The sequence below is a fragment of the Pseudoclavibacter caeni genome (assembly GCF_008831125.1).
Classification (GTDB): domain Bacteria; phylum Actinomycetota; class Actinomycetes; order Actinomycetales; family Microbacteriaceae; genus Pseudoclavibacter_A; species Pseudoclavibacter_A caeni.
Genome location: NZ_WBKA01000005.1, coordinates 1 through 54,805, shown reverse-complemented (window position 1 = coordinate 54,805; position 54,805 = coordinate 1). Strand labels below are relative to the sequence as shown.

Here is a 54,805-nt window from a genome sequence, read left to right as displayed (position 1 = left end):
GGGGTTGCTCCGCGTCCCGGCCGTGGCGGTCTTTTTCGGGGGGGCCGCCGGCGCCCGGCCCCCCCCGCGACGCTGTGACGATGACGACGGAGCGGGAGGCAATGATGCCAGGCGGGATGCTGATCACCGGGATGGGGGAGACCTCCGGGAAGTCCCTGGTCACGATCGGGCTGCTGCGCGACGCGGCCGAGCGTTGCGCGCACATCGGGCTGCTGCGGCCGATCACCTCCGCCAGCACGTCCGGCGAGTCGCGCATCGTCACCCTGGCCGAGCGGCTGCTGCCCGAGGGCGCGCTGAGTACGGCGGCTGTCCTGACCGCCGCCGAGGCTGAGGATCTCATCGCCGCCGGCCGCGCCGAGGAGGTCATCGACCGCGTCCTGGCTGCCTGGGGTCGTCTCGCCGACGAGTGCGACCTCGTCATCGTCGAGGGCACCGGAGCCATCCGCGGGGCCGTGCCCGGCGAGCCGGACGTCAACATCGCCCTCGCCCGTCATCTGGACGTGCCCGTCGTCGCCGTCGTCGACGGCCACGGCCGCACGCCCGAGCGCATCGCCACCCGGGTCCGCATGGTCCGCCGCACCGTCGCCGAGGCGCACGCGACCCTCCTCGCCGTCGTGGTCAATCGCGTCGCCGAGGCCGGGGTCGAGCGCACCCGCGCCCTCATCCCGACCGGCACGCTCGGCCGGCCCGTCCCCGTCCTCCCGTACGCCGCGCCGCTGACCTGGCCGAGCGTCGCCGAGATCGCCGACGCGATCGGCGCCACACGCGTCGGCGGTGGGGGAGACGTCGACCACCTCGTGCGCCGGATCACCGTCGCCGCGATGGAGGTCGATCACGCCCTGTCCGTGATCGGCGCCGGCTCGCTCGTGGTCGTCCCCGCCGATCGCGGCGAGGTCATCCGCGGCATCCTCGCCGCCCCCCTCGCCCCAGAGGGCGTCATCATCAGCGGTGACCTGCACGTCGACGAGGCGACCGCCCGGGCGATCGCCGCCGGGCGCGTGCCCGTCTACCGGCTCGCCCAGGACACCTTCACCGTCGCCCAGGCGGCCGGGGCCGTCCGCGCCGAGATCGGCAGCGGCAACCCGCTGCGCACTCGGCAGGCGCTGCGGCTGTGGGACGAGCACGCTGACGGCGCGGAGATCCTCTCCCGCCTCGAGCTCGCGCTGCCCGACCAACTCACGCCCGAGCGTTTCGCGTTCCAGCTGGCCGCCCGCGCACGACGTGCCCACGCGCGCATCGTGCTGCCCGAGGGCGAGGACGACCGCATCCTCACCGCCGCCGCGCACCTGGCCGGCCGCGGCCTCGTCCACCCGATCGTGCTGGGCGAGCGGGACGCCGTCGCCGGGCGGCTCGCCGCGCTCGGTCTCCCCGCCGACGGGCTGGAGATCGTCGACCCGGCCACGAGCCCGCTGCACGAAGAGCTGGCCGCCGCTCTGCACCGCGCCCGCGCACACAAGGGCATGACCGAGGCGCAGGCTGCAGAGCTCGTCCGCGACCCGACCTGGTTCGGGGTGCTGCTCGTGCACACCGGGCACGCCGACGGCATGGTCTCCGGCGCCGCGCACACCACGGCAGACACGATCCGGCCGGCGCTGCAGGTGATCGGCACCCGTGACGGCGTGCGCACGGTCTCGTCGGCCTTCCTCATGTGCCTGCCCGACCGGGTGCTCGTGTACGGCGACTGCGCGGTCATCCCGCAGCCCACCCCGGCGCAGCTGGCCGAGATCGCCGCCGGCTCCGCCGCCACCGCCCGCGCCTTCGGGCTCGACCCGCGCGTCGCGATGCTCTCGTACTCGACCGGCGCCTCGGGCTCCGGGCAGGCCGTCGAGCAGGTGCGCGAGGCCACCGGCCTCGCCCGCGCGCTCGCCCCCGACGTGCCAATCGAGGGCCCCATCCAGTACGACGCGGCCAGCAACGTGCGCATCGGCTCCGGCAAGCTGCCGGGCTCACCGGTCGCCGGACACGCCACTGTGTACGTCTTCCCCGATCTGAACACGGGCAACACGACCTACAAGGCCGTGCAGCAGTCCAGTGGCGCGGTGGCCATCGGCCCCGTGCTCCAGGGGCTGCGCCGGCCGGTCAACGACCTCTCGCGCGGGTGCACCGTCGACGACGTCGTCAACACGATCCTCGCCACCGCCGTGCAGGCGGGGGAGGGGAAGGATGCGCCCACGGGCGTGTCCGCACCAGCGAAGGGAGACGTCAGCGCATGAGCATGCTGCTGGTCAATGCGGGATCATCTAGTCTGAAGATCAGCATCGCCGTCGATGGCGAGGTGATCTACGGGCGGTCACTGGCCACCTCGGTGTCGGCGATGACCGACGCCGAGTGGGAGCCGCTGCTGGCCGAGTTCACCGCGGTGGCCGACGACATCGACGTCGTCGTGCACCGCGTCGCCCACGGCGGGCGGCTCTTCGGCGAGGCGGCCATCGTCGACGACCGGGTCATGGCGGGCATCGAGGAGCTCACCGATCTCGCGCCGCTGCACCAGCCGCCCTCGGTGGCGACCCTGGAGCGGCTGCGTCGGATGCTGCCCGAGGCGACGCAGATCGCCTGCTTTGACACCGCGTTCCACGCGCGCATGCCCGCCGAGGCGTACACGTACGCGATCCCGGAGGAGTGGCGCAACGTCTACGGGGTGCGCCGGTACGGCTTCCACGGTCTCGCCCACGAGTACAACGTGCGCGAGGCGGCAACCATCCTCGACCGCGACCTGCTCGAGCTCCGCGTGGTCAGTGCTCATCTGGGCTCCGGGGCGTCGCTCGCCGCCGTCCGCGACGGGCACAGCGTCGACACGACCATGGGTTTCACCCCGTTGGAGGGCCTGGTCATGTCGACCCGCTCGGGGACGATCGACCCGGCCGTGTCCGCCTGGCTCGTCGCCAACACCGATCTGAGCGTCCGCGAGGTCATCACCAAGCTCGAGCGGGAGTCCGGCCTGCTCGGCCTCGCCGGAGACACCCGGATGGAGAACATCGTCGAGCGGGCCGCCTCCGCGGAGCCCGAGGCCCAGCTTGCCCTCGGCGTGTGGTCGCATCGCGCCGCCGGGATGATCGGGCAGATGGTCATCTCGGCTGGCGGTCTCGACGCACTCGTGTTCTCCGGCGGCATCGGCGAGCACTCGCCGGTGGCCCGAGCCATGATCCTCGAGCGGCTGCGTCCGCTGGGGCTGCGCTTCGATGAGCGGCTGAACCAGCGCAACGAGATGGACCGGGAGATCCAGACCGAAGACTCCTCCGCGGCGATCATCGTCGTGGCCACCCGTGAGGACATCACGATGGTCCGACAGGCCGAGGCGCTGCTGTGGCTGCGCGAGCAGCACGAGGCCGAGGCCGAGGGGCAGCAGCCGCCGCTGGCGCCGGGCGAGGGGCAGCCGGCGGCACCGTAACGGGGTGGCGAGCAGCCGCCCCCGGGAGCAGACCGAAGGCCCGACGCGCCCGCACCGGGCCTTCGGCCTGCTCAGGCGGAGGCGTCCGGCGCGTCCGCCGCATCCTCGCGCCGCTGCTGGAGCGTCTGCCGGGCATAGCGCAGGAAGGCCTCGGTGTTGCGCAGCCGGTGCGCGCGGGTGAACGTCTCGATCTCGTCGGCGGGCGCGTGCCGCTCGAACAGCTGCAGCAGCCGCTCGTGCTCCTCTACCAGGCCGTCCACCCGCCCTGGCAGCAGGCCGAACACAGCCCCCTTCACCGCGGCGGCCTTCGCCCATCCCTCGTTGAGCGTGCGCAGCAGGTACTCGTTCGGGCAGTCGCGGTAGATGACCCGGTGGAAGAGCGTGCTGAGCCGGTTGGCCTCGGCGAAGCGGCCGGCGCGCAGGGCGTCCACGAGATGCCGGTTGTAGAACCGGGCCTCGTCGACGGTGCGCTGCTGGACGTGCGGCGCGGCCTGACCGACCGCCGCCCCCTCGAGCACAGCCAGGGTGAACATCATGTGCCGGTACTCCGCGGGCCGGAAGTCGGTCACCTGCGCGCCCACGTTGTGCGAGAACGTGACCAGGCCCTCGGACTCGAGCAGGCGGATCGCCTCGCGCACGGGCACCGGTGACATCCGCAGCTCCCGGGCGAGCTGCGAGATGACCAGTCGCTGTCCGGCGTGCAGCCGCCCCGAGGCGATCGACCGCTTGATCGCGTTCCGCGCCTGCATCGCCTTGCTGCTCGACTCGTGCTCCGCCATGTTCACGCTCCCATCGCGAGGTCCCGCCGCGTCGCCGCGGCCCGACGCCTCATCCTACCGGCGTGCCCCGCCCGTCCGCCGGGCGCATGGGGCACGGGTCTGCCGGGCTGGCCTCCACCGACCTGACGGGAGTCGCGCGCCCGCCCCGACGCCCGGAGTAGAATGGCCGGCCGTGCATCCCCCCATCGAGTTCGGCAACGCGTCCGCACGCGACCTGCCCCCGGCGTACCCGCGTCGGGCCGCGCGCGGCACCGCGGGGAGACTGCGCGCCTGGCAGCGCGAGGCGCTTGAGCTGTACCTCGAGCGCCAGCCCCGCGACTTCCTCGCGGCGGCGACCCCCGGCGCCGGAAAGACGACCTTCGCCCTGCAGCTCGCCGCGATCCTCCTCGACCGCGGCATCGTCGAGCGCGTCCTCGTCGTCGCCCCGACCGAACACCTCAAGCACCAGTGGGCTGAGGCCGCCGCACGCGCCCACATCCCCCTCGACCCGGCCTTCCGCAACGCCGACCACGTGTTCGGCGCGCAGTGGACGGGCATCACCGCGACCTACGCGCAGGTGGCGGCCAACGTGGCCGTGCACAAGGCGCTCGCCGAGGCCCGGCGCACGCTCGTCATCCTCGACGAGGTGCACCACGGCGGCGACGCGCTTAGCTGGGGCGATGCGATCCGCGAGGCCTATGGCAACGCGACCCGCCGCGTGTGCCTGACCGGCACCCCGTTCCGCTCGGACGACGCGATGATCCCCTTCGTCACCTATGAGCCCCAGCCCGACGGCACGAAGATCTCCCGCGCCGACTACTCGTACGGTTACGCCCGGGCCCTCGCGGATGGCGTGGTGCGGCCCGTGATCTTCCTCACCTACGCGGGCAACATGCGCTGGCGCTCGCGCAGCGGCGACGAGATGAGCGCCGACCTCGCCGCCCCGGCGACGAAGGACATCATCGCCCAGGCCTGGCGGACGGCCCTCGACCCGCGTGGCGACTGGATCGCCTCGGTGCTGCGCGCGGCGAACGCCCGGCTCACCCAGGTGCGCCGGGGCGTGCCCGACGCGGGCGGGCTCGTCATCGCCACCGACCAGACCCAGGCCCGCGCCTACGCCGGCATCCTCCGCGAGATCACCGGGGAGTCGGCGACCATCGTGCTGAGCGATGAGGACGGCGCCAGTGAGCGGATCGAGCGCTTCGCGGCCGGCACCCAGCGGTGGATGGTCGCGGTGCGCATGGTCTCCGAGGGTGTCGACGTGCCCCGGCTGTCGGTCGGCGTGTACGCGACGAGCGCGAGCACCCCGTTGTTCTTCGCGCAGGTGATCGGCCGGTTCGTCCGGGCGCGCCGTCGGGGCGAGACGGCCACGATCTTCCTGCCCAGCGTGCCGACGCTCGTCCATCTGGCCCACGAGCTCGAGGTCGAGCGAGACCACGTGCTCGGCGCCCCGCGGCACGCCGATGACGACGGACTCGACGACGAGCTCGTCGAGCGGGCCAACGAGCGGGAGCGCGCCAGCGACGCCCTGCTCGACGGCGCCGACTTCGAGCCGCTGGAGGCGCAGGCCGCCTTCGACCGCGTGCTCTTCGAGGGCGACGAGTTCGGCTCCGGCCCCGAGGCCGACAGTCTCGAGGAGCAGGACTTCCTCGGCTTCCCAGGCCTGCTCGAGCCGGACCAGGTGCGCCAGCTGCTGCGCTCGCACCAGGACGAGATCTCCCGGCGCCGGCAGCGCAGCGCCGGGCAGGCGGAGTCCTCCGCCGCGGCGTCGGACGGGGAGGGGGAGGCCATGTTCCGCCGCGTGAAGCGCGTGCGCGGCGAGCTCAACCGCGCCGTCTCGGTGTGGGCGCAGATGAGCGGGGAGTCCCATGCCTCGGTCCACTCCCGGCTGCGCCGGGTGAGCGGCGGCCCTGCCGTCGCCCAGGCCGATCTGCACCAGCTCGAGCAACGGCTGAAGACGGTGCGTGGCTGGATGCGGCGCGGCCGACGCTGACTCCGCAGTCGTCTCGGTGCGGGTCCGCCCCGCGCCCGACCCGTCGGCGACCGGCCGTACCAGGAGCCAGCCGATCCCGCATCCGGTGACAGCGAGCCCGTGGCACCCGCCGTGACCGTCCGGACAGGTCCGCCGGGACAGGGCAGCCTCACCTGTTTTGCGTCGTCTCGAGACCCCTACTAGTGTCGATCTGAGAATCTCCAACATGTGTTGGAGAGGTGTTCGCACACTGGAAGAGGATCGCACATGACCGAGTCACTGGCTGTGCTGCAGGCTGATCCGACCGCGCTGGCGCTCGCGCGCTGGCAGTTCGGTCTCACCACCCTGTACCACTACCTGTTCGTCCCGTTGACGATCGGGCTGATGCTCATCGTCGCCATCATCCAGACGGCCTGGGTGAGGACCGGCAAGGTGAAGTACCTGCAGCTGACGAAGCTGTTTGGCAAGATCTTCATGATCAACTTCGCCATGGGTGTCGTCACCGGCATCGTCCAGGAGTTCCAGTTCGGTCTGAACTGGTCGGAGTACTCCCGGTTCGTCGGCGACATCTTCGGCGCCCCGCTCGCCATGGAGGGCCTGTTCGCCTTCTTCCTCGAGGCCACGTTCATCGGCGTGTGGATCTTCGGGTGGAACCGGGTCTCGAAGGGGGTGCACCTCGCGGCGGCCTGGCTGACGTCGATCGCCACGATCGCCTCCGCCTACTTCATCATCGCGGCCAACTCGTTCATGCAGAACCCGGTCGGCTACGAGGTGAGCGCTGAACGCGGTCGCGCGGAGCTGACGGACATCGGCGCGGTGCTGTCGAACCCGGTGGCCTTGTCCGCGTTCCCGCACGCGATCACCGGCGCCGTCGTGTTCGCCGGCGCCGTCATCCTCGCCGTGAGCGCCTACCACCTGCGCCGCAACCAGCACGTCGAGTCGATGACCACCGGGCTCAAGATCGGCGCGTGGTCGATCATCGCCGGCTTCGCGGCGGTGTTCCTCACCGGTGACCAGCTGGGCCTCGCCATGGTGCGCACCCAGCCGATGAAGATGGCCGCCGCCGAGGCGATGTACAACACGAACTCCGGCGCCAACGCCTCGTTCTCGATCTTCACCCTCGGCACGCCCGACGGGCACACCGAGCTGTTCAGCGTGCGCATCCCGTATCTGCTGTCGCTGCTGTCGACCCACACGTTCAACGGCACCGTCGAGGGGCTCAACGACCTGCAGGCCGACTACACGGCCCGCTTCTGCACGGATGCGACCAATGCCACGCTGACCTGCCCCGAGTCCGCAAGCTTCATGCCGACCCTGTGGATCACCTACTGGAGCTTCCGGTGGATGATCGGCCTCGGCGCGCTGTCCACGCTCATCGCGATCGTGGCCCTGTGGCTCACCCGCCGGAACAGCAAGACGACCGTGGCCGACTGGTTCTGGCGCGTGATGATCTGGACCGCCCCCGTCCCGCTGCTGGCGAACCTCGTCGGCTGGGTCTTCACCGAGATGGGCCGCCAGCCTTGGATCGTGTTCGGCCTGATGACCACCGAGAGCGCGGTCTCGCCGAACGTGCCCGCCTGGTCCGTGGCCCTGTCGCTGCTGCTGTTTACCGTCGTGTACGGCGCCCTCGCGGTCGTCGAGTTCAAGCTCATCAAGAAGGCCGCCCAGGCCGGCCCGCCCGAGTTCGGCGAGGGCTCCGGCGACGAGAAGGCCGACATCGATCCCAGCAAACTGGCGATCACTTACTAGGAACGAGGATTCGGAACAATGACACTCGAGATTCTCTGGTTCTTCATCGTCGGGGTGCTCTTCGTCGGGTACTTCGTGCTCGACGGGTTCGACTTCGGCGTGGGCATGTCGCTCCCGTTCGTCGCCAAGAACGACGTCGAGCGCCGCCAGGTCATCAACACCATCGGCCCCGTGTGGGACATGAACGAGACCTGGGTCATCGTCGCCGGCGCGAGCCTGTTCGCGGCCTTCCCGGAGTGGTACTCGACGCTCTTCTCAGGCGCGTACCTCGCCCTGGTGCTCATCCTGCTGGCCTTGATCCTGCGCGGCGTCTCCTTCGAGTACCGCCACCAGAACAAGAGCTCCCGCTGGAAGGCCTGGTTTGACACGTTCATCGTGGTCGGCTCGGCGCTGCCGGCCCTGCTGTGGGGCGTGGCGGTCGCCAACATCGTCAACGGCCTGCCCATCCGGGCGGAGCAGGGAGTGATCGGCAGCGCGTTCGTCTTCGAGGGCTCGCTGCTGACCCTGCTGAACCCGTACGCGCTGCTCGGGGGCCTGACCACCCTGCTGCTGTTCTTCACCCACGGCGTCCAGTTCGTGGCCATGAAGACCGACGGCCCGGTGCGCGATCGCGCTCACCTGCTCGGCCGCCGGCTCGGCCTGATCACGATCGTCGTGGCCGCGTCGTTCCTGCTGTGGACGATCATTGCCCACTTCTCGGTCACGGTGGTGGTGCTCTCGCTGCTCGCCGCGGTGATGCTCATCGCCGGGGTCGCGGCCAACTGGGTCCAGCGTGACGGCCTCGCCTTCACGTTCACGGCGCTGACCGTCGTCTTCGCGGTGCTCACCCTGTGGATGGTGCTGTTCACCAGCTACCCGACGCACATGGTGCTGCCGAGCACGTACGGCGTCGCCGACAGCCTGACGCTCACCAACGCGTCGAGCTCCGCGAACACCCTGTCGTTCATGACCTGGGTCGGGGCGATCGCTCTGCCGATCGTGCTGCTCTACCAGGGCTGGACGTTCTGGGTGTTCCGCAAGCGGGTGCGCCGCAGCGACATCGAGCAGGTGACCGTCGCGGCCTGACCGCCGGCGTCGACGCCGCATCCCGAGGAGCCGCTTCCCGCGTCCGGTCGCATTACACTGAGGTGACCGGACGCAGGGGAGCGGCTCCTCGCGTCCACCCGGGCGCATGCCCGGTCACGTCTCGACCACGAGGTGCACGATCAAGCCCATCGACCCCCGCCTGCTTCGTCAGGCGCGCTCCGCCCGCGCGTTCCTCGCGCTCAGCGTGCTCATCGGCGTGCTGCAGGTCGGCTGCGTGCTCGTCTTCTCCTGGGCCGTCGCACAGGCGGTCGCGGGGATGCTCATGGCCCACGCGACCTGGTCGGAGAGCCTGGGCCTCGTGACCCTCGCCGCCGCGGCACAGGGGCTGCGCGCGCTGCTCGCCCACGGCTGGAACACCAGCTCCGCCGTCGCCGCCGCACGGGTGAAGCGCGAGCTGCGCGAGCGGCTGGCCCGGCATCTGCGCCGACTCGGCCCGGGCTGGCTCGCCGGCCGCTCGAGCGCCCAGCTCGCGACCGTGTATGGGCGGGGTCTCGACGCCCTGGACGGCTACTTCTCCCGGTTCCTGCCGCAGCTCGTGCTCACCGCGATCGCCGTGCCCGTGTACCTCGTCGTGCTGTGGTGCGAGGACCGCGCCTCCGGCATCATCGTCGCGGTCACCCTCCCGCTCATCCCCGTCTTCATGATCCTCATCGGCTGGTACACGCAGCGCGTTCAGCAGGCGGAGTGGGACGTCTCCCGCGCGCTGGCCGGTCACTTCGTGGACGTCGTGCGCGGCCTCGGCACGCTCAAGGTCTTCGGCCGGCAGTGGCATCAGCGCGACGTCATCACCGGGGTCACCGACGCGTACCGGGTGCGCACGATGCGCGTGCTCGCCGTGTCGTTCATGTCCGGGTTCGTGCTCGAGCTCGCCGCGACCCTCGCGGTCGCCCTGGTCGCCGTGTCGATCGGCACCCGGCTGATCTCCGGGCAGACCGACCTGTACACCGGCCTGTTCGTGCTGCTCATCGCGCCGGAGGCCTTCGCGCCGCTGCGGCTCGTCGGCGCCCACTACCATGCGGCCACCGAGGGGATCGCCGCGGCCGCCGACGCCCTCGCCGTGCTCGACGAGCCCCTGCCGCGCGGCGAGGCCGAGCGAGCAGCGACGGCCGGGCGGGACGTCCCGGCCGAGCCGCGCTCGGGAGCCGACCGCGCCGCCATGACGTCGACCGGGCCCGCCACGGCTGCCCTCGCCCCGGCCGTCGCGGTCACGGCCTCGGCGCGCGAGGCAGATGACCTGCTCGCGCTCGAGGAGGTCGCCGTCCGCCGCGGCGACCGCTGGCTGCCCCCGGTGTCGTTCTCCGCGGCCGCCGGCGCAATCACCGTGCTGCGCGGGCCCTCCGGTGCCGGCAAGAGCAGCCTCGTGGCCGCTCTGCTGGGCTTCGCCGAGGCCCGTGGACACGCGCGCTGGTCGGGGGAGCGGGTCGACCTCGCCCGCGGCGACCTGCGCGACCGGATCGCCTGGTCGGGGCAGCGCGCCGCGCTGTTCCCCGGCACCGTCGCCGACAACGTCGCCCTCGGCTGCCCTGACGCCCTGCGCGACCCCGCCCTCGTCGCCCGGGCCCTCGCCACGGCGGGCGCGGGCGACCTCGACCCCGGTCTGGTCGTCGACCGCTCCGGCGGCGGGCTCTCCGGCGGGCAGGCCCAGCGCGTGGGTGTGGCCCGGGCCGTCCACCGCGCGCTCGCCCAGGACCGCCCGATCGTCCTGCTCGACGAGCCCACGAGCGCCGTCGACGAGCAGACCGAGCAGGCGATGCTCGTCGGCCTGCGCGAGCTGGCCAGCACCGGCCGAGCCGTGCTCGTCGTGAGCCACCGGCCCGCCCTCTTCGCCGCCGCCGACCACGTCGTCACCCTCGAGCCCGCGGAGGTGCCCGCATGAGTCTCGATCCCCGCCGCACCGCCCCGGGCGTCGATCCCCGGCTGGCCCGACTCGCCACCCCGGACGCGCCCCGTTTCTGGGCCGGCGTGCTCTTCGGCGTGGCTAGCGCGGCCTGCGCGATCGGCCTGACCTGGGCGAGCGGCTATCTCATCTCGGCCTCGGCGCTGCGCCCGCCGATCCTCACTCTCATGGCGGTCATCGTCACGGTGCGCGCCTTCGCCCTCGGGCGAGCCGCGCTGCGCTACGGCGAGCGGATGGTCAGCCACGACGCGGCGTTCCGGATGCTCGCGCGACTGCGCGTCGGCGTGTTCGAGCGCCTCATCCCGGGCGCCCCGGCGAGCCTCTCGCGGGTCGGGCGCGGCGATCTGATGAGCCGGTTCGTCTCCGATGTCGACGATCTGCAGGATCTGCCGCTGCGCGTGTGGCAGCCGCTGCTGACCTCGCTGGTCACCGCGGCCGGGACCACCGTGCTGCTCGCCTGCATCTCACCGCGCTCGGCGCTCGCGCTCGCGCTCGCGCTGCTCGGCGCCGGGGTGCTCGGCGGGCTCGTCCCCGAGCGCGCGCACCGGGAGGCCACGGAGCGGATCGCCCCCGCCCGTGCCGAGCAGAGCGAGCAGCTGCTCGGCATGCTCGACCACATGGACGTCCTCGTCGCCTACGACGCCGCCGAGGACGCCGAGGCGGAGGCCGGGCGCCTGGCCGCCCGGCAGTCGCGGCTCGACCGCAGCAGCGCGACCGTCCAGGGGCTCACCGACCTGGCCCTCACCGCGTTCGCCGGCGTCGCCGTGATCGGCGCGATCTGGGCGGGTGGCACGGACCTGCAGGCCGGGGCGTTCCCCGGCGCCTGGCTGGCCGTGCTCGTCCTCGTGCCGCTGAGCGTCTTCGACGTCTTCGAGCAGGTGCCCACCGCCGTGGTGGCCATCGACCGGGTGCGCTCCGCTGCGAGCCGCATCGCCGAGGTGATCGACGCGCACGGCGCGGCGGACGACCCGGCCGCCGCCACGGGGGAGCATCCGGACATCCCCGATCACCCCGGCTTCCACGCCCTCGAGCTGCGTGACGTGACGATCGGCTGGCCGGACGGACCCGCCGTCGCCAGCCGCATCGACCTCGATCTGCATCCCGGGGAGACGATCCTCGTCACCGGTGAGAGCGGCGCCGGCAAGAGCACGCTCGCCGCGACCCTCGTGCGCTTCCTCGATCACCGCGCGGGTGACATCCAGCTCGACGGGCGCGACGTGCGCGCGCTGGGCGGCGACCGCGTCCGCCGCACCATCGGCCTGTGCGAGCAGCGGCCGCACCTGTTCGCGTCGACCGTGCGCGCGAACCTGCTGCTCGCCCGGCCCGCGACCGAGGACGCCGACCTCGAGCGGATGCTGCGCCGGGTCGGCCTTGACGAGCTCGTCGACACCCGCGACGGCCTCGACACCGAGGTGGGGGAGCAGGGGGAGCTGCTCAGCGGCGGCCAGGTGCAGCGGCTCGCGCTCGCCCGTGCGCTGCTCGCCGGGTTCCCCGCGATCGTGTTCGACGAGCCGACCGCGAACGTCGACCCGGAGCTCGCCGACGCCCTGCTCGTCGATCTGCTCTCCACCGCCCGGCAGCCCGACGCCTCCGGACGCGCGCCGGCCGTCATCCTGATGAGTCACGACCGGGTGCCGGCCCGCCTCGTCGACCGGCACCTGCACCTGGCCGGTGGCGCGCTGCACGAGGTCGCCGGCGCCGCGCCCGCCATCGACTAGGCTTGGGGTGGCATGCCCATCGGCGGCCGATCAGTCAGGAGAGCACGGGACGTCCCCGCGCGGACGAGACAGGTGAAGACGAGTTGAGCGACGAGACGGAGCAGCATTCCGAGTACGACTTCCGCGCGCTGCAGGAGAAGTGGCGACCGATCTGGGCCGAGCAGCGGCTGTTCGACGTCGACCGGGCGGTGGCCGAGCATCCCGAGCGGCCGCGTAAGTACATCCTCGACATGTTCCCCTACCCATCCGGCGACCTGCACATGGGGCACGCGGAGGCGTTCTGCTACGGCGACATCGTCGCCCGCTACTGGCGTCACCGCGGGTGCACCGTGCTGCACCCGATCGGCTGGGACGCCTTCGGTCTGCCCGCCGAGGACGCGGCGATCAAGCGCGGCATCGACCCGCGCACGTGGACGTACGACAACATCGCCCAGCAGAAGCGCAGCTTCGAGATCTACGCGCCGAGCTTCGACTGGTCGCGTGAGCTGCACACCTCCGACCCCGAGTACTACCGCTGGAACCAGTGGCTGTTCCTGCAGATGTACGAGAAGGGGCTGGCGTACCGCAAGGACTCCTGGGTCAACTGGGACCCGGTCGACCAGACCGTGCTCGCCAACGAGCAGGTCCTCTCCGACGGCACCTCCGAGCGCACCGGCGCCGTCGTCGAGAAGAAGAAGCTCACCCAGTGGTATCTGAAGATCACCGACTACGCCGACCGGCTGCTCGACGACCTCGACCGGCTCGAGGGGCACTGGCCGAGCAAGGTGCTGCAGATGCAGCGCAACTGGATCGGCCGCTCGTACGGTGCCGACATCGACTTCCGGGTCGAGGGCCGCGACGAGCCGATCACCGTGTTCAGCACCCGTCCCGACACGCTGTACGGCGCGACGTTCATGGTCGTCGCCCCCGAGAGCGACCTGGCCGCCGAGCTCGTCTCCGAGGCGAGCCCCGAGGCCCGGATGCGGTTCCAGGACTACCTCGAGCGCACCCAGCACGCCACCGAGATCGAGCGTCAGGCGGCCGACCGGCCGAAGACCGGCGTGTTCCTCGAGCGGTACGCGATCAACCCCGTCAACGGCGACCGCCTGCCGATCTGGGCCGCCGACTACGTGCTGGCCGACTATGGCCACGGTGCGGTGATGGCCGTGCCCGCCCATGACCAGCGCGACCTCGACTTCGCCCTGGGACACGACCTGCCCGTGCGCGTCGTGGTCTCCTCCGACGAGGAGGACCCGGCGACGAGCGGCGTCGCCGTCACCGGGGACGGCGTGCTCGTCGACTCCGGGCCGCTCACCGGGCTGCACAAGGACGAGGCGATCCAGGCCGTCATCCGCAAGCTCGAGGCCGACGGCACCGGGCACGGCACCAAGACCTACCGCCTGCGCGACTGGCTCATCTCGCGCCAGCGGTACTGGGGCACCCCGATCCCGATCCTCCACGCGGAGGACGGCTCGCTCGTGCCCGTGCCGGAGGACCAGCTGCCCGTCGAGCTGCCCCCGACCGAGGGGCTCGACCTGAAGCCGCGCGGCACCTCGCCGCTCGGTGCCGCGGAGGACTGGGTGCACACCACCATCCCCGGCACCGGCGAGCCCGCGCTGCGCGACCCGGACACGATGGACACGTTCGTCGACAGCTCCTGGTACTACCTGCGCTACCTGGACCCGCATGACGACCGCATGCCCTTCGACCCGGCGCGGGCCCGCGAGTGGGCCCCGATCGACGTGTACGTCGGCGGCGTGGAGCATGCGATCCTGCACCTGCTGTACTCGCGGTTCATCACGAAGGTGCTCCACGACCTCGGGTGGGTCGACTTCGACGAGCCGTTCACCGACCTGATCAACCAGGGCATGGTGCTCCTGGACGGCTCGAAGATGTCGAAGTCGAAGGGCAACCTGGTCGAGTTCGCCGCGGAGCTGCGCGATCACGGCGCCGACGCGCTGCGCGTCACGCTCGCGTTCGCCGGGCCCGTCGAGGACGACATCGACTGGGCCGACGTGTCCGTGCAGGGGTCGGCGAAGTTCCTCGCCCGCGCCTGGCGCATCGCCGGGGAGGTGCGTGACGCCGGCACCGCGGGTTCCCTCGCCGAGAGCGACCAGGCGCTGCGCCACGAGACCCACCACCTGCTCGCCGACGCCCCGGGGCTCGTCGAGGCGACGAAGTTCAACGTGCTCGTGGCCCGGCTCATGCAGCTGGTCAACCTCACCCGCAAGACGATCGACCGCCCCGGCGGCCGCGGGGCGCAGGATCCGGCCGTGCGCGAGGCGGCCGAGACGCTCGCGATGATGCTCGACCTGGTGGCGCCGTACACCGCCGCCGAGATGTGGGAGATGCTCGGGCACGACGACCCGATCGCCCTGACCGTCTGGCCCGCGGCCGACCCGGCGCTGCTCGTGGAGGAGTCAGTCACCGCCGTCGTGCAGGTCAACGGGAAGGTGCGCGCCCGCCTGCAGGTCTCCCCGGACATCTCCGCCGAGGCGCTGCGCGAGACCGCGCTGGCCGAGCCGCATGTGCGCGCCCGCATCGGTGACGCCGAGATCCGTCGCGTGATCGTGCGCGAGCCCCGGCTCGTGAACGTGGTCATCGGCTGAGTCCGCGCCGACGGCGGCGCTCCACACCCACACGGGCGGAGTGCCGCCGTCCCCAGCGCCTGCCGCGGCCGGGCGGACTCATCGTCGCTTCCCGCACGCTGGGGGCATGACCACTCCGCAGAACCCCATCGGACGTGCCCACTGGGCACTGCTCCTGCTGCTCGCGGGCGTGCTGCTCGTGCTCACGGCACCGCTCGCCGCCGGCTGCACGGCCGCCGGCGTCACGGCCGAGCCCCACGCCGAGATCGTCGTCTCCGAGAGTGCGGGCGGCACCGTGCACGTCCATGTCGCCGGGGCGGTCCAGGCCCCGGGGCTCGCCGAGCTGCCCGCGGGCTCCCGCGTCGCGGACGCGATCGAGCAGGCGGGCGGCACGGCACCGGACGCCGCGGTCGAGGGCGTGAACCTCGCCCGGGTGCTCGTCGACGGCGAGCAGATCCTCGTGCCCCGGCAGGGGGAGCAGGCGGGCGCCGCACAGGCCGGGTCAGCCGGGGCCGACCCCGACCAGTCGGGCATGGCACGCGTCAATCTCAACACCGCGACGCTCGAGCAGCTCGACGCCCTGCCCGGCGTCGGCCCCGCCATCGCCCAGCGCATCATCGACTCCCGTCAGGCGGAGGGTCCGTTCCGGCAGGTCGACGACCTCACCCGGGTCGACGGCATCGGCGCCAAGACCCTGGAACGCCTGCGCGACCAGGTGACCGTGTGAGTCGCGGGCACGTGCTGCTGGCGACCCCGGAGTCGATCGAGGCGCAGGCGCTCGGCGCGCCGGAGGCCGCCGGCACCCGCCCCCGCGACCTGTTGCTCCTGCTGCCGGTGCTGGCCGCCTGGGGCGTCGCCGTCGCCCTCACCACCCCGGACGAGTCGGTCGTGCGCCCTGATCCGGCCTGGGCGCACGGGCTCCGCGAGGCCCTGCGCGAGCTCCTCGACGAGACCGCCGGCTCCCGCCGCTTCGCCACCGGGCTCGTCGGCGGCATCGCCGTCGGGGTGACCGAGACCCTCGCCGACGAGGACGTGGCCCGGATGCGGGTCGCCGGTCTCGCCCACGTGACCGCCGTGTCCGGCGGCAACGTCGCGGTGGTGCTCGCGATGGTCCGCGGCCTGCTCGGCGCCGGCGGCGTCGACTGGCGGCTGCGTCCGCCCGTGGAGCTCGCGGCGGTGTGGGGGTTCACGCTGCTCGTCGGCGGCGAGGTGACCGTGATCCGCGCGGCGCTCATGCTCACCCTCGTCATCCTGCTGCGACCCCGGGGCGGGGGCGGAGGGCTGCCAGGTCTGCTCGCCGCCGTGCTGCTCGCGCTCGCCTGGCAGCCCGCGCTGGCCCGCGACGCGGGCTTCGCAATGTCCGTGGCCGCCACGGCCGGGCTCGTCGTGTTCACCGCACCGCTGCGCGGCGGGCTGGGCCGGGTGCTCCCGGGCCCGGTCACCGACGTCCTCGCCCCGACGCTGGCGGCGACCGCCAGCGTGCAGCCGCTGCTGATCCTCATGGACGCGGACGGCGCCGGCCTCCATCAGGTGCTCGCCAACCTCCTCGCCCTGCCCGCGGTGCCGGCCATCACCGCGGCCGGGGTGCTCGCGACGCTGCTGGCCGGCTGGGCGCCGCCGGTCGCCGCGCTCGTCATCTGGCTGGCCGCCTGGCCCGCGGGGTGGGTCGCCGTCGTGGCGCAGACCGCCGCGGCCCGGCCGCTGGGGCGGCTGCCGTGGCCGGAGGGACCGGTCGGGGCGGGGGCCTGGACGGTCGCCGTGGTGCTGCTCGCCCTCGCCACGGTGCGGGGCGGCCGGCACCTCCCCGGTCGCTGGACGCGTCGGCCGCGGCTGCTGCTCGGGCTCGCCGTGGGCATCACCGCCGGGGTCGCCCTGGTCACGGCGACCGGTGACGTGCTGCGCGCGGCACGACTGCCCGCGGACGCGGCGATCGTGCAGTGCGACGTCGGGCAGGGCGACGCGCTGCTGCTGCGCGGGTCACGCGGCACCATGCTCATCGACACGGGGGAGGACGACGCAGCGATCCGACGCTGCCTCGTCGACGCGGGGGTCGATCGGCTGGACGCGGTGGTACTCACCCACTCGGACCGTGACCACGTGGGCTCGGCGCACGCGGTCGCACAGGCGGCCGAGGTCGGCGCGGTGCTCGTGCCCGCCGTCGACGATCCGGCACTCGACCGGGCTGCCGACGCGCTGTCGGCGGATCGGGTGCTCCGACTCGGCCGGGATCAGCGCGGGGCCGTCGGGGACATCATCTGGCGGGTGCTGCATCCCGAGGCGACCGCAGCCCGGTCCGCCCCGGCACCGGGCCGGTCCGGGTCCGACGAATCCGCCGCGGATGCCGACCGCAACGCGGCCAGCCTCGTCCTGCGCCTCGAGGTGCGCGGCCTCGCAGTGCTGGCTCTGGGCGACCTCGGCCGGGACGAGCAGCGTCTGGTCGCCGGCCGGCTCGCCGCGGGGCTGGCCCCGGTCGACGTGGTCAAGGTCGCCCACCACGGGTCGCGCGACCACGACCCGGGGCTGTACCGAACGGCGGCCGCCGCGGTCGCGCTCGTCTCCGTCGGCCGCGACAACCGGTACGGGCACCCGCACCCCGATCTGCTGGCCAGCGCCACGGCCGCGGGCACGCGGGTGCTGCGCACCGACCGGCACGGCGTCGTGGCGCTCCTGCCGGGCGCCGGAGACGGCGCCGAGGGAGGTCAGCGGGTCGCGGTATGGTGTGAGCAGTCCTGCCCGGCGACCGTCGGAGCGGCCCTCGGCCGCCCCGCGCCCCGGGCAGCCGTCATCGACCTGTCGAGAGGGGCACCGTGACCGCCACGAGGGCAGCCCGCGCACGCATCAGCACCGCCGCCTGGCACGAGGTGCAGCCCGCGCCCGTCGTCCTGCTCTCCGGTCCGGAGGACCTCATCGCCGACCGGGCGCGGGACCGTGTGCGCGAGACCGTCCTCGCGCGCGGCGAGACGGAGACGAGCGAGCTCGACGCCCACGACTACGCCCCGGGCAGTCTCCTGTCGGTCGCCTCCCCCTCGCTGTTCGCCCAGCCCCGGCTCATCCTCGTCGACCGACTCGAGCAGATGAGCGACGCGTTCCTCGCCGACGCGCTGGCCTACCTCGAGGCGCTGGACCCAGACGTGACCCTCGTGCTGCGACACCGGCGCGGCAATCGAGGCCGGCGCCTGCTCACCGCGGTGCGCGCCCTCGACCAGGCCGTCGAGGTGTCCTGCGACGAGCTCAAGCGCGACGACCAGAAGCGCGACTTCGTCCTGCACGCGCTCGGTTCCCGTGGCGTGCGCATCGAGGCGGACGCCGCGCGCTCCCTGGTCGACGCGTTCAGCGCAGACACGACCGAACTCGCCGCGGCCTGCCGTCAGCTCGCCGACGACGTGGGCGGGACGATCACGCGCGCCGACATCGACCGGTACTTCGGCGGCCGCGTGGAGACCACCGGGTTCGCCATCGCGGACGCGGCGCTCGCCGGTCGCGGCGCCCAGGCGCTCGTGCTGCTGCGGCACGCCCGCCAGCAGGGGATGAACGCGGTGCCCGTCGTCGCGGCCATTGCGATGAAGGTGCGCCTCATGGCCGCGGTGTGCGAGGTGCACGAGGCCCCGCAGCGGCTGGCCCCGCGCGTCGGCGCCGCCCCCTGGCAGGTCCGTCGCGCCCAGCAGGACGCCGCCCGGTGGCGTCCTGACGCGCTCGCCCGGGCGGTGCGCGCCGTCGCCGCCACGGACGCCGCGGTCAAGGGAGGCGCCGCCGACGCCGGCTACGCGCTGGAGCGGCTCGTCCGCGTCCTCGCCGCCCGCCGCCCCTGACCGGCGGGCACCGGGGCGCCCGGCGCGGCGGATGACCTACTCCTCGGGGAGGCCCACCGTCGGGGAAGTCCGGCGCGGGGTGTCGCGACACGGCCGGGGAGGCTCGGTCTGGGAAGTCGCGACACGGGTGGCTCGGCTTGAGGCGACCGCACCCAGCTGCTAGCATCGGCTCTTGGCCTGCACACCGCGAGGTGTGATCCGCCCGAGACCATCCGGCCGGGCGCATCGAAGACTGACAGAAAGACGACAGTGGCGAACATCAAGTCCCAGAAGAAGCGCATCCTCACCAACGCCAGGCGCACCGAGCGCAACCGCGCCGTGAAGAGCGAGCTGCGCACGCTCGCCCGTCGCACCCGCGAGGCCGTCGTCGCCGGTGACCGCGAGAAGGCCCAGGCCGCGCTCCTGCTCGTCTCGAAGAAGCTCGACAAGGCGGTGACGAAGGGCGTGCTCCACAAGAACACGGCCGCCAACCGCAAGTCGAAGCTCGCCAAGCAGGTCAACTCGCTCTGAGTCGGCCCGTCCACCGTCGAAGGCCCGCCCTCGTGCGGGCCTTCTGCATATCGAGCGTCCATCGAGCCAGACCCGCAGGGAGGAACGCGTGCCGAGAGTGACCGAGGAGCAGGCGCAGCTGATCACGCCCGCCGCGACCGATCCCGCCCGCATCCGCAACTTCTGCATCATTGCCCACATCGATCACGGCAAGTCGACGCTCGCCGATCGAATGCTGCAGCTCACCGGCAGCGTCGCCGAGCGCGACATGCGCGCCCAGTACCTCGATCGCATGGACATCGAGCGCGAACGCGGCATCACGATCAAGAGCCAGGCGGTGCGGATGGCCTGGGCGAGCGGCGGCGAGCCGTACGCGCTCGACATGATCGACACCCCCGGCCACGTCGACTTCACCTACGAGGTCTCCCGCTCCCTCGCCGCCTGCGAGGGCGCCGTGCTGCTCGTCGATGCCGCCCAGGGCATCGAGGCGCAGACGCTGGCAAACCTGTACCTCGCCCTCGAGCACGACCTGGTCATCATCCCGGTGCTCAACAAGATCGACCTGCCGAGCGCCGACCCCGACCGCTTCGCCCGCGAGCTCGCCGACCTGATCGGCGGCAGCCCCGACGACGTGCTGCGTGTCTCCGGCAAGACCGGCGAGGGCGTCGCCGAGCTGCTCGACGCGATCGTCGAGCGGGTGCCCGCCCCGCGGGGCGATCCCGATGCCCCGCCCCGCGCGCTCATCTTCGACTCCGTCTACGACGCCTACCGCGGCGTCGTCACCTACGTGCGCATGGTCGACGGCCGGCTCGCCCCGCGCGAGCGGGTGCAGATGATGAGCACCCGGGCCTCCCACGAGGTGCTCGAGATCGGCGTGAGCTCGCCCGAGCCGCAGCCTACCGCGGGCCTCGGCGTCGGCGAGGTCGGCTACCTCATCACCGGGGTCAAGGACGTCCGCCAGTCCAAGGTCGGCGACACCGTCACCGACCACGCGACCCCCGCCGCCGAGCCGCTGCCCGGCTACGACGAGGCGAAGCCCATGGTCTTCTCAGGCTTGTACCCGCTCGACGCGAGTGACTACCCGGAGCTGCGCGAGGCTCTCGACCGGCTTAAGCTCGAGGATGCCGCGCTCGTCTACGAGCCCGAGACCTCGGTGGCGCTCGGCTTCGGCTTCCGCTGCGGGTTCCTCGGCCTGCTGCACCTGGAGATCATCACCGAGCGGCTGCGCCGCGAGTTCGGCCTCGACCTCATCGCCACCGCCCCGAGTGTGATCTACGACGTCACCGGCGAGGATGGCCGCACCGTGCGGGTGACGAACCCGAGCGAGTTCCCTGACGGCAAGGTCGTCGACGTGCAGGAGCCGATCGTGCGGGCGACCATCCTCGCGCCCAAGACGTACGTCGGGGCGATCATGGAGCTGTGCCAGAGCCGCCGCGGCCGCATGGAGGGGATGGAGTACCTCAGCGAGGAGCGCGTCGAGCTGCACTACGTCATGCCGCTGGGCGAGATCGTCTTCGACTTCTTCGACCAGCTGAAGAGCCGCACCCAGGGGTACGCCTCCCTCGACTACGAGGCCGCGGGCACCCAGAGCGCCGATCTCGTCCGCGTCGACATCCTGCTGCAGGGCGAGCGGGTGGACGCGTTCAGCGCGATCGTGCACCGCGACGCCGCCTACGCGTACGGCACCCGGATGACGAAGCGGCTCAAGGAGCTCATCCCGCGCCAGCAGTTCGAGGTGCCCGTCCAGGCCGCGATCGGCGCGCGCATCATCTCCCGCGAGACGATCCGGGCACTGCGCAAGGACGTGCTCGCCAAGTGCTACGGCGGTGACATCAGCCGCAAGCGCAAGCTGCTCGAGAAGCAGAAGGAGGGCAAGAAGCGGATGAAGTCCATCGGCCGCGTCGAGGTGCCACAGGACGCCTTCATCGCCGCGATCACCAGCGACAGCGGCGACCAGGGCGGGAAGTCGGACCGCCGGCGGTGACCTTCAGCGTCTATGTCCACGTGCCCTTCTGCCGGGCGCGCTGCGGGTACTGCGACTTCAACACCTACACGGGCGAGCAGCTGCGCGGGTTCGGCCGCGCCGAGTGGGCGGGCGTCGCGTGCGCCGAGATCGACCTGGCCGCCCGCGACCTGGCCGGACGCGGACGCGCCCCGGACGCGGTCGATACCGTGTTCTTCGGCGGGGGCACTCCCACGATGCTGCCCGTCGCCGACCTCGCCCGGGTGATCGAGCACGTCCGCTCCGTGTGGGGGCTCGTGCCGGGCTGCGAGATCACCGTCGAGGCGAACCCTGAGACCGTGGACGCCGCGGCGCTCGCGGGCCTCGCCGCCGCCGGGGTGACCCGCGTGTCCTTCGGCATGCAGTCGGCGGTGCCGCACGTCCTCGCGACGCTCGATCGCCGGCACCGCCCCGAGCGCATCCCGCAGGTCGTCGCCTGGGCCAGGCAGGCCGGCCTCGCCGTCTCGCTCGACCTGATCTACGGCACTCCCGGCGAGTCGATGGCAGACTGGCGCACCTCGGTCGAGGCCGCGCTCGCGCTGCAGCCGGACCATCTCTCCGCGTACGCGCTCATCGTCGAGCCGGGCACCGCGCTCGCCCGGCGCATCCGCCACGGCGAGATCGCTGAGCCCGACGATGATCTCACCGCCGACAAGTACGAGTGGCTCGACGCCCGGCTGGACCGGGCGGGGATGCGGTGGTACGAGCTGAGCAACTGGGCGCGCACGCCCGCGCAGCGCTGCCGGCACAACCTGCACTACTGGCTCGACGACGACTGGTGGGGCGTGGGCCCCGGCGCGCACAGCCATGTCGGCGACGAGCGCTGGTGGAACGCGCGGCATCCGGCGGCCTGGGCCGCCCGGGTGCGGGCGGGGGAGGTCCCCGCGGCGGGCCGGGAGACGCTCGACGCCAAGGCCCGCTACGAAGAGCTCGTGATGCTGCGCTCCCGTCTGCGCGAGGGGATCGCCGTGGCCGACATCGCCCCGGAGCGCCGCGATCGCCTCCCGCTGCTCGTCGGCGACGGCCTGCTCGACCCCGTTCGACTCGCGGGCGGCCGGGCCGTGCTCACCCTGCACGGGCGGCTGCTCGCCGATCGCGTGGTGGGCGAGCTGCTCGCCTGACGGGACGGCCGGGACGCGATATGATTAGCACTCGGCACCGACGAGTGCCAGACGACTCGAGACGAGGCGGCGCGACGACGCCGCGACCCAGGAGGTGACCATGGCCACGGCACGAGGCCTCGCGGTGCTCCAGGCCATCGTCAACGACTATGTCGCCACCCGTGAGCCGGTGGGCTCCGCGGGCATCGTCGCCCGGCACGACTTCTCCGTGTCGGCGGCGACGATCCGCAACGACATGGCGGCGCTCGAGGAGGAGCAGCTCATCGCCGCGCCGCACCCATCGGCCGGCCGTGTGCCGACCGAGAAGGGCTACCGGGTGTTCGTCGACAACCTCACCCGGCTGCGGGGCATCTCCGCCCCGCAGCGCCGCGCGATCGAGCGCTTCCTGCGCCCGGGCGAGGACGACCTCGACCAGCTGATCGAGAAGACCGTCCGCCTGCTCGCGCAGCTGACGAACCAGCTTGCCCTCGTGCGCTACCCGACCTTCTCGCACTCCCGCATCCGGCGGGTCGACATCGTCGACCTCGAGGACGAGCGCCTGCTCGTCGTGCTCATCACGAGCCGGGGGATGATCGCGCAGCACCCGGTCGCCCTTCCCGCGGGGCAGACCCTCAGCACCGCGCGGGAGGCGATCATCCGCGTGCGCCGGGGGCTCGGCGACGAGCTCGTCGGCACCGAGCTGGAGGGGTTCGAGGGCCATGCGGACGCCGTCCTCGCGCACGTCGCCCCCGGCGACCGCGATCTCGCCGAGCGGCTGCTCGCCGGTGTGCGTCTGTGCGTGCAGGGCTCGCGCAGCGAGCGGCTGCTCATCGCGGGCACCGGCAACCTGCTGCGCACCGAGGCCGACTTCGACCACACGCTCGTGCCCGTGCTCGAGGCGATCGAGGAGCAGGTGACCCTCATCCGGCTGCTCGGCGAGATGAGCCATGACGGCAGCGCCGTCTCGGTGCGCATCGGCCGCGAGAACGACGACCGGGTGCTCGAGGAGACCGCGGTGGTCTCCGGGGGATACGGCCCCGGCGACCGCGAGGTGGGCCGACTCGGCGTGCTCGGCCCCACCCGGATGGACTACCGGGCGAACATCGCCGCCGTGCACGCGGTGGCGGGCTACCTGTCGAAGGTGCTGCGCTGAACATGGACCGGACGGGAGATGGAGCGGAATGACCGACCACTATGAGACCCTGGGGGTCTCGCACGACGCGAGCCAGGATGAGATCAAGAAGGCGTACCGTCGCCTCGCCCGGCGGCTTCACCCGGACGTGAACCCCGACCCCGCCGCGGCCGAGCAGTTCAAGCAGGTCACCCTGGCCTACGAGGTGCTCTCGGACGAGACGAAGCGGGCCCAGTACGACCGCGGCGACACCGGCGACGGCGCCTTCGGGTTCGGTGACATCTTCGACGCCTTCTTCGGCGGCGGCCAGGGTCGCTCCCGCCGCGAGCCCAAGCCGCGCGCCCAACGCGGCGACGACGCCCTGGTGCGCCTGCAGGTGACCCTCCGCGATGTCGTCTTCGGCGCGACCAAGACGGTCGAGCTCGACACCGCCAAGCGCTGCGAGACCTGTGACGGCTCCGGCGCGGCGCCGGGGTCGCATCCGGAGACCTGCGAGTACTGCCACGGCCAGGGCTACGTGCAGCAGACCGTTCGCTCGCTGCTCGGCAACGTGCTCACCGAGACGGCCTGCCCGATCTGCAAGGGGTACGGCACGACCATCCCGCAGCCGTGCCCAGACTGCGCCGGTCAGGGCCGGGTGCGCACGCGTGAGTCCCTCGACGTGCCTGTGCCCGCCGGCATCGACAACGGCGTGCGGCTGCACCTCGCCGGCCGCGGCGAGGTCGGGCCGGGCGGTGGACCGCGCGGCGACCTGTACCTGGAGGTCAACGTCCAGTCCGACGAGACGTTCACCCGCGACGGCGACGCGCTGCTGGCGACTCTGGACGTGTCCATGACCGACGCGATCCTCGGCGTCGAGACCGAGATCGAGACCTTCGACGGCCCGCTGCCCATCGAGGTGCGCCCGGGCACGCAGAGCGGTGACGTGATCACGCTGCGAGGCCACGGCGTCACCCGGCTGCACCGTGACGCCCGCGGCGACCTGCGGGTCACCGTGCGCGTCCAGACGCCCACGAGGCTCACCGCCGAGCAGCGCCGCCTCGTCAAGAGGCTCGCCGACTCCCGGGGCGATGAGGCCCCCCGGCTCGCCAACGCCGGCCGAACCGGCTTCCAGCGATTCCGCGACCGGTTCATGGGCCGCGGCTGATGCCGCTGTATCTGCCCGAGCTGACGGCGGCCGCCTGGCAGGCGTCCATCGGCGACACGGTCGCGTTCAGCGGTACGGAGGCCCGCCACGCGGCGATCGTCCGTCGGCTCGGCCCCGGCGAGGCGATCACCCTCGCCGACGGCGCCGGGCTCGCGCTGGACGGCGAGATCGTCACCGCTGACCGCGACCGGGTCACGGTGCGGGTCACCGGGCGACGCCGGGCGCGGGCGCCCCGCCCCGGGCTCGTGCTCGTCCAGGCGCTCGGCAAGGGCGGTCGCGACGAGCTGGCCGTGCAGTCCTGCACCGAGGCCGGCGTGGACGCGATCGTGCCGTGGCAGGCCTCCCGCTGCGTGTCCGTGTGGCGCGACCACAAACGCGAGACCGGCCGGCAGCGCTGGGCGAGCATCGCCCGGGAGGCGAGCAAGCAGTCCCTGCGCCCCCGGGTGCCGGCGGTGTGCCCCCTGCACACCACCGTGGGGCTCGTCGACGCGGTGACCGGCCGTGGCCGCCTCGCCCTCGCCCTCGTGCTCGACCCGGAGGCCCAGGCCTCCCTGGCCGAGCTGCCGCTGCCCGCGGACGTCGACGAGATCGCCGTCATCGTCGGGCCCGAGGGCGGCATCGCCCCGGACGAGCTCGCCCGCCTGCGCGCGGCCGGAGCACGGGGCGTCCGTCTGGGCCCCACCGTCCTGCGCACCTCGAGCGCCGGCCTCGCGGCGATCGCGGTGCTGAGCGCCAGGCTGGGCCGGTGGACGCGCCGGGACGCGGCGGGGCGCGGCGGGCGGGCCGAGTAGAGTTGTACGCATGAGCGCTGACACCCCGAACGTCTTCACGAGGATCATCGACCGCGAGCTGCCCAGCGAGGTGCTCGCCGAGACCGACGACCTGATCGCGATCCGCGACATCCAGCCCCAGGCGGAGCTGCACGCCCTGGTCATTCCCAAGACGACCGCGTACCGGAACGTCGTGGAGCTCGCCGACGACCCCGAGCTGCTCGCCAAGGTCGTCAGGCTCGCCGCACAGGTCGCGCGCGAGCAGGGAGACGGCCAGTTCCGTCTCGTGTTCAACACCGGCGAGGAGGCCGGCCAGTCGGTGTTCCACGTGCACGCGCACGTGCTCTCCGGGCCGACTCTCGACGAGGGCAAGCTTGCCTGACCGCCCCGACCTCGCCTCCGACCACGCGGACGCCCGGGCCACCGAGGTGCCGCTGCGCACCTCCGCCGTCCGGGTGTTCGGCCCGGCCGACCGGCACCTGCGTCGACTCGAGCAGCAGTGGCCGGCCCTCCGCTTCGTCGTCGACCGCGAACGCGTGCGGGTGACCGGTCCGGCTGAGCAGCGTGCCGCGGCGGCGGAGCTCATCGCCATGCTCGACCGCGAGGCCGCGACCGAGCCGGTCACGGCGACCGTCGTCGACCGCGCGCTGCGCGCCATGGCCGAGCCGGCGCTCGGCGGCGTCATCGTGGGCGCGGGCACCCGGGCCGTGCGGCCGAAGACTCCCGGGCAGCGTCGCTACGTCGACGCGATCGACGAGAGCGTGATCACCTTCGGGCTCGGCCCGGCCGGCACCGGCAAGACCTACCTGGCGATGGCGAAGGCCGTCCAGGCACTGCAGGCGGGCGAGGTCGACCGCATCGTCCTCACCCGGCCCGCCGTGGAGGCGGGGGAGCGGCTCGGCTTCCTGCCGGGCGGGCTCGCCGAGAAGATCGACCCGTATCTGCGGCCGCTGCACGACGCCCTGGCCGAGATGATGAGCCCGGAGACCGTCGAGCAGCTCACCCGGCTCGGGGTCATCGAGGTCGCGCCCCTGGCGTACATGCGCGGCCGCACGCTCAACAGCGCGTTCATCATCCTCGACGAGGCGCAGAACACCACGCCCGAGCAGATGAAGATGTTCCTCACCCGGCTCGGCTTCGGCTCGCGCATGGTCGTCACCGGCGACGCCAGCCAGGTCGACCTGCCGGGGCATCGCAGCGGGCTCGCCGACGCGGTCCAGGTGCTCGCCGACGTCGCCGACATCGCCCTGATCCGGCTGACGAGCGACGACGTCGTGCGCCATGGTCTGGTCAGCGCGATCATCGAGGCGTACGACGCGCGAGACGCGCGGCGCGATGACGCGGCGGGAGCGGAGGACACGATCCCGCGCGGAGGCGCGGACGACCGGCCCGGGCGCCGGCGAGAGGAGTGGACGGCATGAGCGTGGAGATCCTGAACGAGTCGGGGGAGCAGGTCGACGAGGACCGCTTCCGGCGGCTCATCACCCATGCGCTCGACCAGCTGCACGTGCACCCCGACGCCGAGCTGTCGCTCATCTTCGTGGAGGTGCCGGCCATGGAGCGGCTGCACGTGCGCTGGCTCGACGAGCCGGGGCCCACCGACGTGCTGAGCTTCCCCATGGACGAGCTGCGCCCCGGCAGCGCCGACCGGCCGACCCCGCCGGGCATCCTGGGCGACATCGTCGTGTGTCCCGAGGTCGCCGCGCGGCAGGCGGAGCAGGCGGGGCACTCCGCCGAGGAGGAGATGCTGCTGCTCGTCACACACGGGCTGCTGCACCTGCTCGGCTTCGATCATGCCGAGGAGGACGAGCGCCGCGAGATGTTCGGCCTGCAGAATGAGATCCTGACCGCGTTCCTGCAGCAGGATCGCGCCCCGGGCCGATGAGCGCGCTGCTCCTCGCCATCGCCGTCCTGCTCGTCGGGCTGGGCGGACTGTTCGCCGCGGCCGAGGCGGCGATCGTGACGCTGCCCACCGCGGAGATACGCATGCTGCCGGAGCCCCGGCCCCGTCGCCGGCGCGCCCTCGCCCGCATCGCAGACGAGCCGGTCGAGCATGCGAGCACCGCCGGGTTCCTGCGCGTGCTCTCCGAGACTGCGGCAGCGGTGCTCGTCACCGTCGCCTGCGGACGGCTGCTGCCCTCGCTCGGCCTCGTCCTCATCGTCGCGATCATCGCGATGACCCTCGCCTCCTACGTGCTCGTGGGCGTCTCCCCGCGCGGCATCGGCCGCGACCATCCCGAGCGGACGCTCTCCGCGACAGCCCGCCTCATCGCGATCAGCCGACGTGTCATCGGGCCCGTCGCTGTGTCTCTCTCCGCGCCACTCCGGCGTCGACGGGCGCTCGACGAGGAGGACGATCGGGAGGAGACCCGGCTGCTGCACCTCGTGGACAAGGCTGTCGAGCAGGACGTGCTCGAGCAGGGTGAACGGGAGCTCATCCATCAGGTCGTCGAGTTCGGCGACACGCTGGTGCGCTCGATCATGGTGCCCCGCACCGACATGCGCACGGTCCCGACCGACGCCTCCCTCGAGGATGCCATGCGCGTGCTGCTCGAGAGCGGGTACTCCCGGCTCCCGCTGCGCGACACAGACACCGATGACATCGTCGGCGTCGTGTACCTGCGAGACGTCGCCGCCGCCCTGTTCCGGCCCGGTCGCCTCGACCGTGACGATCCCGTCGCCTCGCTCGCCCGGCGCCCGAACCTGGTTCCCGAGTCGAAGCCGATCGACGACCTGCTGACCCTGATGCAGCGCACCCACCGCCATCTGTGGATCGTCATCGACGAGTACGGGTCGGTGGCCGGGCTCGTCACCCTCGAGGACGTCATCGAGGAGCTCGTCGGTGAGATCAGCGACGAGCACGATCGCGGCGGCGCCGCGTACACCCGGCTCGCCGAGGGACGCTACCGGGTCGCAGCGCGACTCGGCATTGACGAGCTCGGCTCGCTGTTCGACATCGACATCGACGAGGACGAGGTCGACACCGCCGGCGGGCTGCTGACCAAGGCGCTCGGCCACCTGCCGCAGCCCGGCGAGGGCGCGCGGGCGGACGGACTCCTCCTCACCGCCGCCCGCGTCGACCCCCGCAGCCGCCGCCTGCTCGCCCTCGTGGCCGAGCGGGCCCCGCGGCCGGACGCACCGGCCGGGGACGACGCCGCGGCGCGCCCCGGCCAGCCGCATCCCCCGTCGTCGCGCCCAGACCAGACCACCACCGCCCCGCCGAAGGAGACCCGCCGATGAGCGACCGCACGCAGCCTGAACGGAGCACCGCGCGCCCGACGAAACCGGCCGACGCCACCCCGGCCCCCGAGGTCGGCCATGGCGAGGCCCCGCAGCCCGAGGAGCCCGTGGCCCACGCCGGACCCGTGACCGACGGCTCCGGTTCCGCCGGCGGCACCCCGTTCCGCGCCGGCTTCGTCGCCGTCGTTGGCCGCCCCAACGCCGGCAAGAGCACACTGATGAACGCGCTGGTGGGGGAGAAGATCGCGATCACGAGCTCCCGGCCCGAGACCACCAGGCGGGCGATCCGCGGCATCCTGACCACCGCGTCCGGCCAGATCGTCATCGTCGACACACCCGGGCTCCATCGCCCGCGCACCCTGCTCGGCCAGCGGCTCAACGACGTGGTCGAGGCCGAGCTCGACGGCGTCGACGTGATCGCCGTGTGTCTGCCCGCAGACGAGCCGACCGGCCCCGGTGACCGTCGCATCGTCGCCCAGGCGTTCCGGCATCCCCGCGCCCGCCACGTCGCCCTGGTGACGAAGACCGACCGCGTCGCCCGCGGCCGGCTGCCCGCCCGGCTCGTCGAGGTGGACGCGCTGGCCGACTGGGATGTGATCGTGCCCGTCTCGGCCGTGTCGGGCGACCAGGTGGACGACGTGCGCGACGAGCTGATCCGCCAGCTGCCCGCCTCGCCCCAGCTCTACGAGAGCCGCACGACCACCGACGACGATCTGGCGACCCGCTGTGCCGAGCTCGTCCGCGAGGCGATGCTGGAGGACCTGCACGACGAGCTGCCGCACTCGCTCGCGGTCGTCGTCGACGAGATCACCCCGCCCGAGGAGTGCGCCGAGCGCCCGATCGCCCGGGTGTACGCGAGCGTGTACGTCGAGCGCGACTCGCAGAAGGGCATCGTGATCGGCCGGGGCGGGCAGAGCCTGCGCCGGTACGGCACAGCCGCGCGGCGCGAGATCGAACGGCTGGTCGGCGGACGCGTCCACCTCGATCTGCGGGTGAAGGTCGCTCGCGAGTGGCAGAGCTCCCCGAAGCTGCTCGACCGGCTCGGGTTCTGACCCGGGCCGCGTCGCCGCCCCGACCATCACCGCACCGGGGCCGGGACGGAGCGGTTCCCCGCGCCACGAGTGGCTTCCAGCGCAGACCCCTGGATCCGGACCGGTGTGCTATGCTTGTTCCCGTGCAGACGGTACAGCTCCTTCTTAGCCGCCGCGGCGAGTCTTAGCTTCGATCTGAGACCTTCCTCGCCGCGGAGTCTCGTCATGGTCTCGGGAGAGCGACCCGGCCGACAGCCGGTGAGAAGAAGGATCTGAAGATCATGCGCAACACCCAGCAACCCAGCGGCATGCCGTTCCACAAGTACATCCCGTATCACGAACAGTTCACGGTCGAGCTGCCTGATCGCACCTGGCCTGACCAGCACTTCACCCACGCGCCCCGATGGTGCGCCGTCGATCTGCGTGACGGCAACCAGGCGCTGATCGACCCGATGGACCCCCACCGCAAGCGCGTCATGTTCGACATGCTCGTCGAGATGGGCTTCAAGGAGATCGAGGTCGGCTTCCCCTCCGCCAGCCAGACGGACTTCGACTTCGTCCGGTCACTGATCGAGGACGACGCGATCCCGGACGACGTGACCATCCAGGTGCTGACCCAGGCCCGCGAGCACCTGGTGCACCGCACGTACGAGGCCCTGCGCGGGGCGAAGCACGCGATCGTGCACTTCTACAACTCGACCTCGATCCTGCAGCGCGACGTCGTCTTCCACAAGGACAAGCCCGGTATCGTCGACATCGCCGTGCAGGCGGCGCGCCTGTGCAAGCGGCTGGAGGGCGACATCCCGGACACCCAGATCACCTACGAGTACTCGCCCGAGTCGTACACCGGCACGGAGCTGGAGTTCGCCGCGGAGATCTGCAACCGGGTCATCGCCGAGATCGATCCCACCCCCGAGCGGCCGATCATCATCAACCTGCCGTCGACGGTGGAGATGATCTCCCCGAACGTCTACGCCGACTCGATCGAGTGGATGGGCCGGCACCTGGACCGCCGCGACTCGGTCATCATCTCCCTGCACCCGCACAACGACCGGGGCACCGGCGTGGCCACCGCCGAGCTGGGCTTCCTGGCCGGTGCCGACCGCATCGAGGGCTGTCTGTTCGGCAACGGCGAGCGCACCGGCAACGTCGACCTGGTCACGCTGGCGCTGAACCTGTTCACGCAGGGCGTCGACCCCCAGCTGGACATGTCGGACATCCCGCACATCCGCCGGGTGGTCGAGTACTGCAACCAGATCAACGTCCATGAGCGGGCGCCCTACGGCGGCGACCTCGTCTTCACCGCGTTCTCCGGCTCGCACCAGGACGCGATCAAGAAGGGCATGGAGCGCATGCGCGCCGAAGCCGGGGCGCGGGGGAAGGCCTTCAACGACATCCCGTGGGCCGTGCCGTACCTGCCGATCGACCCGAAGGACATCGGCCGCGACTACGAGGCGATCATCCGGGTCAACTCCCAGTCCGGCAAGGGTGGCGTCGCCTACCTGCTGAAGGCCGACCACCAGCTGGACCTACCCAAGCGCCTGCAGATCGAGTTCCAGCACATCGTGCAGCACCGCACCGACGCCGAGGGCGGCGAGGTCACCAGCGGGCAGATCTGGGAGATGTTCTCCGACGAGTACCTGCCCGCCGACGACCAGGGCCGCAAGTGGGGCCGCTACGAGCTGCTGCGCCTGCACACCAGCTCCGAGATGACCGGCGAGATGCACATCGACGTCACGCTGCGCCGCGATGACGAGGTGCGCGAGATCACCTCGCTCGGCAACGGCCCGATCGACGCGTTCGTCAACAGTCTGCGGGCGGCCGGCGTCGACGTGCAGATCGAGGACTACAAGGAGCACGCGATGACCTCCGGTCGGGACGCGACGGCCGCCGCGTACGTCGAGGCGACGGTGGACGGCGAGCGCCTGTGGGGTGTCGGCATCGATGCCGACAGCTCCACGGCCGCGCTCAAGGCCGTCGTCTCGGCCGTGAACCGGGCGATCCGCAACGAGCGCCGCGACGAGGCGGAGGACGCCCTGGCCCACACCCCGGTCGCCGAGCCGGTGCAGGTCTGACCGAGCGTGCCGCTCTACCGTGATGATGCGGTCGTCCTCCACACCCATGATCTGGGCGAGGCCGACCGCATCATCACGATGCTGACCCGGGGGCGGGGTCGTGTCGCCGCCGTCGCGAAGGGCGTGCGCCGCACCACCTCCCGGTTCGGGGCCCGGCTGGAGCCGTTCACGGTCGTCGACCTACAGTGCTATGAGGGCCGCAGTCTGGACACCGTGACCCAGGCGGTCACCCTCGCCCCGTACGGGGCGTGGCTCGCCCGCGACTACCATCGCTACACGGCCGGCGCCGTCATCCTCGAGACCGCGGAGCGACTGAGCGCACCCACCCCGAACCCCGCCCTGTACCGGCTGACCGTCGCGGCCATCGGCTCCCTCGCCCGCGGCGAGCATGACCCGGTCGCCACCGCTGACGCGTATCTGCTGCGGGCGCTGGCCCTGTCCGGATGGGCGCCGTCGTTCGGCGACTGCGCTCGTTGCGGGCGTCCCGGTCCGCACCACCTGTTCGCCTCGTCTGCCGGCGGCATCGTCTGCGAGGCATGCGCGCCCCGCGGCAGCCTCGAGGTCGACCGACGCACGCTCGGCACGCTCGTCGGCCTGCTCAGCGGCGTGTGGACGCTCGTCGACGGCACGGTCCCCGAGGACGGCCGGGCACGCCGCCGGGCGCACGAGATCGTCGCCGGCTACACGCAGCATCATCTCGAGCGTCGGGTCCGCTCCCTGCCACACGTGGCGCCAGACGACCGTTCCTGACCCCGGATGGGCTGCACCGGCCCCGGGCAACCGACCCCGAGGCCGGCCGGGCCCGGCCTGCCGTAGAATCGCCCCGTGTCCACCGCTTCCTCCACATCCGCTCCGTCTCCCCGCGCGACCACCGGCCAGGACGCCGACGCCCCCGCGGCGCTGCTGCCGCTCGACTACGCCGGCGGACGGCCGCCGCACGTCCCCGAGCGCTTCCTGCCCCGGCACGTCGCCATCGTCATGGATGGCAACGGCCGATGGGCGAACAGCCGGGGACTCAAGCGCACCGAGGGGCACCGAGCCGGCGAGACCGCCCTGCTCGACGTGGTCGCCGGCGCGATCCAGATCGGCATCCGACATCTCTCCGTCTACGCGTTCTCGACCGAGAACTGGAAACGCTCGCCGGAGGAGGTGCGCTTCCTGATGGGCTTCAATCGCGAGGTGCTGCACCGCCGGCGCGACCAGCTGCACGCCTGGGGCGTGCGCGTGCGGTGGGCCGGCCGGCGCCCCCGCCTGTGGCGCAGCGTGATCAAGGATCTCGAGGCCGCCGAGGAGCTGACCCGGCACAACACCGTGATGGACCTCACCATGTGCGTCAACTACGGCGGGCGGGCCGAGATCGTCGACGCCGTGCGCGAGATCGCCCAGCAGGTCGCCGACGGCCGGCTGCATCCGCGCGGCATCACCGAGCGGACGCTCGCCCGCCACCTGTCCACCTGGCCGGTGCCCGACGTCGACCTGTTCCTGCGCCCGTCGGGGGAGCAGCGGCTCTCGAACTTCCTGCTGTGGCAGTCGGCGTACGCGGAGCTCGTCTTCCAGGACACGCTGTGGCCGGACTTCCGTCGGGCCGATCTGTGGGACGCGGTGCTCGAGTACGCCCACCGCGATCGCCGTTTCGGCGGGGCGGTGGATCGCCCGGCCGCACCGCCCGTGGCCGGCTAGACTGGGTCACGGCGCCCCGCGGCGCCAGTCCGTTCCATCCCACTCATCAGGAGTTCGTGTGTCCAAGCAATCCCGTCTCGATGCGGTCATCTCCCTGGCCAAGCGCCGGGGGTTCGTCTTCCCCTCCGGGGACATCTACGGCGGCACGCGGTCGGCGTGGGACTACGGCCCCCTCGGCGCGGAGCTCAAGGAGAACATCAAACGCCAGTGGTGGGATCACTTCGTGCGCGGCCGCGCCGACATGGTGGGCCTCGACTCGTCGGTGATCCTGCCGACGAGGGTCTGGGAGGCCTCCGGGCACGTGGCCACCTTCACCGACCCGCTCGTCGAGTCGCTGCACACCCACAAACGCTACCGCGCCGACCACCTCATCGAGGCGTACACCGCGAAGCACGGGCACCCGCCGGTCAACGGCCTGGCCGACGTCAACGACCCCGAGACGGGCGAGCCCGGCGCCTGGACCGAGCCGCAGCAGTTCTCCGGCCTGATGAAGACGTATCTCGGCCCGGTCGACAACGAGGCGGGGCTGCACTACCTGCGCCCGGAGACCGCCCAGGGCATCTTCATTAACTTCGCGCATGTGGTGCAGGCAGCCCGGCGTCGCCCCCCGTTCGGCATCGGCCAGATCGGCAAGGCGTTCCGCAACGAGATCACCCCCGGCAACTTCATCTTCCGCACCCGTGAGTTCGAGCAGATGGAGATCGAGTACTTCGTGCGTCCCGAGGACGCCGACGCCGCGTTCCGCCAGTGGGTCGAGGACGCCTGGGCCTGGTTCCTCGACCTCGGCCTGCACGAGGAGAACCTGCGCCGCTACGACGTGCCCGAGGACGACCGGGCGCACTACTCGGCGGGCACGATCGACGTCGAGTACCGCTTCGGCTTCGAGGGGAACCCCTGGGGCGAGCTGATGGGCATCGCCAACCGCACCGACTACGACCTGCGCAGCCACACGGAGGCCAGCGGCGAGGATCTCAGCTACTTCGACCAGCGCAGCGGCGAGCGGTACATCCCGTACGTGATCGAGCCGTCGTTCGGGCTGACTCGCTCGCTCATGGCGTTCCTCGTCGACGCGTACGACGAGGAGGAGGTGCCCAACGCCAAGGGCGGCACCGACCGGCGCACCGTGCTGCACCTCGACCCCCGGCTGGCCCCGGTGAAGGTCGCCGTGCTCCCGCTGTCGCGCAACGAGCGGCTCTCGCCGATGGCGCGCGAGCTCGCCGACCGGTTGCGCCGGCACTGGAACGTGCAGTTCGACGACGCCGGCGCGATCGGCCGCCGCTACCGTCGCCAGGACGAGATCGGCACCCCGTTCGCGATCACCGTCGACTTCGACAGCCTCGACGACCACGCCGTCACCGTGCGCGAGCGCGACTCGATGCAGCAGCAGCGCATCCCGCTCGACGAGGTCGAGGGGCAGCTCGCCCAGCACCTGATCGGAGCGTGAGCGTGACGCAGCCATTGGGCTGGCACTGGGAGTGGGTGCGGCCGGAACCGCTCGAGTTCCACCGCCTGCAGCGCACGTTGCCCCGGTACCGGTGGTGGCGTCCGCTGCTCACGGTCGGCCTCGCCACCGTGCTGTACGTGGTGTTCACCATCATCGTGTTCGCGGTGCTCGGCGCGGTGATCGCGCTGCGCACCTCGACGACCGGCCTGCTCGCCTGGGCGGATGCTCTGACGACCATGCAGGTGACGGATCCGATGACCCTCGCCGTGCTGCTCGGCTCGGTGATCCTGATGGCCCCGGCGGTGCTGCTGGCGATGCTCATCACCGGGATGCGCCCCTGGCGGCACGTGCTCTCCGTCGAGTTCCGGCTGCGCCGGCGATGGCTGCTGTGGTGCCTGTGGCCCGCCGTGGCGGTGTTCGTCGGCACGCAGGCGCTGTTCACCGCGTTCGACGCGGTCGGCGCGCTCGTCGCCGGCGACGTCGCCGTGACCACGTCCGCCACCACCGCCTCCGGCTGGGTCGGCTGGCCGGTCTACGGGGTGTCGGTCGTCGTGATCCTCTTGCTCGTGCCACTGCAGGCCGCCACCGAGGAGTTCGTCTTCCGCGGCCTGTTGCTGCAGACCATGGGCGGCTGGGTGCGTCCCGCGTGGGTCGCCGCGATCCCCTCCATCGTGCTGTTCACCATGGGGCACGGCTACGGCTGGTGGGGGCAGGCGAGCATCATCGTGTTCGCGATCACGACCGTGGTGCTCGCCGTGCGCACCGGCGGGCTCGAGGCGGGCATCGCCCTGCACGTGGTCAACAACCTGATCTCGTTCCTGGTCTCCGCGACGGGCCTGACCGGTGACGACACCGTCTCCGGCGGGGCGGACTCGCCGGTGCTCCTGTTCCAGGAGCTCGTCCTCTGCGGCGCCTACCTGTGGTGGGTGCGCGCCGCCGCGGCCCGCTGTCGGCTGCCCAACCGATACAATCCGGCCGCCGCGCCGGTCCCGGTCTGGGATGCCACCCCGGTCGCTACGTCCGCCCCCGAGGAGCTGCGATGACCACCGTCCCCACGCCGCGCCCGACCGGCGAAACCCGCCGGGCGCGTCCCTCCGACGCCATGCGGACACGCCCGGCCGATCGCACGGACGCGCCGGCCGCCCACGGCCTCGACATCGGATCGATCCACGTCGACACGCCCGTCGAGCTCGCCCCGATGGCCGGGATCACCAACCGCGCGTTCCGCCACCTGGCCCGCGAGCACGGCCGCGGCATCTACATGTGCGAGATGATCACGACCCGGGCCCTCGTCGAGCGGCGGCCGGAGACGATGCGGCTGATCACCTTCGACCCCGACGAGCATCCGCGCTCCGTGCAGCTGTACGGCGTTGACCCGCACACGGTGGGGGAGGCGGTGCGGATGATCGTCGCCGAGGATCTCGCCGACCACATCGACCTGAACTTCGGCTGCCCGGTGCCCAAGGTGACCCGGAAGGGTGGCGGGGCAGCCCTGCCATGGAAGCGCGACCTGTTCGAGGCGATCGTGCGCACCGCCGTCCGCGCCGCGGGCCCGCTGCCGGTGACGATCAAGATGCGCACCGGCATCGACGCCAACCACCTCACCTTCGAGCGGGCGGCGAAGACCGCCCGTGACGCCGGGGTCTCCGCCGTCGCCCTGCACGGCCGCACCGCCGCCCAGCACTACTCCGGGCACGCGGACTGGTCGGCGATCGCCCGGCTGCGCGAGCTGCTGCCCGATGTGACGGTGCTCGGCAACGGTGACATCTGGTCGGCCGAGGACGCGATCCGAATGGTGCGCGCCACCGGTGTCGACGGTGTCGTCGTCGGACGTGGCTGCCTCGGCCGCCCCTGGCTGTTCCAGGATCTCGAGCAGGCGTTCGCGCAGTACGAGGCTGACCCGACCCGGCCCGCGTACGCCTATCAGCCGGCGCAGCCGAGCCTGCGCGAGGTGGGGGAGATCCTGCTGCGCCACGCCCGCCTGCTCGTCGACTTCTACGACGACGAGCTGCACGGCTGCCGCGACGTGCGCAAGCACGTCGCCTGGTATTTCAAGGGCTACCCGGTCGGCGGGGAGCTGCGCCATCGCATGGCGATGGTGTCGAGCCTCGCCGAGCTGGAGGACCTAGTCGGCCGGCTCGACCCGACGGTCGGCTACCCCGGTCGGGACGCCGAGGGGCCGCGCGGTCGCGCCGGCACCCCGAAGCGTCCGCACCTGCCGGAGCACTGGCTCGACTCGGACACCCTCGATCCCGCTCAGCGGGCCGACCTCCTCGAGGCCGAGCTCGACGTGAGCGGAGGATAGGAGAGCACCGCATGACCCATGCCTCCGCACTCCACGGCTACACGCCGTTCGACCGGGAGCGGCTGAGCCCGGAGACGCACATCAGCCGCCGCGGCGACTTCGAGCGCGACCGCGGCCGCATCATCCACTCCTCGGCGCTGCGCCGTCTGTCGGCGAAGACCGCCGTGTTCTCGCCGACGGCCGGCATCGACTTCGTGCGCAACCGCCTCACCCACTCCCTGGAGGTCGCCCAGGTGGGTCGCGAGCTCGGCCGCTCGCTGGGCCTCGACCCGAACCTCGTCGACAGCGCCTGCCTCGCCCATGACTTCGGCCACCCGCCCTTCGGCCACAACGGGGAGATGGCCCTCGCCGAGTGGGCCGTGCACATCGGCGGGTTCGAGGGCAACGCGCAGACGTTCCGACTGCTCACCCGGCTCGAGACGAAGCGGATGGTGGCCGGCACCAGCTACGGGCTCAACCTCACCCGGGCGACGCTCGACGCCACCGCGAAGTACCCGTGGGGGCTCGCCGAGGGTGTGCGGCGCGCCGACGCCACCGGCGGCCCGCTCAAGTACGGCGTGTACGAGGATGACCTGCCCGCATTCGAGTGGGTGCGCGAGGGTGCCCCGGCCGACCGACGCTGCATCGAGGCGCAGGTGATGGACCTCTCCGACGATATCGCCTACTCCGTGCACGACTTCGAGGACGGCATCGTCGAGCGCTACGTCGACCCGGCGGTGCTCGGCGACCCCGCATCACTCGACGGCGTCATCCGCGGGGTCATCGTGTGGACGGGCACCCGCATCGCCCCCGACGCCCTGCACGAGGCCCTCGCCCGCCTGCAGGCCATGCCGCTGTGGTTGGACGCCTGGAGCGAGACCCGGGAGCATCTCGCCCGGCTCAAGGACCTCACCAGCGAGCTGATCGGCCGGTTCTGCCGGTCGGTGACCGAGGCGACCCGCGCCGCCCACGGCGACGGCGACCTGCTGCGCTACCGGGCTGACGTCGTGCTGCCGGAGGACACCGCGGCCGAGATCACGCTGCTGAAGGGGATCGTGGGCATGTTCATCATGTCCGCCGACACCCTGCAGCCGTACTACGAGCGACAGCGGGAGCTGCTCGCCGAGCTGCTCGACGCGCTGTGGGCGAGCGGTGACACCCACCTCGAGCCCGCCTTCCGCGAGTGGTGGGCGGACGCCGCGGACGACCGGCAGCGACGGCGGGTGATCGTCGACCAGGTGGCGACGCTCACCGACGTCTCCGCCGGGGCCTGGCACAAGCGGATCGTCGCCGGGGCCTGAGCCGGGTCACCCGCCGATCGGGCCGAGCAGCGCCGTGGCCGCGGTCGCGTGCGCGCTCTCGTCGTTGGACGGGTGGAAGAGCCCGGCGAGCACCTCCCGGTACAGGCGCGCCATCTCGCTGCGGTTGTCGAACGCCGCGCCGCCGCAGACGTGCATCATCTCCTCGACGACGCCGCGGGTCACCTGCGTGGCCCGCATCTTCGCGCCGGACAGCAGGGTGAACCACCGGGCGCCATGAGGCGCGTCCCGGTCGACGTCGCAGGCGAGCGCGGCGAGCTGGGGGCGCACGCCGTCTAGCTGCAGCCCCGCCTCGGCCACACGCCACCGGATGGCCGGGTCGTCGGCCAGCGGCTGGCCGGTGCGCTTCGAGCGTCGGGAGTGCGCCGCCGCCACGCCGAGCTCGAGGGTCCGCTCGGCGAGCCCCAGGTACACGCTCGCGAGCAGCAGCTCGAAGCTCGCGAAGATGCCGAACACGTACGGGTCCATGCTCGGCCCCGGCGGCAGGCGGCGCAGCACCCGCTCCGGACGGGCTCTGGCGCCCGCGAGCCGTGTGGTGCGGCTGTACGTGCCGCGGATGCCGAGCACATCCCAGTGCTCGTCGCGGTGGATGCCCGGATCGTCACCATCAAGGAACGCGTGGACGATGCACGGCGCATCCGGACTCGTCGTGTCGAGGCCGAGCACGCCGAGCCGGGTGAAGGCGGGGGAGAGAGTCGTGAAGATCTTGGTGCCGGTGAACCGCACCCCGCCGTCCGGCTCGGGCACCAGGATGTCGAGGTAGCCGGCCCGGCGCAGGTCGGCGAGGTCGTCGGTGACGAAGCGGTTCTCGCGGTCGACGACGGCGGCCCGGTCGTGGATGCGGGCGAGCAGGTCGTCGGGCAGGTGGCGGGCGGGGTCGAAGGGCTCGGCGGACGAGCCTGTGGCGGGGGTGCTGGCGGGGGCGGTCATGGCCGACAGTCTGCCAGACCCCGGTGACGCCCTGCCAGCATCCGAAGCCCCCCGGCGCCAGCCCCGGCATGCCGGGCGGCACGGCGGCGTCCGGCGCCGCCCGGCGCCGCCGCCTACACTGGACGCCATGGCCGGACGGATCACGCGCGCAGACATCGACGCGATCCGCTCCCGCACCGACATCGCCGAGATCGTCGGGCAGTACGTGACCCTCAAGTCGGCCGGCATCGGCTCGCTGAAGGGCCTGTGCCCGTTCCACGACGAGCGCACCCCCTCGTTCCACGTGCGCCCGCAGCTCGGCTACTACCACTGCTTCGGCTGCGGCGAGGGCGGCGACGTGTTCACGTTCCTGCAGAAGATGGAGCACGTCACCTTCGCCGAGGCCGTCGAGCAGCTCGCCGGGCGCATCGGTTACCAGCTGCACTACGAGGACGGCGGCCCGGACCGCGAGGCGCAGGGGCAGCGGGCCCGCATCCTCGAGGCGAACGAGGCCGCCCGCCACTGGTTCGCCGCCCAGATGGGCACTTCCGAGGCGCGCCCCGCCCGTGAGGAGCTGCTGCGCCGCCACTTCGGCTCGGACGCGGCGGCCCGGTTCGGGGTCGGCTACGCGCCGCGCGGCTGGAACGGCCTGCGCGATCACCTGCGCGGCCGGGGGTTCTCCGACGACGAGCTCGTCGCCGCAGGGCTCGCCTCGCACGGACGACGCGGCGCCTACGACCGGTTCCGGGGGCGCCTGGTGTGGCCGATCGTCGATGTCACCGGACGCACGATCGGGTTCGGCGCCCGCCGCCTGTACGAGGATGACGAGGGCCCGAAATACCTCAACACGCCCGAGACCGCCGTCTACCACAAGGCCCGGGTGCTCTACGGACTCGACCTCGCCAAGCGTGCGATCGCCCGCAGCCGCCAGGTCGTCGTCGTGGAGGGGTACACGGACGTGATGGCCTGTCACATGGCCGGTGTGGAGACCGCGGTGGCCACCTGCGGCACCGCGTTCGGGCCGGGACACATCGAGGTCATCCGCCGCATCCTGGGCGACGACGCCTCCCGCCCGGCCGAGGTGATCTTCACCTTCGACCCCGACGCGGCGGGGCAGAAGGCCGCGCTGCGCGCGTTCGCCGAGGAGCGCCGGTTCGTCGCCCAGACGTACATCGCGATCGCCCCGGACGGGCTCGACCCCTCGGACCTCCGCCAGGAGCGCGGTGACCAGGCGGTGCGCTCGATGGTCGAGGCGAAGACGCCGCTGTTCGAGTTCGCGATGCGCCAGGTCGTCTCCCGCTTCGACCTCGACACGGTCGAGGGACGCGTGCAGGCGCTGCGCCAGGCGGCGCCCATCGTCGCCGACATCCGCGACCAGGCGCTGCGCCCCGGGTACACGCGCGTGCTCGCCGGTCTCGTCGGGGTCGATCCGGCCGAGGCGACCCGGGCGGTGACCCAGGCGGGCAGGCGTCCCCGCGAGGACGCCCTTGCCGACCGGTCCGCGCCACGCGCCCGGCACGTCGTCCCGTCGGACGGCCGCCCCGCCGGCACCGGCCCGGCCGCCGCTGCCGCCAGCTCGCTCGCCTCGCCCGGGGATGCCACGCCGACGCCCGCCCCGCAGCCGCCGGTGCGCCTGGCGGACCTGCCGGCCGGGTCACCGCAGGCCCGCCGGGAGGTCCAGGTCGTCCAGGTGCTGCTGCAGGTGCCCGACCTGCCGCCGGCGGAGCTGCGGGAGCGGGTCGAGCAGCTGCCCGTCAACGAGCCGCGGCTGCGCGAGGTGCTGCGGGCGCTGTACGCCGTGCCGCGCTACCAGGAGGCCCGCGACCGGCTGGAGCGCGTGAGCGAGGCACTGCCGGAGCCGCTTCGACCGCTCGCCGCGGAGCTCGGCGTGGCCGACCTGCCGGTGACCACCGGCGACGAGGCCAGGGCCTGGGCGACCGAGGTGCTCACCCGGTATGTCATCGACCGACTCGATCAACGCATCCGCGAGCTGCTCGGTAGACTGTCGCGTGGCGCGCGCGTGGCGCCGCCCGAACAGGTCCGCGGCGTCCAGCGGATGCTCGTGGATCTGGAGCGGGAGCGCCGCGCCCTGCGGGAGACGATCTCCTGAGCGCCCGTGCCGACGGCCGTCGGCGCGTCAGCCGTCTCGCAGCGCCGCCGGACGTCCCACGGGCCTCACCCCGGGGTCGCCTCGCACGAGGCGGACCGATCCAGAGGAGCCCCATTGTCGATCGCCGTGCTGCCCAAGCCCCTGCCCACCTATGTGAAGGCCGTCGAGGCCGCCGGGGTCCAGCCCCAGCCGCTCTCCGAGGCCACCACGGGCGTCGTCTGGCTCGATCCCAGGACCCCGGACGCCCTCGCCGAGGTGCTCGACGCCCACCCGCGCATCCGCTGGGTGCAGCTGCCGTTCGCGGGCGTCGACGCGTTCATCCCGCTGTTCGGCCGCGACGACGTCGTGTTCACCTCCGCGAAGGGTGCCTATGACGAGCCGGTCGCCGAGCACGCCCTCGCGCTGACCCTCGCCGCCCTGCGCCAGCTGCCCGTCTTCGCCCGCCGCACCAGCTGGAGCAGCCAGGCCGGCCGCTCCTTGTTCGGCCTGCGCGTCGCCGTCGTCGGCGCCGGCGGCATCGGCCGGGCCATCGTGCGACTGCTGCAGCCGTTCCGTACCCGCACCACCGTCGTGCGTCGACGGCAGCAGCCCGTCGAGGGTGCCGAGCGCGTCATCGACGTCGACGCGTTCCGCGCCGACCTCGGCTCGTTCGACGTGGTCATCCTCGCCGCCGCGCTCACCGGCGACACCCGCCACCTGCTCGGCGCCGCGGAGTTCGCCGCGCTGCCCGACGACGCCGTCGTGGTGAACATCGCCCGCGGCCCCCACATCGACACGGATGCCCTGGACCACGCGCTGCGCACCGGGCAGATCGCCGGCGCCGCCGTCGACGTGACCGAGCCGGAGCCGCTGCCCGACGACCACCCGCTGTGGACGGCCGGCAACATCCTCATCACCCCGCACACCGCGAACACGTGGGCGATGGCCGAGGGGCCGCTGTCGGCCCGGATCACCCACAACGCGAAGGTGTTCCTCAAGCAGGAGCACCTGGGCCGCCCCATGGAGTGGGAGGGCATCGTCGATCAGCAGGCCGGCTACTGACCGGTTGGGCCGAGGCAACCGGGTGAGACGCTGACGGATTCCCTCGTATGCGATTCGCCGGCACCAGCCGTGCCCCGGATAGGATGCGGGCATGACGAACCTGCGACTCGCCGAACTGAACGCCAAGTACATCATCGCGGCGAACGACCTCTCCCTGAAGCCGGGGCAGGCCCAGTTCATCGCGCCGGTCACGTACTCCGCGGCCGCCTCCGTGATCGACCCGTCGACCGCCTGGCAGCGGGTCATCGTCGACGACGACACCGACGAGGTCGTCGCGTTCATCCACGGGCACTTCGACCCGAACGCCGAGGCCCCCGAATTCCGGGCCGCGCTGTGGCGCATCCTCGTCGACGCCGAGGGACAGGGTCGCGGCATCGGCCGCTTCGCCGCCGACGCGCTCGCCGACGAGGCGCGCGCCCGCGGGTACGATGAGCTGTACGTGCACTACGAGCCGGGGGAGGACGGCCCCGGCCCGTTCTTCACCCGCATCGGGTTCGAGCCGGTCGGGGAGACCCCCTACGGCGACGTGATCGCCCGCATGACGCTCTGAGCCACGCCAACGCGACGAACGGCCCAACGGTCGCCCCATCCCGGCGACCGACCGGGCCGTTCAGGTCAGAGGATCACGGCGGTCAGCGACCCGGACGGCACCTCGGTGAATCCCGCGTCGCGCACCTCGACCGCATGCGGCCCGGCCGGGATGCCGGGGACCACGCGCACGGCGCAGCCGCTGGTGATCCACCGCTCGGCGCGCAGCGTCCGCCGCTCGGCGAACAGCTGCACCGCATGCCCCAGCTGCGCGATCGTCTTGCCCGTCGACATGTGCAGGGCCTCGTCGACGTGCACGGTCAGCGCACCGTGCCGGGCGGGACGCCCCGAGGGCTCCGCCTGCAGCCCGGAGACCTGCGCCTCGCGGATCGCCCGCGGCTGCTCAGAGGGTCGCAGCGGGGCGAGCACCATCACGCTGGCATCGCCGACGTGCGCCACGACGTGCGGATGCTCGACCGCGAGTGCCCGGTGCCAGGCCGCGCCGCGAGCGCGTTTGACGATCTTGCGGATGGCCTCGTCTCGCCACAGGGCGATCCGGTCGACGACCTCGTCGCGTTCGTCGCGCAGCAGCCGCATGAGTCCGAGGGCGGCCGCGTCGAACAGATCCTCGCGTCCGACGCGCAGACGCCCGTCCGGGGTCTTCTCCGCGTCGACGACGAACACGATCGCGAGGGGATCCTCCTCTGACTCGAGTCGTCCCGTCAGGTCATCCGCCATCATCGATCAGCCTCCAGTCCCGCTGCGGGCGCGCCCTGACCAGATGTCGGCCGGGCTCGACGCCCCCACGAGCATTCTGGCACCGTGTGACGTCGGGCGTCGCGCGACGTCCCGGAGCACCGCAGCACGACACGCCCGACGGGCCGGTTTTGGCATCCGTGGAACGACTTGGTATCATACAGAGGTTGCCGCAAGGAACATTCCCCTGTAGCTCAATTGGCAGAGCATTCGGCTGTTAACCGAAGGGTTGTTGGTTCGAGTCCAACCGGGGGAGCAAGCCCCAGCTGGTCGAATCATCCCGGCAGGGGCTTTTCTCATGCCCCTCTCTCCCCGGGATCATGCGGATCTCGGCACCGTCGGCGATCGCCGGCGGAAGCCGCCATCCAGCAGAAGAGGAGGGGCTCCGAGACGGTGTTCGACCGGCTGCTGACTAAGAATTGACTAAAACGTTCTCGTGACGGTGTCCGAGAGTGTCGGAATCGACTGGTAAACGCCTCGAATCGACCCGGAAACGGTGACTAGACACGCCCGGGCCACACCGGGTTCTCACGTCGATTCCACCAGATTCCGCTGGCGCGTCAGCCCCGCATGGCTGCAGCCATGCGTCGCGTCCCGGTCTCCGATCTCGTCCATCATGCGCTCGCCGCGCTGCTGGAGGTCGTCGGCGCGGCGCTGCTCGTGCTCTCCGCGACTGACGCGCCCACGGCCCTGCTGCAGACCGGCGGCCAGACCATGGCCGGATCGATCGACCAGCTCGCCGCGAGCGAGCTCATCACCCGACTCGGTCTGCTCGCGCTGTTCAGCGGCATCGTGGTCGCGGCGCTGACCATGGTGCTGATCCTGTTGCGCCGCCTCGCCTCTCCGGGCGTGGCACGGACGATCCGGATCATGGTGTGGGCACTCACCATCGCGGTGCTCGCCGAGGCGGGATGGATGCTGATGCGCTGACACGGCCGCAGACGCGCCCGATGTCAGAGTTCGTCACAGTGCCGGGGCCGCGCCTGCGGGCTCCGTAGTCTCGGGTCATCGCCGCCGCGAGCAGCGCGGTCGGCGACCGTCGCGGTGTATCCAAGCGGACGAAGGGGACGGTCTCATATCCCGTCGCGCGAGCCACCGCAGGTTCGAATCCTGCCACCGCGTCCACCCGCCGAGGTACGGGACGGTGACCAGGACCCGTGCCGCAGCCTGCCCACCCGACGCGCCGACTGCTTCAGGCCTCGTGCCGTCGGCCCGGTTCAGGTCTCGAGTCGCCGGATCGTCCCGGCCCGGCGCAGCCCGGCCCACGTGATCGCGTCACCGTGTCGCCGGCTCTCTCAGGCGACGATGTCGTCCACGCCCGGGGTCCAGGTCAGTCCCGGCTTCCCCCAGTGGTGCTTGCGGATGTACTTGTGCGCGGCGTAGGCGTGGGGGTCCTCGAGACGGTCGACGTACAGCACCCCGTCGAGGTGGTCGTACTCATGCTGAAGGATGCGGGCGAGCCATCCATCGGCGCGCAGCTCGTAGTGCCGGCCGTGCTCGTCCTGCGCCTTGAGCAGCGCGTGGCGGGAGCGCCGGGTGGGGTAGCGGGCGCCCGGCACCGACAGGCAGCCCTCGTCGTCGTCCTCGTCGAGGGGGCCGGCCGGGGCCGGCATGATCCACAGCTCGGGGTTCACCGCCACGCCGCGGTGCTCGACGTCTTCTTCATCCGTCCAGCCGTAGACGAACATGCGTGCGTCGACGCCGACCTGCGGGGCGGCGAGGCCCACGCCCGGGGCCGCGTCCATCGTCTCGAGCATGTCGGCCGCGAGCGTGCGCAGGCGGTCGTCGAAGACGGTGACGGGCTGGTTGCCCCGGTGGAGCACGGGCTCCCCGGTGATGGTGATGGGAAGAATCGTCATGCAACGATTATCCGCCCTTCCTCCGGGGGCGGATACCATGGAGGCACCCAGACTCGAACGGAAGCCACTGTGACCCATGCCCTCGCGATCCTGATCGCCGCCGTCGGCGCCGTGTCGATGGCGATCGGCACGCAGCTGCAGAGCTCGGGCGTGGCCCGCACGGACAAGACGGTCTCCGACTCGGGCGGAGGAGGGTTCAGCCTCGCGCAGCTGCTGGGCCTGCTGCACAGCGGCCAGTGGATCGGAGGCACCCTGCTGCTCGGCCTCTCCGTCGTGCTGCAGGTGACGGCGCTGTCGCTGGCCCCGATCATGGTCGTGCAGCCGGTCGGCATCATCGCGCTGATCATCACGACCTACCTCAACGCCCGGCTCACACACATGCGCGTCGGCCAGGCCGTGCTCACCGGGGTGCTCATGTGCATGACGGGCATCGGCGCGTTCGTGCTGCTCGCCGCGACCGTCGCCGAGGACCATCCGGTCACCGACCAGCGGCTGGAGGCGGTGCTCGCCCTGGCCGGGGCAGTGATCGTGACGTGCGCGGCGCTGTTCGCCGTGTTCGGCCGGCGGATGCGCGCCATCGCCTACATCATCGGCGCCGGCGTGCTCTTCGCGTTCGTCTCCACGCTCGCGAAGGTCGTCATCGCTCGGCTGCTGCAGCACGAGCTCGGCTGGCTGACGCTGATCGGTGCGGCGGCACTCCTGTGCGCGGCGGGCCTCGGCTCCTGGTTCGTGCAGAACGCCCACGCGTCCGGCCCGCCAGATCTCGTCATGGCCGGGCTGACGGTGATCGACCCGCTCGTCGCGGTGATCGTCGGCATGACCGTACTCGAGGAGGCCACCTCGGCCCCGCTGTGGATGCTCGCTCCGTTCATCGTCACCGGTGCGCTGGGCGTCGCGGGCGTGTTCGTCATCTCCCGGCACCATCCGCAGGTGGTCCGCGTGCACCGAGCCGCGGAGCACGTGCCGGAGCGAGACGCCTGATGCTTTCCCGCCACCCCGGCTTCGGAGTACCCTGCGCCATGTGACACCCCGAAGGTCAGCCCGCAGCACCCGCATCGCCGGGCTCGCGATCGTGACGCTGCTGATCGCGGTCGCAGGCCTCGGCTGGTTCGCGGCCGACCGGCTGACCGCCCTGCGCGCGACCGGCGCGCCCGCGGCGGGAGCCGGTGCGGTGGCTGACCCAGCGACACTCGACCCCGTACCCGCCGTGGCCTCCGACACCGGCGGCGGGACGGCCGCCACACGCATGCTCGTCATCGGCGACTCGTACACTTCCGGCGAGGTGCTCGAAGACCCCGCCGACCGGTTCTCTACGCTCATCGCCGACCGCCTCGGCTGGAACGAGGAGAACGTCGCTCTCGGCGGTACGGGTTACGTCACCGAGATGCCCGTCGGCGACGGCGTGCGCCCGACCTACCAGGAGGTGCTCGACGACCTGCCTGACGCGGACTACGACGTGGTGCTCGTCACCGGCGGCGGCAACGACGTGCCGGCCTGGGCCGAGCAGGGCGACCGGGCGGACGCCGTGACAGCCTTCTACCGCGACCTGCGCGACCGATGGCCGCACGCCGCGGTCTACGCGGTCTCCCCGTTCTGGAACGCCGCCGAACCGCCCGAGGAGCTCGTGATGATCGGCGACGACGTGCATGACGCGGTCGACCGCATCGGTGGCCACTACCTGGACGTGGGCGAGCCGATGACCGGTCATCCGGAGTGGATCCTGCCCGACGGGGACCACCCGAACCCCGCCGGCAACGAGATCATCGCCGAGCGCGTGCTGGCGCTGATGGGTCTCGCGGACGCGGCGCCTGGCTCACGGGGATGACCATGATGCCGGCTGCGCCGTCCGCTCCCCACGCGGCTCCGCCGCGGCCCGTCGGTCACCGACCGAGTCTCCAGGACACCGTCCGGCGCCAGCGCTGCAGCGCTTCCCGGCGTGTTCGCCGGCAGCTGACGTCCAAAGGCTCCCCAGAGGGTAGTCTTCAATACTCTGAGAAGCAGAAGGAGCCTTGCATGACGCAACCGAATCGCAGACCGGGGCGTCCGAGAGATGCGGAGCTCAGTGACGCCATCGAACGAGCGATCGTCGACATCGTCACGAGCGGGGGGGCGTCCGAACTGTCCATCTCCGGAATCGTCGAACGGGCCGGCACCAGCCGACCGGCGTTCTACCGGCGACACCCAGACCTCAACGCGGCGATCCTGCACGTGCTGCAGCACCGCTACCCACACGTCGGCACCCCTGACACCGGCACGCTGGAGGGGGACTTGCTCGTCCTGCAGCGCGCCGAGATCGAGATGCTCAACGACCCGTTCTTCCGCAGGGTGCTGCCGCACGTGATGCTCGCCGCGGACGACGACGAGGAGAGCCGGCGGTACTACGTCGACCACTTCGTCCGCCCACGCCGCACGCAGATCGGGGAGGTGCTCGCCGCCGCCGCCAGACGGGGCGAGATCCCCGACGAATACGACACGAACGCGGTGTGCGACGCGCTGATCGGACTGCTCCTGCCAGTCACGATGATCCCCGGCGGCGACACGCTGGGCGAGGACGCGGTCACGCGCAGCGTGCGCGTGGCGATGTCCATCGCCCGGGAGCACGCCGCAGCCTGACCGGCTCGGAACGCGCCGCGGCGGACGACCCACGCCCACCGCGGCGCGTTCCGGCGTCTCGGGCGCGCCGTCGCCCCGTGCCAACGTCCACGGCGAGATGATGAGCCCATGCCACAGACCCCTGTGTACTTCTACTCGAGTGCGAGCGGCCTCGTGCGCCGCTTTGCCACACATCTGGAACGTCCCGTGTTCGACCTGGCCGACCCGGCCGTCCGCAATTCTGAGGCCGACGGCCCCTGGGTGCTGCTCACCCCGAGTTACAAGGCCGGCAGCTCGCACAACGACACCCTGCCGAAGGCGGTGCTCGTCTTCCTCGCCTCGCCGGTGAACCGGCGGCGCATGGTCGGGGTGATCGGCTCCGGCAACCGCAACTTCGGCGTGCACTACCAGGCCGCCGCCCGGCAGATCGCCGCCCGCTCCGGCCGCCCCATGCTCTTCGAGTTCGAGCTGTCGGGCACCCCGGAGGACGTGGCCTGCTGCCGTGAGATCCTCTCTGACCTCGACGCCGCGCTGACCGCGCGGCACGCGCGGCCTCAGCGGGCCGCCTCAGAGCAGGGTGACCCGGAACAGGCGCCCCCGGAACAGGCGACCCCGGAACAGGCGCCCCCGGAACAGGCGACCCCGGAACAGGCGACCCCGGAACAGACCGCCCCGGAGCAGGGTGGCCCTGGAGAGGAGCGGCGGTGACCTATCGCGACGACGTCGCCCTCGCCGAGCGCGCGAACCAGGCGTACTACGACGGCGCCGAGCCGGTGATGACCGACGCGGCCTATGACGCGCTGCTCGACCGCATCCGAGCCTTCGAGCGCGAGCACCCGGAGCAGCGGATCGCCCACCACCTGTTCGACCGGGTCGCCGGCGGCGACTCCGAGGGCGGGGACGTCCGGCACGCCTGGCCGATGCTCTCGCTGGACAAGGTGCGTGATCTGGCCGAGGTGCGGGCGTTCGCCGGGCGCATCCTCGCCGAGGGCAGCCCGCTCGAGCTCGAGCCGAAGCTCGACGGGCTGGCCATCGCGGCCGACTACCGGGACGGGGCGCTCGTGCAGGTCTCCACCCGCGGCGACGGCACCACGGGCGAGGACGTCACCCGCCGGGCCCGCGCGCTGCGGATCACCGGGCTGCCGGACCGTATCCCCGACCACCGGCCGATCGAGATGCGCGGCGAGCTGCTGATGAGCCACGACGACTTCGCCCGCAGCAACGCCGCGCGGCAGGCCGCCGGGCACCCGCCGTTCGCGAACCCGAGGAATGCGACCGCCGGGTCACTGCGGGCCGAGTCGCTCGACTATCCTGTCCACGCCACGTTCATCCTGTATGACCGGGACGACGTCGTCACGGAGGCCACTGGCGTCACCGGTGCGCCCATGCCAGCCGCTGCGGCCGGGATCGACCCCGCGGCGTGGGGGTTCCTCCCCGCGGCGAGTCTGCTGGCCGCCCCGGACGAGGCGGGCCGAGATCTCTCCCAGATCACCGACCCCGACGTCCTCATCGCGGGCATCGAGGCCTTCGGGCGGCGGCGCGCCGCCGGCGAGTTCCCGTACCCGACCGACGGGGTGGTGATCAAGGCCGTCGACCGGGCGCTGCGCGCCCGGCTCGGGCACACCGCCCGCGCTCCCCGCTGGGCGATGGCGTACAAGTACGAAGCGCAGAAGGCGACCACCGTGCTGCGCGACATCGAGATGGCCGTCGGCCGCACGGGCAACATCTCGTTCACCGGCGTGTTCGACCCGGTCACCGTCGACGGGTCGACGATCACCCGGGCGACCCTGCACAACTACGCGTTCATCCACGACCGCGACATCCGCATCGGCGACACCGTCGAGGTGTTCAAGGCCAACGACGTCATCCCGCGCATCGACCACGCGTTCCCGGAGCTGCGGGACGGCACCGAGCAGCCATATGACCCGCCCCGGGTGAGTCCGCTGTCGGGCACACCGCTGGACACCTCCGAGGTCATCTGGCGCTCGACCGACCCGAACGACTCGCTGGGCTCGTGGATCAGCTACGCGGTCGCCCGCGACTGCTTCGACATCGAGGGCATCGGCGGCGAGATCGCCGCGGCCCTCGTCGAACAGGGGCTCGTCGGCGACATCGCCGACCTGTTCACACTCTCCGTCAAGCAGCTCGCGACGCTGCCGCTGGGCGAGAACCGCCAGCTCGGCGAGAAGAACGCCCGCAAGATCGCCGCGCAGATCGACCGGGCCCGGCACCAGCCACTGGGCCGGGTGATCGCCGCACTCGGCATCCGCCGCACCGGCCGGACCATGGCCCGAAGGCTCGCCGCCCACTTCCACACCATGGCCGCGCTGCGCGCCGCCGACGAGGAGACCCTCGCCGAGGTCGACGGGGTCGGCCCCGAGCGGGCCCGGCTCGTGCACCAGGGGCTCGACGCCCGCGCCGAGGTCATCGACAAGCTCGCCGCCGCCGCCGTGGACATGGGGGAGGAGCCCGCCGAGGCCACCGCCGAGCCGGGTCCGCTCGACGGCATGACGGTCGTCGTGACCGGGGCGATGACCGGCCCGCTCGCTAGCCGCACCCGCAACGAGATGAACGAGCTCATCGAGGCCGCGGGCGGACGCTCCGCCGGCTCCGTCTCGAAGCGCACGAGCCTGCTCGTCTGCGGCGAGGAGGGGTCGTCCAAATGGCGGAAGGCGAAGGAGCTCGGCGTGCGCATCGTCACCCCCGGGGAGTTCGCGAAGATGCTGGGCCTCGTCTGAGCTGCCGCATGCCCCGGTGTATCGTGGAGAGCCATGGACTCCTTCACCGCCACCGCGTCCCGCATGCCCGAACTGCGCCGCGCCATCCGGGAGCACCCCGAGCGCTACCGGGTGCTGACGGGGGAGCGCCCCACCGGCGTGCTGCACCTCGGCCACTACTTCGGCACCATCGTCGAGCGGGTCAAGCTGCAGGAGCTCGGCGTCGAGACGTTCATCGTGCTCGCCGACTACCAGGTGATCACCGACCGCGACACCGCCGGCAACGTCCGTCAGAACGTCTACGAGGCGATCCGTGACTATCTGGCCGCGGGCCTCGATCCCGAGCGCACGACGATCTTCACCCATTCGTCCGTGCCCGCCGAGAACCAGCTGCTGCTGCCATTCCTGAGCCTCGTCACCGAGGCCGAGCTGCACCGCAACCCGACGGTCAAGGCTGAGCAGGAGGCCTCCGGTCGCGCGCTGAGCGGCCTGCTGCTGACCTACCCGGTGCACCAGGCGGCCGACATCCTCTTCTGCAAGGGTAACCTCGTGCCCGTGGGCAAGGACAACCTGCCGCACATCGAGATCACCCGCACGATCGCCCGCCGGTTCAACGAGCGCTACGGCCATGTGTTCCCGGAGCCCGAGGCGCTGCTGACCGAGACGCCAGAGCTGCCGGGCCTCGACGGGCGCAAGATGTCCAAGAGCTACGGCAACAGCATCCGGCTCGGCATGACCGAGGACGAGACCGCCAAGGCGATCCGCAAGGCGCAGACCGACTCTGAGCGGCGCATCACCTTCGACCCCGAACGCCGGCCCGGGGTGTCCGGCCTGCTGTCGACGGCGGCGGTGTGCACCGGGCGCACGCCCGAGGAGATCGCCGAGGAGATCGGCGGCCAGGGTGCAGGCGCGCTGAAGCGTTACACGACCGAGGCCGTCAACGAGTTCCTGCGCGGGCACCGCCAGCGCAGGGCCGAGATCACGGATGCCGACGCCGCGGCCGTGCTGCACCGCGGCAACGCCCGCGCCAACGAGATCGCGAACGCCACCCTCGACGAGGTGCGCGAGGCGATGGGGATGGTGTACTGAGCCGCGCTCACAGCGCCTGCTGCCAGAACTCCGCCTCCATGCGTGTGGCGGTGCGGAACACCCGGGTGAGTTCGGACATCCGCGCCTCGGTGAACGAGCGTTCCGCAAGCCGGTCGATGAGCGCGATCTCGTCCCGTGCCCCCGTCTGGTAGTCCTCGGCGGCGTACGTCTCGATCCATTCCCGGTACGGATGCTCCCCGGGCCGGTCGAGTGCCGGCGCGAGCGCCCGGCCGATCTCCGCGTAGCCGATCATGCACGGGGCGAGGGCGACGTGCAGGGCCAGGGCGTCCCCGGCCATCCCCGTGTCGAGCACGAACCGGGTGTAGGCGACCGTGCCGAGCAGCTCCGGTGTCGCCTCGAGCATCGCCCGGTCGACGCCCCACCGCTGTGTGAGCGCGATGTGCAGATCGGTCTCGTGCACGACGAGGGCGAGTCCCTCCTGCGCGGCGGCGATGTCGGCCAGCGTGTCAGCCTTGTACGCGGCCAGGGCGTGCGCCCGGGCGAACTGGATGAGGAACAGGTAGTCCTGTACCAGGAACGTCTGGAACGCCGGGAACGGCAAGGTGCCGCGGCCGAGGTCGCGCACGAACGGATGCTCGGTGTACGCCCGCCAGTCGTCGGCACAGGCCGCCCGCAGCCGGTCGAACAGCGTGCGGCCGTCGGCCGGCTGCGCCTGAGTCTGGGGCTGTCTCTGATCAGCATGGTCATGGGTATGGGGCATGATGAGCCTCCGCCTTTCCTACGCCGGCATTGTCCGGACAGGTTCACCGGTATCCGGCCGCATCAGCCGTCTCTCAGCCCGTGCGCTGGGCTCCCGTGGGGATACGTCACACAATACCATCGCGGGTGACGGCCGGTTCCTGCCGAGCCGGGACGGTGCTTGCCTCGCGGCGTCGGGCGGGCGAGGATGGAGGCATCCCGTCCCGGTGCGCGCCCGCGCATCCGGCAGTGGAGGAGGACACCATCACCACGCGTCAGCAGCCATCGCAGCAGCCGGATACCCACCACGAGCAGGCGGGGACGAGCGGCGCGCCGCGTGCCGAGCTGCATCCCGAGCAGGTGGGGCAGGCGGCGCTGGCCGCGGCCCTGGAGCGCATCGACCGGTTGCAGCCCGACGTCGAGCACCGGCTGGCCGCGCTGGGCGTCGCCCGGGCCCATGCGACGCAGATCGCCCGGCAGCGGCTGCGCAACGCCTCGCACACTCTCGACGGGCACCCCGAGCGGCGCAGCGGCATCGTCGGCGAGCCGGAGCTCGACATCGACGACACGCCGGCACGTCCCCTCATCGACAGGTTCCACGGGCAGTCGATCCTCTAGGGTCCTGACCGTCAGGTCGCCCTGCCACGCCCGTCCGCCACGGCGGGGTCACGGCCGCGGCAAGCGCCCGGGCTCGCTGGGCTTCCTTCCCTCGTCCGCAAGGTCTGCACGCGGATGATCTGAGACAGACGCGGTGCAGCGAGGACACGGGTCGCCTGGTCAAAGGAGACAGCGAAGGCGGGGAATCCTGCGTTCTCGCCTGGCCGCGCCCCGTGTCCTCACGCCGGTGCGATCACCGCCGGCCGTCGTCGTAGCCGGTCCGCCACAGCAACCAGTCCTCGCCCCGGGCGGGCAGGGGCGCCCGGCCGACGCCCTCACACCAGGCCTGGGCAGCGCGGAGGCGTCGTCTGCCAGGCGGAGCGCCTCCACCGTGACCACCACGGGAGCCGGCAGCCACACCCACCCGGCCACGACACCGACCAGCACGTCCGGCGACACCTCTCTGGGGACGGGCGTCCAGACCGGGACCCAGCTGCCCGGCGTATGCAGCAGGGTTCGCCCCGTGCACGCCAGCCGGGTCACCTCGACCCCATCCGGGCCTGACACCACGTGCACGGCCCGCCGCCCCGACCGCACCAGCCACGACGACCGCCCGGCCGTCCCGGTCGCCTCCAGAACGATCACCTCCGGCCGGGCCGCAGCGACGCCAACGCCTCACCGACCTCCGCGACCGGCATCGACATCCCACGCGCTCCATTCCTGTGATCCATCATCGTTTCCTCTCCACAGGCCGGCATCTCCGGCCTGCGAGGATACTATGCACGGCAGGAACACTGTGCTCCGGTCGGCTGGACCTCCTCAGATGACGTCAACGTGGGCGACGAGCCAGTCCCACGCCATCTCACGACCGTGAACGCCCTCGGCAGTCCCGCGACGAAATCCGGCTCATCGCGGATGGGAGTGTAGGAGCGGTCTGAATCCGCCGGCTTCGAGGAGCGATCTGGCGATGTAGTGTGTGAGGTTCCGGAAGCCGAGTGCGGAACCGCGAAGGTGCTCGAGCCGGCCGTTGATGGCCTCCGTCGGTCCGTTGCTCGTGCCGGGGCGGTCGAAGAACGCGAGGATGTCGACGGCGCGCTGTTTGAGCGTGCGGCCGAGGCGTCGGACCTCGGTGAGCATCGTGGGGACGCCGCTGGAGACCGAGTCGATCGCGGCCCGCATCATCTCCTTCGCCTTGTTCTTGTCGGGTTCCCGGTAGGCGGCGACGATGCGCTGGTAGATGCCCCAGGTCGC

At 72.1% G+C, this 54,805-nt stretch carries 46 protein-coding genes and 2 tRNA genes; 42 read left to right on the top strand and 6 right to left on the bottom strand.

Annotation, left to right across the window (positions count from 1 at the left end):
- Positions 1-80: 80 nt before the first annotated feature.
- Together pta and F8O02_RS07025 are read left to right on the top strand one after the other, a co-directional pair.
- Complete coding sequence (gene pta / locus F8O02_RS07030) at positions 81-2,213, top strand: phosphate acetyltransferase (RefSeq protein WP_158036544.1); 2,133 nt, start codon at positions 81-83, stop codon at positions 2,211-2,213.
- Positions 2,210-3,388 (top strand): acetate/propionate family kinase, encoded by a 1,179-nt coding sequence (locus tag F8O02_RS07025; RefSeq protein WP_158036543.1) that lies wholly within the window; start codon positions 2,210-2,212, stop codon positions 3,386-3,388. The genes pta and F8O02_RS07025 overlap by 4 nt, the downstream gene beginning before the upstream one ends.
- 71 nt (positions 3,389-3,459) lie before the next feature.
- On the opposite strand, the gene F8O02_RS07020 is transcribed toward F8O02_RS07025, so the two are convergent.
- A complete protein-coding gene (locus F8O02_RS07020; RefSeq protein ID WP_158036542.1) occupies positions 3,460-4,167 on the bottom strand; it encodes a GntR family transcriptional regulator in 708 nt (235 codons plus the stop codon).
- Between the two features lie 172 nt (positions 4,168-4,339).
- Here F8O02_RS07020 and F8O02_RS07015 point away from each other — a divergent pair, with 172 nt between their 5' ends.
- From F8O02_RS07015 to F8O02_RS06885, 27 genes are all read left to right on the top strand, one after another.
- On the top strand, positions 4,340-6,139 hold the full coding sequence (locus tag F8O02_RS07015) for a DEAD/DEAH box helicase (protein WP_225734198.1): 1,800 nt from the start codon (positions 4,340-4,342) through the stop codon (positions 6,137-6,139).
- Between the two features lie 246 nt (positions 6,140-6,385).
- On the top strand, positions 6,386-7,867 hold the full coding sequence (locus F8O02_RS07010) for a cytochrome ubiquinol oxidase subunit I (protein ID WP_158036540.1): 1,482 nt from the start codon (positions 6,386-6,388) through the stop codon (positions 7,865-7,867).
- 18 nt (positions 7,868-7,885) lie between these two features.
- Positions 7,886-8,932: a cytochrome d ubiquinol oxidase subunit II gene (gene cydB, locus F8O02_RS07005; protein WP_158036539.1), complete on the top strand. Its 1,047-nt coding sequence runs from the start codon at positions 7,886-7,888 to the stop codon at positions 8,930-8,932.
- A 106-nt stretch (positions 8,933-9,038) separates the two neighbouring features.
- Positions 9,039-10,829 (top strand): thiol reductant ABC exporter subunit CydD, encoded by a 1,791-nt coding sequence (cydD, locus tag F8O02_RS07000; RefSeq protein WP_158036538.1) that lies wholly within the window; start codon positions 9,039-9,041, stop codon positions 10,827-10,829.
- A complete protein-coding gene (cydC, locus tag F8O02_RS06995) occupies positions 10,826-12,568 on the top strand; it encodes a thiol reductant ABC exporter subunit CydC (RefSeq protein ID WP_158036537.1) in 1,743 nt (580 codons plus the stop codon). Before cydD ends, cydC begins: the two co-directional genes overlap by 4 nt.
- An 83-nt stretch (positions 12,569-12,651) precedes the next feature.
- Positions 12,652-15,156, top strand: coding sequence for a leucine--tRNA ligase (leuS, locus tag F8O02_RS06990; protein ID WP_158036536.1), 2,505 nt, complete (start codon positions 12,652-12,654; stop codon positions 15,154-15,156).
- A 106-nt stretch (positions 15,157-15,262) separates the two neighbouring features.
- Positions 15,263-15,862 (top strand): helix-hairpin-helix domain-containing protein, encoded by a 600-nt coding sequence (locus F8O02_RS06985; RefSeq protein ID WP_158036535.1) that lies wholly within the window; start codon positions 15,263-15,265, stop codon positions 15,860-15,862.
- The gene (locus F8O02_RS06980; RefSeq protein ID WP_158036534.1) at positions 15,859-17,946 is read left to right on the top strand and encodes a ComEC/Rec2 family competence protein; all 2,088 of its coding nucleotides are present in this window, start codon (positions 15,859-15,861) and stop codon (positions 17,944-17,946) included. The genes F8O02_RS06985 and F8O02_RS06980 overlap by 4 nt, the downstream gene beginning before the upstream one ends.
- Positions 17,943-18,944 carry a DNA polymerase III subunit delta gene (gene holA / locus F8O02_RS06975; RefSeq protein ID WP_158036533.1) on the top strand — a complete coding sequence of 334 codons (1,002 nt, stop codon included), beginning with the start codon at positions 17,943-17,945 and terminating at the stop codon, positions 18,942-18,944. The genes F8O02_RS06980 and holA overlap by 4 nt, the downstream gene beginning before the upstream one ends.
- A 249-nt stretch (positions 18,945-19,193) precedes the next feature.
- Positions 19,194-19,454, top strand: coding sequence for a 30S ribosomal protein S20 (rpsT, locus tag F8O02_RS06970; protein ID WP_158036532.1), 261 nt, complete (start codon positions 19,194-19,196; stop codon positions 19,452-19,454).
- 97 nt (positions 19,455-19,551) lie between these two features.
- The gene (gene lepA / locus F8O02_RS06965; RefSeq protein ID WP_158036618.1) at positions 19,552-21,417 is read left to right on the top strand and encodes a translation elongation factor 4; all 1,866 of its coding nucleotides are present in this window, start codon (positions 19,552-19,554) and stop codon (positions 21,415-21,417) included.
- A complete protein-coding gene (hemW, locus tag F8O02_RS06960; RefSeq protein WP_158036531.1) occupies positions 21,414-22,556 on the top strand; it encodes a radical SAM family heme chaperone HemW in 1,143 nt (380 codons plus the stop codon). Before lepA ends, hemW begins: the two co-directional genes overlap by 4 nt.
- A gap of 100 nt (positions 22,557-22,656) precedes the next feature.
- Positions 22,657-23,688, top strand: a complete 1,032-nt coding sequence (hrcA, locus tag F8O02_RS06955) for a heat-inducible transcriptional repressor HrcA (RefSeq protein WP_158036530.1) — start codon at positions 22,657-22,659, stop codon at positions 23,686-23,688.
- A 28-nt stretch (positions 23,689-23,716) separates the two neighbouring features.
- Positions 23,717-24,814 (top strand): molecular chaperone DnaJ, encoded by a 1,098-nt coding sequence (dnaJ, locus tag F8O02_RS06950; RefSeq protein ID WP_158036529.1) that lies wholly within the window; start codon positions 23,717-23,719, stop codon positions 24,812-24,814.
- On the top strand, positions 24,814-25,605 hold the full coding sequence (locus tag F8O02_RS06945) for a 16S rRNA (uracil(1498)-N(3))-methyltransferase (RefSeq protein ID WP_158036528.1): 792 nt from the start codon (positions 24,814-24,816) through the stop codon (positions 25,603-25,605). The genes dnaJ and F8O02_RS06945 overlap by 1 nt, the downstream gene beginning before the upstream one ends.
- 10 nt (positions 25,606-25,615) lie before the next feature.
- A complete protein-coding gene (locus F8O02_RS06940; protein ID WP_158036527.1) occupies positions 25,616-25,966 on the top strand; it encodes an HIT domain-containing protein in 351 nt (116 codons plus the stop codon).
- On the top strand, positions 25,959-27,005 hold the full coding sequence (locus F8O02_RS06935; protein WP_158036526.1) for a PhoH family protein: 1,047 nt from the start codon (positions 25,959-25,961) through the stop codon (positions 27,003-27,005). Before F8O02_RS06940 ends, F8O02_RS06935 begins: the two co-directional genes overlap by 8 nt.
- Complete coding sequence (gene ybeY / locus F8O02_RS06930; RefSeq protein ID WP_158036525.1) at positions 27,002-27,469, top strand: rRNA maturation RNase YbeY; 468 nt, start codon at positions 27,002-27,004, stop codon at positions 27,467-27,469. The genes F8O02_RS06935 and ybeY overlap by 4 nt, the downstream gene beginning before the upstream one ends.
- Positions 27,466-28,824, top strand: a complete 1,359-nt coding sequence (locus F8O02_RS06925; protein ID WP_158036524.1) for a hemolysin family protein — start codon at positions 27,466-27,468, stop codon at positions 28,822-28,824. The genes ybeY and F8O02_RS06925 overlap by 4 nt, the downstream gene beginning before the upstream one ends.
- Complete coding sequence (era, locus tag F8O02_RS06920) at positions 28,821-29,876, top strand: GTPase Era (protein ID WP_158036523.1); 1,056 nt, start codon at positions 28,821-28,823, stop codon at positions 29,874-29,876. Before F8O02_RS06925 ends, era begins: the two co-directional genes overlap by 4 nt.
- A 260-nt stretch (positions 29,877-30,136) precedes the next feature.
- The gene (leuA, locus tag F8O02_RS06915) at positions 30,137-31,930 is read left to right on the top strand and encodes a 2-isopropylmalate synthase (protein WP_158036522.1); all 1,794 of its coding nucleotides are present in this window, start codon (positions 30,137-30,139) and stop codon (positions 31,928-31,930) included.
- Positions 31,931-31,936: 6 nt separating this feature from the next.
- Positions 31,937-32,680, top strand: a complete 744-nt coding sequence (recO, locus tag F8O02_RS06910) for a DNA repair protein RecO (protein ID WP_158036521.1) — start codon at positions 31,937-31,939, stop codon at positions 32,678-32,680.
- A gap of 150 nt (positions 32,681-32,830) precedes the next feature.
- A complete protein-coding gene (locus F8O02_RS06905; protein ID WP_158036617.1) occupies positions 32,831-33,610 on the top strand; it encodes an isoprenyl transferase in 780 nt (259 codons plus the stop codon).
- A 58-nt stretch (positions 33,611-33,668) separates the two neighbouring features.
- A complete protein-coding gene (locus F8O02_RS06900; protein WP_158036520.1) occupies positions 33,669-35,054 on the top strand; it encodes a glycine--tRNA ligase in 1,386 nt (461 codons plus the stop codon).
- A 2-nt stretch (positions 35,055-35,056) separates the two neighbouring features.
- On the top strand, positions 35,057-36,097 hold the full coding sequence (locus tag F8O02_RS06895; protein WP_158036519.1) for a CPBP family intramembrane glutamic endopeptidase: 1,041 nt from the start codon (positions 35,057-35,059) through the stop codon (positions 36,095-36,097).
- A 59-nt stretch (positions 36,098-36,156) separates the two neighbouring features.
- Positions 36,157-37,359: a tRNA dihydrouridine synthase DusB gene (gene dusB / locus F8O02_RS06890; RefSeq protein ID WP_158036616.1), complete on the top strand. Its 1,203-nt coding sequence runs from the start codon at positions 36,157-36,159 to the stop codon at positions 37,357-37,359.
- An 11-nt stretch (positions 37,360-37,370) separates the two neighbouring features.
- Positions 37,371-38,639 carry a deoxyguanosinetriphosphate triphosphohydrolase gene (locus F8O02_RS06885; RefSeq protein WP_158036518.1) on the top strand — a complete coding sequence of 423 codons (1,269 nt, stop codon included), beginning with the start codon at positions 37,371-37,373 and terminating at the stop codon, positions 38,637-38,639.
- A gap of 6 nt (positions 38,640-38,645) precedes the next feature.
- Here the strand turns inward: F8O02_RS06885 and F8O02_RS06880 are convergent, their stop codons facing one another.
- A complete protein-coding gene (locus F8O02_RS06880; protein WP_158036517.1) occupies positions 38,646-39,587 on the bottom strand; it encodes an acyl-CoA dehydrogenase family protein in 942 nt (313 codons plus the stop codon).
- A gap of 127 nt (positions 39,588-39,714) precedes the next feature.
- Here F8O02_RS06880 and dnaG point away from each other — a divergent pair, with 127 nt between their 5' ends.
- From dnaG to F8O02_RS06865, 3 genes are all read left to right on the top strand, one after another.
- Positions 39,715-41,676, top strand: a complete 1,962-nt coding sequence (gene dnaG / locus F8O02_RS06875; protein WP_158036516.1) for a DNA primase — start codon at positions 39,715-39,717, stop codon at positions 41,674-41,676.
- Between the two features lie 114 nt (positions 41,677-41,790).
- Positions 41,791-42,717: an NAD(P)-dependent oxidoreductase gene (locus F8O02_RS06870; protein ID WP_218859583.1), complete on the top strand. Its 927-nt coding sequence runs from the start codon at positions 41,791-41,793 to the stop codon at positions 42,715-42,717.
- Between the two features lie 91 nt (positions 42,718-42,808).
- Positions 42,809-43,267: a GNAT family N-acetyltransferase gene (locus F8O02_RS06865; protein ID WP_158036515.1), complete on the top strand. Its 459-nt coding sequence runs from the start codon at positions 42,809-42,811 to the stop codon at positions 43,265-43,267.
- A gap of 65 nt (positions 43,268-43,332) precedes the next feature.
- Here F8O02_RS06865 and F8O02_RS06860 read toward each other — a convergent pair whose 3' ends face one another.
- Complete coding sequence (locus tag F8O02_RS06860) at positions 43,333-43,983, bottom strand: peptidyl-tRNA hydrolase (RefSeq protein ID WP_179416322.1); 651 nt, start codon at positions 43,981-43,983, stop codon at positions 43,333-43,335.
- 201 nt (positions 43,984-44,184) lie between these two features.
- Here F8O02_RS06860 and F8O02_RS06855 point away from each other — a divergent pair.
- The 3 genes from F8O02_RS06855 (at position 44,185) to F8O02_RS06845 (ending at position 45,126) form a co-directional block, all read left to right on the top strand.
- Positions 44,185-44,257: transfer RNA gene (locus F8O02_RS06855), tRNA-Asn, on the top strand.
- A 326-nt stretch (positions 44,258-44,583) separates the two neighbouring features.
- Positions 44,584-44,931, top strand: a complete 348-nt coding sequence (locus F8O02_RS06850) for a hypothetical protein (RefSeq protein WP_158036513.1) — start codon at positions 44,584-44,586, stop codon at positions 44,929-44,931.
- Between the two features lie 110 nt (positions 44,932-45,041).
- Positions 45,042-45,126 (top strand) — tRNA-Met (locus F8O02_RS06845).
- A gap of 170 nt (positions 45,127-45,296) precedes the next feature.
- On the opposite strand, the gene def is transcribed toward F8O02_RS06845, so the two are convergent.
- The gene (def, locus tag F8O02_RS06840; RefSeq protein ID WP_158036512.1) at positions 45,297-45,860 is read right to left on the bottom strand and encodes a peptide deformylase; all 564 of its coding nucleotides are present in this window, start codon (positions 45,858-45,860) and stop codon (positions 45,297-45,299) included.
- Between the two features lie 69 nt (positions 45,861-45,929).
- Here def and F8O02_RS06835 point away from each other — a divergent pair, with 69 nt between their 5' ends.
- The 6 genes from F8O02_RS06835 to trpS all read left to right on the top strand — a co-directional run bounded on the left by F8O02_RS06835 (position 45,930) and on the right by trpS (position 52,258).
- A complete protein-coding gene (locus F8O02_RS06835; protein ID WP_158036511.1) occupies positions 45,930-46,841 on the top strand; it encodes a DMT family protein in 912 nt (303 codons plus the stop codon).
- Positions 46,842-46,881: 40 nt separating this feature from the next.
- Complete coding sequence (locus F8O02_RS06830) at positions 46,882-47,685, top strand: SGNH/GDSL hydrolase family protein (protein WP_158036510.1); 804 nt, start codon at positions 46,882-46,884, stop codon at positions 47,683-47,685.
- Between the two features lie 188 nt (positions 47,686-47,873).
- Complete coding sequence (locus F8O02_RS06825) at positions 47,874-48,473, top strand: TetR-like C-terminal domain-containing protein (RefSeq protein WP_179416321.1); 600 nt, start codon at positions 47,874-47,876, stop codon at positions 48,471-48,473.
- A gap of 108 nt (positions 48,474-48,581) precedes the next feature.
- Positions 48,582-49,160 (top strand): class Ib ribonucleoside-diphosphate reductase assembly flavoprotein NrdI, encoded by a 579-nt coding sequence (gene nrdI / locus F8O02_RS06820; protein WP_158036508.1) that lies wholly within the window; start codon positions 48,582-48,584, stop codon positions 49,158-49,160.
- The gene (ligA, locus tag F8O02_RS06815) at positions 49,157-51,190 is read left to right on the top strand and encodes an NAD-dependent DNA ligase LigA (RefSeq protein ID WP_158036507.1); all 2,034 of its coding nucleotides are present in this window, start codon (positions 49,157-49,159) and stop codon (positions 51,188-51,190) included. The genes nrdI and ligA overlap by 4 nt, the downstream gene beginning before the upstream one ends.
- A gap of 33 nt (positions 51,191-51,223) precedes the next feature.
- Positions 51,224-52,258: a tryptophan--tRNA ligase gene (trpS, locus tag F8O02_RS06810; RefSeq protein WP_158036506.1), complete on the top strand. Its 1,035-nt coding sequence runs from the start codon at positions 51,224-51,226 to the stop codon at positions 52,256-52,258.
- A 7-nt stretch (positions 52,259-52,265) separates the two neighbouring features.
- On the opposite strand, the gene F8O02_RS06805 is transcribed toward trpS, so the two are convergent.
- Positions 52,266-52,979, bottom strand: a complete 714-nt coding sequence (locus F8O02_RS06805) for a TenA family protein (protein ID WP_158036505.1) — start codon at positions 52,977-52,979, stop codon at positions 52,266-52,268.
- Between the two features lie 227 nt (positions 52,980-53,206).
- Here F8O02_RS06805 and F8O02_RS06800 point away from each other — a divergent pair, with 227 nt between their 5' ends.
- The gene (locus F8O02_RS06800; protein WP_158036504.1) at positions 53,207-53,575 is read left to right on the top strand and encodes a hypothetical protein; all 369 of its coding nucleotides are present in this window, start codon (positions 53,207-53,209) and stop codon (positions 53,573-53,575) included.
- Between the two features lie 885 nt (positions 53,576-54,460).
- Here the strand turns inward: F8O02_RS06800 and F8O02_RS06795 are convergent.
- Positions 54,461-54,805 (bottom strand): transposase (locus F8O02_RS06795; protein ID WP_158036503.1); only part of this gene is annotated, 345 nt, incomplete at its 5' end.

What these genes read in the sequence shown, in the direction of transcription:
- nrdI (WP_158036508.1), top strand. Translation starts at nt 48,582, where the DNA reads ATGCCACAGACCCCTGTGTACTTCTACTCGAGTGCGAGCGGCCTCGTG.
- era (WP_158036523.1), top strand. Translation starts at nt 28,821, where the DNA reads ATGAGCGACCGCACGCAGCCTGAACGGAGCACCGCGCGCCCGACGAAA.
- F8O02_RS07020 (WP_158036542.1), bottom strand. Translation starts at nt 4,167, where the DNA reads ATGGCGGAGCACGAGTCGAGCAGCAAGGCGATGCAGGCGCGGAACGCG.
- cydB (WP_158036539.1), top strand. Translation starts at nt 7,886, where the DNA reads ATGACACTCGAGATTCTCTGGTTCTTCATCGTCGGGGTGCTCTTCGTC.
- F8O02_RS06940 (WP_158036527.1), top strand. Translation starts at nt 25,616, where the DNA reads ATGAGCGCTGACACCCCGAACGTCTTCACGAGGATCATCGACCGCGAG.
- F8O02_RS06825 (WP_179416321.1), top strand. Translation starts at nt 47,874, where the DNA reads ATGACGCAACCGAATCGCAGACCGGGGCGTCCGAGAGATGCGGAGCTC.
- F8O02_RS06925 (WP_158036524.1), top strand. Translation starts at nt 27,466, where the DNA reads ATGAGCGCGCTGCTCCTCGCCATCGCCGTCCTGCTCGTCGGGCTGGGC.
- F8O02_RS06805 (WP_158036505.1), bottom strand. Translation starts at nt 52,979, where the DNA reads ATGCCCCATACCCATGACCATGCTGATCAGAGACAGCCCCAGACTCAG.
- F8O02_RS06865 (WP_158036515.1), top strand. Translation starts at nt 42,809, where the DNA reads ATGACGAACCTGCGACTCGCCGAACTGAACGCCAAGTACATCATCGCG.
- dusB (WP_158036616.1), top strand. Translation starts at nt 36,157, where the DNA reads ATGCGGACACGCCCGGCCGATCGCACGGACGCGCCGGCCGCCCACGGC.
- leuA (WP_158036522.1), top strand. Translation starts at nt 30,137, where the DNA reads ATGCGCAACACCCAGCAACCCAGCGGCATGCCGTTCCACAAGTACATC.
- F8O02_RS06850 (WP_158036513.1), top strand. Translation starts at nt 44,584, where the DNA reads ATGCGTCGCGTCCCGGTCTCCGATCTCGTCCATCATGCGCTCGCCGCG.
- hrcA (WP_158036530.1), top strand. Translation starts at nt 22,657, where the DNA reads ATGGCCACGGCACGAGGCCTCGCGGTGCTCCAGGCCATCGTCAACGAC.
- pta (WP_158036544.1), top strand. Translation starts at nt 81, where the DNA reads ATGACGACGGAGCGGGAGGCAATGATGCCAGGCGGGATGCTGATCACC.
- ybeY (WP_158036525.1), top strand. Translation starts at nt 27,002, where the DNA reads ATGAGCGTGGAGATCCTGAACGAGTCGGGGGAGCAGGTCGACGAGGAC.
- F8O02_RS06945 (WP_158036528.1), top strand. Translation starts at nt 24,814, where the DNA reads ATGCCGCTGTATCTGCCCGAGCTGACGGCGGCCGCCTGGCAGGCGTCC.
- F8O02_RS06880 (WP_158036517.1), bottom strand. Translation starts at nt 39,587, where the DNA reads ATGACCGCCCCCGCCAGCACCCCCGCCACAGGCTCGTCCGCCGAGCCC.
- cydD (WP_158036538.1), top strand. Translation starts at nt 9,039, where the DNA reads ATGCCCGGTCACGTCTCGACCACGAGGTGCACGATCAAGCCCATCGAC.
- F8O02_RS06985 (WP_158036535.1), top strand. Translation starts at nt 15,263, where the DNA reads ATGACCACTCCGCAGAACCCCATCGGACGTGCCCACTGGGCACTGCTC.
- def (WP_158036512.1), bottom strand. Translation starts at nt 45,860, where the DNA reads ATGACGATTCTTCCCATCACCATCACCGGGGAGCCCGTGCTCCACCGG.
- F8O02_RS06885 (WP_158036518.1), top strand. Translation starts at nt 37,371, where the DNA reads ATGACCCATGCCTCCGCACTCCACGGCTACACGCCGTTCGACCGGGAG.
- F8O02_RS07025 (WP_158036543.1), top strand. Translation starts at nt 2,210, where the DNA reads ATGAGCATGCTGCTGGTCAATGCGGGATCATCTAGTCTGAAGATCAGC.
- trpS (WP_158036506.1), top strand. Translation starts at nt 51,224, where the DNA reads ATGGACTCCTTCACCGCCACCGCGTCCCGCATGCCCGAACTGCGCCGC.
- F8O02_RS06860 (WP_179416322.1), bottom strand. Translation starts at nt 43,983, where the DNA reads ATGGCGGATGACCTGACGGGACGACTCGAGTCAGAGGAGGATCCCCTC.
- cydC (WP_158036537.1), top strand. Translation starts at nt 10,826, where the DNA reads ATGAGTCTCGATCCCCGCCGCACCGCCCCGGGCGTCGATCCCCGGCTG.
- dnaJ (WP_158036529.1), top strand. Translation starts at nt 23,717, where the DNA reads ATGACCGACCACTATGAGACCCTGGGGGTCTCGCACGACGCGAGCCAG.
- F8O02_RS07010 (WP_158036540.1), top strand. Translation starts at nt 6,386, where the DNA reads ATGACCGAGTCACTGGCTGTGCTGCAGGCTGATCCGACCGCGCTGGCG.
- dnaG (WP_158036516.1), top strand. Translation starts at nt 39,715, where the DNA reads ATGGCCGGACGGATCACGCGCGCAGACATCGACGCGATCCGCTCCCGC.